This window comes from Candidatus Blochmannia festinatus (nom. nud.) (genome assembly GCF_059936355.1).
In genome coordinates, this window is sequence record NZ_CP012116.1 from 663,799 (window position 1) to 704,308 (window position 40,510).

The 40,510-nt window shown below is 24.8% G+C and carries 33 protein-coding genes and 3 tRNA genes (1 of these 36 cut by a window edge); 12 read left to right on the forward strand and 24 right to left on the reverse strand.

What is annotated here, in order from left to right:
• The 6 genes from Bfest607_RS03005 to rpmE all read right to left on the reverse strand — a co-directional run.
• Window positions 1-9: transfer RNA gene (locus tag Bfest607_RS03005), tRNA-Asp, on the reverse strand; it reaches 65 nt to the left of the window's first position.
• 182 nt (window positions 10-191) lie between these two features.
• A tRNA-Ala gene (locus Bfest607_RS03010) sits at window positions 192-264 on the reverse strand.
• A gap of 281 nt (window positions 265-545) precedes the next feature.
• Entirely contained in the window at window positions 546-1,382 is an 837-nt protein-coding gene (gene murI / locus Bfest607_RS03015; protein ID WP_500838255.1) for a glutamate racemase, read from the reverse strand.
• A 298-nt stretch (window positions 1,383-1,680) separates the two neighbouring features.
• Complete coding sequence (gene metF, locus Bfest607_RS03020; protein WP_500838256.1) at window positions 1,681-2,580, reverse strand: methylenetetrahydrofolate reductase; 900 nt, start codon at window positions 2,578-2,580, stop codon at window positions 1,681-1,683.
• Window positions 2,581-2,820: 240 nt separating this feature from the next.
• Window positions 2,821-3,978 carry a cystathionine gamma-synthase gene (metB, locus tag Bfest607_RS03025; protein ID WP_500838599.1) on the reverse strand — a complete coding sequence of 386 codons (1,158 nt, stop codon included), beginning with the start codon at window positions 3,976-3,978 and terminating at the stop codon, window positions 2,821-2,823.
• Between the two features lie 134 nt (window positions 3,979-4,112).
• A complete protein-coding gene (gene rpmE / locus Bfest607_RS03030; protein WP_500838257.1) occupies window positions 4,113-4,349 on the reverse strand; it encodes a 50S ribosomal protein L31 in 237 nt (78 codons plus the stop codon).
• A gap of 368 nt (window positions 4,350-4,717) precedes the next feature.
• Between rpmE and Bfest607_RS03035 the strand changes: the two genes are divergently transcribed.
• Both Bfest607_RS03035 and tpiA read left to right on the forward strand, forming a co-directional pair.
• On the forward strand, window positions 4,718-5,473 hold the full coding sequence (locus Bfest607_RS03035) for an FAD-binding oxidoreductase (RefSeq protein ID WP_500838258.1): 756 nt from the start codon (window positions 4,718-4,720) through the stop codon (window positions 5,471-5,473).
• Window positions 5,474-5,731: 258 nt separating this feature from the next.
• Window positions 5,732-6,547: a triose-phosphate isomerase gene (tpiA, locus tag Bfest607_RS03040; RefSeq protein WP_500838259.1), complete on the forward strand. Its 816-nt coding sequence runs from the start codon at window positions 5,732-5,734 to the stop codon at window positions 6,545-6,547.
• Between the two features lie 26 nt (window positions 6,548-6,573).
• On the opposite strand, the gene pfkA is transcribed toward tpiA, so the two are convergent.
• From pfkA to Bfest607_RS03065, 5 genes are all read right to left on the reverse strand, one after another.
• Window positions 6,574-7,536, reverse strand: a complete 963-nt coding sequence (pfkA, locus tag Bfest607_RS03045) for a 6-phosphofructokinase (protein ID WP_500838260.1) — start codon at window positions 7,534-7,536, stop codon at window positions 6,574-6,576.
• 233 nt (window positions 7,537-7,769) lie between these two features.
• On the reverse strand, window positions 7,770-8,519 hold the full coding sequence (gene cysE / locus Bfest607_RS03050; protein WP_500838261.1) for a serine O-acetyltransferase: 750 nt from the start codon (window positions 8,517-8,519) through the stop codon (window positions 7,770-7,772).
• A gap of 37 nt (window positions 8,520-8,556) precedes the next feature.
• On the reverse strand, window positions 8,557-9,579 hold the full coding sequence (gpsA, locus tag Bfest607_RS03055) for an NAD(P)H-dependent glycerol-3-phosphate dehydrogenase (RefSeq protein ID WP_500838262.1): 1,023 nt from the start codon (window positions 9,577-9,579) through the stop codon (window positions 8,557-8,559).
• 256 nt (window positions 9,580-9,835) lie between these two features.
• A complete protein-coding gene (gene grxC, locus Bfest607_RS03060; protein ID WP_500838263.1) occupies window positions 9,836-10,105 on the reverse strand; it encodes a glutaredoxin 3 in 270 nt (89 codons plus the stop codon).
• Between the two features lie 12 nt (window positions 10,106-10,117).
• A complete protein-coding gene (locus tag Bfest607_RS03065; RefSeq protein WP_500838264.1) occupies window positions 10,118-10,591 on the reverse strand; it encodes a rhodanese-like domain-containing protein in 474 nt (157 codons plus the stop codon).
• Between the two features lie 603 nt (window positions 10,592-11,194).
• On the opposite strand from Bfest607_RS03065, the gene rfaD reads away from it, so the two are divergent.
• The 4 genes from rfaD to waaA all read left to right on the forward strand — a co-directional run bounded on the left by rfaD (window position 11,195) and on the right by waaA (window position 15,956).
• Window positions 11,195-12,187: an ADP-glyceromanno-heptose 6-epimerase gene (rfaD, locus tag Bfest607_RS03070; RefSeq protein WP_500838265.1), complete on the forward strand. Its 993-nt coding sequence runs from the start codon at window positions 11,195-11,197 to the stop codon at window positions 12,185-12,187.
• Window positions 12,165-13,250 carry a lipopolysaccharide heptosyltransferase II gene (gene waaF, locus Bfest607_RS03075; RefSeq protein WP_500838266.1) on the forward strand — a complete coding sequence of 362 codons (1,086 nt, stop codon included), beginning with the start codon at window positions 12,165-12,167 and terminating at the stop codon, window positions 13,248-13,250. The genes rfaD and waaF overlap by 23 nt, the downstream gene beginning before the upstream one ends.
• 27 nt (window positions 13,251-13,277) lie before the next feature.
• On the forward strand, window positions 13,278-14,264 hold the full coding sequence (waaC, locus tag Bfest607_RS03080; protein WP_500838267.1) for a lipopolysaccharide heptosyltransferase I: 987 nt from the start codon (window positions 13,278-13,280) through the stop codon (window positions 14,262-14,264).
• Between the two features lie 402 nt (window positions 14,265-14,666).
• Window positions 14,667-15,956 (forward strand): lipid IV(A) 3-deoxy-D-manno-octulosonic acid transferase, encoded by a 1,290-nt coding sequence (gene waaA, locus Bfest607_RS03085; protein WP_500838268.1) that lies wholly within the window; start codon window positions 14,667-14,669, stop codon window positions 15,954-15,956.
• Between the two features lie 331 nt (window positions 15,957-16,287).
• Here waaA and rpmG read toward each other — a convergent pair whose 3' ends face one another.
• A complete protein-coding gene (gene rpmG / locus Bfest607_RS03090) occupies window positions 16,288-16,455 on the reverse strand; it encodes a 50S ribosomal protein L33 (protein ID WP_500838269.1) in 168 nt (55 codons plus the stop codon).
• A gap of 4 nt (window positions 16,456-16,459) precedes the next feature.
• On the reverse strand, window positions 16,460-16,705 hold the full coding sequence (gene rpmB / locus Bfest607_RS03095; RefSeq protein WP_500838270.1) for a 50S ribosomal protein L28: 246 nt from the start codon (window positions 16,703-16,705) through the stop codon (window positions 16,460-16,462).
• 515 nt (window positions 16,706-17,220) lie between these two features.
• Between rpmB and dut the strand changes: the two genes are divergently transcribed.
• The 5 genes from dut to rpoZ all read left to right on the forward strand — a co-directional run bounded on the left by dut (window position 17,221) and on the right by rpoZ (window position 20,844).
• Complete coding sequence (gene dut / locus Bfest607_RS03100) at window positions 17,221-17,673, forward strand: dUTP diphosphatase (RefSeq protein ID WP_500838271.1); 453 nt, start codon at window positions 17,221-17,223, stop codon at window positions 17,671-17,673.
• 197 nt (window positions 17,674-17,870) lie between these two features.
• The gene (locus Bfest607_RS03105; protein ID WP_500838272.1) at window positions 17,871-18,746 is read left to right on the forward strand and encodes a YicC/YloC family endoribonuclease; all 876 of its coding nucleotides are present in this window, start codon (window positions 17,871-17,873) and stop codon (window positions 18,744-18,746) included.
• A 562-nt stretch (window positions 18,747-19,308) separates the two neighbouring features.
• The gene (locus Bfest607_RS03110; RefSeq protein WP_500838273.1) at window positions 19,309-19,743 is read left to right on the forward strand and encodes a MarR family winged helix-turn-helix transcriptional regulator; all 435 of its coding nucleotides are present in this window, start codon (window positions 19,309-19,311) and stop codon (window positions 19,741-19,743) included.
• A 213-nt stretch (window positions 19,744-19,956) separates the two neighbouring features.
• Entirely contained in the window at window positions 19,957-20,589 is a 633-nt protein-coding gene (gene gmk / locus Bfest607_RS03115; RefSeq protein WP_500838274.1) for a guanylate kinase, read from the forward strand.
• An 84-nt stretch (window positions 20,590-20,673) separates the two neighbouring features.
• Window positions 20,674-20,844: a DNA-directed RNA polymerase subunit omega gene (rpoZ, locus tag Bfest607_RS03120; RefSeq protein ID WP_500838275.1), complete on the forward strand. Its 171-nt coding sequence runs from the start codon at window positions 20,674-20,676 to the stop codon at window positions 20,842-20,844.
• 232 nt (window positions 20,845-21,076) lie between these two features.
• Here the strand turns inward: rpoZ and polA are convergent, their stop codons facing one another.
• From polA to rpoH, 8 genes are all read right to left on the reverse strand, one after another.
• On the reverse strand, window positions 21,077-23,926 hold the full coding sequence (polA, locus tag Bfest607_RS03125) for a DNA polymerase I (RefSeq protein WP_500838276.1): 2,850 nt from the start codon (window positions 23,924-23,926) through the stop codon (window positions 21,077-21,079).
• A 166-nt stretch (window positions 23,927-24,092) separates the two neighbouring features.
• Window positions 24,093-24,719 carry a thiol:disulfide interchange protein DsbA gene (gene dsbA, locus Bfest607_RS03130; RefSeq protein WP_500838600.1) on the reverse strand — a complete coding sequence of 209 codons (627 nt, stop codon included), beginning with the start codon at window positions 24,717-24,719 and terminating at the stop codon, window positions 24,093-24,095.
• 169 nt (window positions 24,720-24,888) lie between these two features.
• On the reverse strand, window positions 24,889-26,370 hold the full coding sequence (ubiD, locus tag Bfest607_RS03135; protein WP_500838277.1) for a 4-hydroxy-3-polyprenylbenzoate decarboxylase: 1,482 nt from the start codon (window positions 26,368-26,370) through the stop codon (window positions 24,889-24,891).
• A 106-nt stretch (window positions 26,371-26,476) separates the two neighbouring features.
• A complete protein-coding gene (ubiB, locus tag Bfest607_RS03140) occupies window positions 26,477-28,114 on the reverse strand; it encodes a ubiquinone biosynthesis regulatory protein kinase UbiB (RefSeq protein WP_500838278.1) in 1,638 nt (545 codons plus the stop codon).
• Between the two features lie 299 nt (window positions 28,115-28,413).
• Window positions 28,414-29,175 (reverse strand): bifunctional demethylmenaquinone methyltransferase/2-methoxy-6-polyprenyl-1,4-benzoquinol methylase UbiE, encoded by a 762-nt coding sequence (gene ubiE, locus Bfest607_RS03145; RefSeq protein WP_500838279.1) that lies wholly within the window; start codon window positions 29,173-29,175, stop codon window positions 28,414-28,416.
• Between the two features lie 192 nt (window positions 29,176-29,367).
• Window positions 29,368-30,852, reverse strand: coding sequence for a DNA recombination protein RmuC (gene rmuC / locus Bfest607_RS03150; RefSeq protein WP_500838280.1), 1,485 nt, complete (start codon window positions 30,850-30,852; stop codon window positions 29,368-29,370).
• A gap of 1,015 nt (window positions 30,853-31,867) precedes the next feature.
• Complete coding sequence (gene metE, locus Bfest607_RS03155) at window positions 31,868-34,183, reverse strand: 5-methyltetrahydropteroyltriglutamate--homocysteine S-methyltransferase (protein WP_500838281.1); 2,316 nt, start codon at window positions 34,181-34,183, stop codon at window positions 31,868-31,870.
• 248 nt (window positions 34,184-34,431) lie between these two features.
• Window positions 34,432-35,268, reverse strand: coding sequence for an RNA polymerase sigma factor RpoH (gene rpoH / locus Bfest607_RS03160; protein WP_500838601.1), 837 nt, complete (start codon window positions 35,266-35,268; stop codon window positions 34,432-34,434).
• Between the two features lie 886 nt (window positions 35,269-36,154).
• Here rpoH and rsmD point away from each other — a divergent pair.
• Window positions 36,155-36,781, forward strand: coding sequence for a 16S rRNA (guanine(966)-N(2))-methyltransferase RsmD (gene rsmD / locus Bfest607_RS03165; protein WP_500838282.1), 627 nt, complete (start codon window positions 36,155-36,157; stop codon window positions 36,779-36,781).
• A 73-nt stretch (window positions 36,782-36,854) separates the two neighbouring features.
• Here the strand turns inward: rsmD and pgi are convergent, their stop codons facing one another.
• The 3 genes from pgi to Bfest607_RS03180 all read right to left on the reverse strand — a co-directional run bounded on the left by pgi (window position 36,855) and on the right by Bfest607_RS03180 (window position 40,082).
• Window positions 36,855-38,528: a glucose-6-phosphate isomerase gene (pgi, locus tag Bfest607_RS03170; protein WP_500838283.1), complete on the reverse strand. Its 1,674-nt coding sequence runs from the start codon at window positions 38,526-38,528 to the stop codon at window positions 36,855-36,857.
• Window positions 38,529-38,719: 191 nt separating this feature from the next.
• Window positions 38,720-39,661, reverse strand: coding sequence for a homoserine O-succinyltransferase (locus tag Bfest607_RS03175; protein WP_500838284.1), 942 nt, complete (start codon window positions 39,659-39,661; stop codon window positions 38,720-38,722).
• Window positions 39,662-40,009: 348 nt separating this feature from the next.
• Window positions 40,010-40,082 (reverse strand) — tRNA-Ile (locus tag Bfest607_RS03180).
• Between the last annotated feature and the right edge of the window lie 428 nt (window positions 40,083-40,510).

Genomic DNA, 40,510 nt, shown 5'->3' on the forward strand with positions numbered 1-40,510 from the left:
TATCGCACCATTTCTTTTATATTATCTAATTTAATAAAACAATATATACCGGAATATACCTTCATCCTTTAAATATAGGAATTATTTTTATAGTAATAAAAATAATATTCATTCTTTATATAATGCATACATTCTTCACAAATCATAATTACATCTATTTTATTGTATTCAATAAAACCTATCATTATTCATGGAGCTAAGCGGAATTGAACCGCTAACCTTCTGTGTGCAAAACAGATGCTCTACCAGTTGAGCTATAGCCCCACCACCACCACATTACAATACTATCACGAATATAAGGACATAAAACATACAACACATAAACATAATACTATAAACATGAGAATCAGTAATATTAACAACCTTTAAAAAATTACTATATAATCTCATTACAATTGATATAATATACATTACTACCATCTACAATAATAGTCAAACATAAAAACTAACATCATTTTTACAAATACAAAATACTATATTAAATTATTTCTCATATCCATACACACATAAAATTATTATTATTTATCTAATACTACATCTAATTCTTATATTGATAACATTTCTAAAGAAAAAAAATTATAATCTATCAAAAGAACTGACCGTAATTTTGTGATATCTGAAGTATACATAGTATAATACGCTTTATTTCGATAAAATATATTATGACAATATTTATTATTTTCTTGAATATTATTATCTAATAAATGTTTAATACAACTAACAAGACTATTGCTAGAATCTATTAAATTACTAGTTATTGGTAATACTGATTGTAATTCTGTTTTTAACCAAGAAAAATGAGTACAGCCTAATATTATTGTATCAGGAAATTTTTTTAAACCAAACCAAGGATAAAGGATATCAATTAACTCTAATTTCGAAATTAAATTCCCATGTATTTTCAACTCAGCTAATTTTACTAATCTGGAAGTCCCTAATAAAATTATACTTTTTTGATACGCAAAACGCTCTATTAAATTTAAAGTATACTGGTTATTTACAGTACGATATGTCCCTAATATTCCTATCAATCCATTTTTTGTATATTTACAAGCTAACTGAACTTCGGGTATAACCCCTATAATAGGAAATCTAAAAATAACTTTAAGTATACGCAATGCACACACACTGATGGTATAACATGCAATGATTACCAGATCAAATTTAAAATATTTATATGCATTATCTATAATCCATATCGCACGTTGAATAATAAATTTTTCCGAACGTCTTCCATAGGGAAAAAATTTATTATCAATCAAATACAAATAATTAATAAATGGAAATATTTTTCGAATTACTTCATAAAAAAACAATCCACCAATCCCAGAATCTAGAATTAAAATAGTTGAAAATTTAATAACAATATCTTTATAACACATCACAAAATTAAAAATTAAATATATTTAACTAATTTAAAAATTTATACCAATAAACAATAAGAATACTTAATACAATCAATTGCATATTATGAATTTCATTTCTTTTCAAAATTAACTAAAAATTACATAATTTTATCAATAAATCTTTAATATATGTATCAATACAACACAATATTAACAATAATTACCTCTAATTTTTGTTGATGATTATTATCATAATCATATTAATTATAGTCTTTTTATAGTTTCAATATTATCCAATATAAAAATATATAAAATAAAAACAATAATATTTATTTTATTTATCTCTTTTATTTTTTTTTAATCCTAGCGTATGACATATCGCATATGTTAAATCTGCTTGATTTAAGGTATAAAAATGAAAATTCCTTACTCCTTCTTTAACTAAAAGTTTAACCATATCTATTGCTACAGACGCCCCTAACATCTTTTGAGTATCTAAATCATCATCTAACCCATCAAAAATCATACACATCCACTTCGGTATTTTTACTTTAGTGAACCTAATAAAACGTTGTAACTGTTTAAAATTAAAAATTGGTAATATTCCAGGAATAATCTCTATCTCAATTCCTATAGAAACACATAAATCTCTAAATCTTAAATACTGTTCAACATCAAAAAAAAATTGAGTAATTACTTTATTTGCTCCAGCATCTATTTTTTTTTTTAAATTAATTAAATCTGACTGAGGTGTTTTAGCTTCTGGGTGTACTTCTGGATAAGCAGCTACTGCAATATCAAAATCTCCTATTTCCCTTAATAAAGCAACTAAATCTGAAGCATACATAGATGATGGATATTTTGTTGCTATCTGATCTCCTCTTAAAGCAACTATATTACGAATATCATTATTCCAATATTCCAATGCAATATCTCGCAACATTTGAGGTGTTGAATCAATACACGTCAAATGTGGAGCTACTGACAATCCAGTTCGTTTTTTTATACCTTTAATAACCCTATTAGTATTATCTCTTTTTCCAGAATAAGCTCCATATGTTACCGAAAAAAAATTGGGATGAAATTTACTTAATTTATTTACAGAATCCCATAGTACCTTTTCCATCCCCTCATTTTTAGGAGGAAAAAACTCAAATGATACACTAATCTTCTCTTGCAATTCAACTAAATAACAATTCAAGATTTCTCGCTGAATAGCATGAAACATACTCATACAATTCACCTCATTATTATGATACAACACGATATATAATATATCGATAAACAATAATATAAAACAAAAAATTATTTTGTTATATATAATATATATATATTGTATAATAATATGATTTATTTTTAATAAAACAGAAGTATATATTCAAACAATTTGTTTTGTACAATTAAATAATCAAAATCTTTATACTTCACATAGTACAAGTACATATAACATATTCCCTATATAAAATTAATTTCACTAAATTGACTGAAATGCTTGATTCAAATCATTAATAAGATCTATACTGTCCTCTAGACCTACAGATACACGCAATAACATGTTATTTATCCCAGCTTTATCCATAACTTCTTTTGACATAGAAGCATGAGTCATAGTAACTGGATGAGCAATCAAACTCTCTACACCTCCAAAAGATTCTGCTAATGTAAACAATTTTAAAGATTTTAAAAATTCAATTAACATATCTTCAGAACCTTTTAATTCAAAACTAAATATCGACCCAAATCCTTTTTGTTGTTTACAGGCTATTTTATACCCAAAACTATTTAACAACCCAGGATAATGCAAAACCTTAATTTTAGGTTGCTTTAAAAAAAAATCTATAATAATTCTAGTATTACATTGCTGCTGGTACACTCTTGGAAGTAATGTTCGTATACCCCGTAATAATTGATAACTATCAAACGCACTACCAGTAATACCTAACGTATTTGCCCACCAAGATAATTTTTCATAAAATTTAATATTATTAGTAATCACTGCTCCTAATATTATATCTGAATGACCATTTAAATATTTACTACAAGAATGAATCACCAAGTCTGCTCCCAATTTTAATGGATTTTGAAAAACAGGAGTCATAAAAGTATTATCTACCGCGTAAATAATACCATTACCGTTACCCTTAAAATTACATAAAGCAGCAATATCCGTTACACGAAGCATGGGATTACTTGGTGTTTCAATAAAAACTAATTTAGGATTATATTTACTTAAGTATTTTAATGCAGATCTTGTATCACATTGATTAATAAACTTTACTCTACACATCCCCTTTTTATCTAAAGACTCTAATAAACGATAGGTGCCTCCATAACAATCATGAGGGGCTATTAAAAAATCATTTGAATTTAAAAAAGCCATACATACTAAAGAAATTGCAGACATTCCACTACTTGTTATTACTGCATACTGACCCCATTCTAAGTTAGCTAAAGCCTGCTGAGTTACATCTCGAGTAGGATTTCTTCGTCTAGAATAATCATAAATTCTCGGTTTATTAAAACCAAAAAAATTATAAGTGGTTGAAAGAGTAATAGGAGGAACAACACATCCATGTTTTTCATCGTTATTTAGTCCACTCCTTACACTTATAGTTGCTGGATTTACTTTCATAGCCATATTATTATTAATAATACACTTATATAAAATAAAAAAATTTTAATTAATTATATGCAAAATATAACACATCACATGTTACATATATGTAACATGTGATAAAAAATTTACTAAATTCCCTCATAATTTAATTACTTATCAGATACAGATAAAAAATCGTTATCATTATTTTTATTAAAACGTTTATTAAACAAATTAACTCGACCTCTTGTATCTATAATACGCTGTGTACCAGTGTAAAAAGGATGACATACACTACACACATCTAAATTAATATTATTTTTTAAAGTAGACCGAATATCAATTATATTACCACATGAACATATTGCTTTTATTGAATTATATTCTGGATGGATATTTTTTTTCATTTTTTTCCTACTACTTAAAATAATTAAAAAATTATTGTTAATATATCAACTCATAATAATTGTAAAATAATCAAATATTAACTATAATTATCATTTTAATAATCTAATTAAGTTAGATTATTAAATAAAACAATATCCTGATTAATTGTATTTTAATATAGCATATATGCTATATTAAAATACATACAAATAAAAGAATTATATTTATGAACATGATAAAACAACTATGAAAATTTATTCATTTAAAATAAATATTGTATGTTAATTACATTATAATACTACAATCACAAATTTTTGTTATGCTGTTCAACTTCGTCTGTTCTTCTATTTTCTTTAATACAGCATATATCTAATAAAATAAAAAACACATGACTACATGGATTTCGGGAAAAATTATTTCTACCACACACTGGACAGATGATTTATTTAGTATCATTGTAAATGCTAAAATTAATAAATTTATTGCGGGTCAATTCTCTAGAATTGGATTAAAAATTAATAATAAAATAATACAACGCGCATACTCTCATATCAATTCTTCAAACAAAGAAAACTTAGAATTTTATATTAAAAAAGTCATTTCTGGAAAATTAACTACTTTATTACATTCCTTATCTTCTGGGGATACTATAATTATTTCTAAAGAATCATATGGCCAATTTACAATAGATAAAATTCCTATTACCAATGACTGTTGTTTCCTATGGATGATTGCTACAGGAACAGGGATCAGTCCATACTTGTCTATGCTAAGTAGCTTAAACAATCGATTAAATCATTTCTCAAAAATTATATTAATTCATGCAACTAAATATTACAAAAATTTAAATTATCTACATAATATGCAACTATTAAAAAATTTGTATAAAAAAAAATTAATTATACAAACAATTTTAAGTCAAGAACAATCCCCTAATTCATTATATGGCCGTATACCTATTTTAATAGAAAACGATGTTTTAGAAAAAACTATAGGATTACATTTAAATAACAAAAGCCGTATAATGCTTTGTGGAAATCCTAATATGATATCTGATACTAAACAAACATTATATAAAAAATATGGAATTAAAAATTATTCTGCAAATAAAATTCCACATATCATTCAAGAACGATACTGGTAATTAATAATTATATACTATTTCTTTCCTGATTTTATTGATATTAATTATCAATACAATATAATAAAATATACTCGTTATCTACGGTAGAATCTACTGTTGCTAATTAAATTTAAAAATAAATATCTAAAAATTAATGTATAAATACATCATTATACAGATATTATATAATTATCTTGATTTATAATGATAATTATACTATATTGAAGTATAAACATATATAGAATATGAATTACTCTTTCACAAATAACAAAAAATTATATGAAACCTCCATTAATAATAGGAAACTGGAAATTAAACGGCACTAAAAACACAATAAAAAAACTGTTATCTGAATTAACCAAAGAAAAAATTGTACAATCTAAATATATCAATATCGCTGTAGCTCCTCCTATGGTATATTTAGACTTTACTGGTAATTATTTACTAAATAATTACACTGACTTTACCTATCCAAAAAATGACAATAATTATATTAAATTATGCGCTCAAAATGTTGATATTAACTCATCAGGAGCATTTACAGGGGATACCTCGGCAATAATGCTAACAGATCTAAAAGTTCAATATGTTCTTATTGGACATTCCGAGCGTAGAATGTATCATAAAGAAAACAATGAATTTATTGCAAAAAAAATTTATATTTCAAAAAAAGTAGGATTAATACCTATTTTATGTATTGGAGAAAACCAAATAGAACACAATTCTGGAATTACTGAATCAGTATGTTCTCATCAAATTGATTCTATTATTGATTTAATCGGAATTCAAGCATTTAACAATATAATTATTGCTTACGAACCTATATGGGCTATCGGAAGCGGAACAAGCGCATGTCCCAAATATACACAATCAATTCATAAATTTATACGCAATCATATTGCTTTGTATGATTCATATATCTCAAAACAAATATTAATCCAATACGGAGGATCCGTTAATCCAAACAACGCTATTCAATTTATTTCACAAAAAGATATTGATGGTCTATTGATTGGATCTGCTTCCTTAAAAACACATCTTTTTATAAAAATTATACAATCTATTGAACAATATATACGTAATAAATCTCAATAATTATTATAATTCTCACAATTTTAATTTTAGAATAATTTTTTTGCTGTTTTAAAAAAATCTTTCCGAAATGGACGATTCATATACTTAATTGCTCTATTAATATCATGATATACTAACTTTTCATTTTGAACCCCAATGCAACATCCACTGCATCCCTTCAATAATAATTCAATTGAATACACTCCCATTCTAGATCCTAAAATACGATCATATGCTACTGGTTTTCCTCCACGTTGAGTATACCCTAAAACAGTAGCTCGAGTTTCCTTTCCAGTTTTTTCTTCAATATATTTCGCTAAATCAAATACATTGCAAATATGTTCAGTAATAGCAACGATCGCATGTTTTTTTCCTTGAGAAATATCAAATCTAACTTTACTAACTAAATCTTGCACTTGAAACTTTAATTCAGGAATAACAATAAATTCACATCCTCCTGCTATAGCTGCAGCCATAGTCAAGTCTCCACAATAACGTCCCATAACTTCTACAATAGAAACACGTTGATGAGAAGAAGAAGTATCCCGCAATCTATCAATTGCTTCAATAATCGTTTCTAAAGCTGTAAAATACCCAATGGTATAATCTGTACCAGCAACATCATTATCAATGGTCCCAGGCAATCCAATACAAGGACATCCCATATCACTAAGTTTTTTTGCTCCAATATAAGAACCGTCACCACCTATAATTACTAAAGCTTCAAGATTACGTTTATTTATATTCTCAATGACTTTTGCTCTTACTGTATGTTGCTTAAATTCAGGAAATCTAGAAGAACCAAGAAATGTACCACCTCTATTAATGATATCTGAAACACTACAATGATTTAACAAAATCATCCGATTCTGAAATAATCCTAAGTAACCATCATATATGCCATATACTTCTAAACCTTCAGATAATCCCATACGCACTACCCCTCGAATAGCCGCATTCATTCCTGGAGAATCCCCTCCACTTGTTAATACTCCTATTCTTTTTATCATATACAACCAACTTAATTAACTATACTTAATAATTACTATCTATCTAATAAAAATTAGATATTTTACTTATCACTACATATAATCAGTTTATATATAACTCTCACTTATATACTACAACCATAATATTATATATACAACATATCATAAAATATAATTTATTCTTATTTCAAACAAACTATTCACGAAAAATAAACAAAATATACATTACATTTGAACTATTCTATAGCTAATCACTATACATTATTAACTGAAACTAACTGAGCCGGTTTCCCAGTAACTGTTGAATAAGGAGGTACAGAATGCAACACAATAGAACCAGCCCCTATTTTAGCTCCACAACCTATTTCAATATTTCCTAAAACAATAGCCCCAGCTCCAATTAAAACATTTTGTTTAACTTTAGGATGACGATTTCCATGTACTTTACCAGTACTACCTAATGTTACTGATTGCATTATAGAAACATTATTTTCTATCACTGCAGTTTCTCCTATCACTACTCCAGTAGCATGATCTAACATAATCCCATAACCAATTTTTGCTGCAGGATGAATATCTACATTAAAAATAACAGAAATATAATTATAAAAATACATAGCTAAATCTAAACGATTATTTTTCCACAACCAATGAGTAATACGATATGCTTGCAATGCATGAAACCCTTTAAAATAAAGAAAAGGAGTAATATATTTTGAAACAGATGGGTCGTTAAACCGCATTATATAAACATCCCACGCTGCAGAAGTAACAATATCATCATCAGTATCGTATATATTTTTTAACATATTCACTACATCAATCACCTCTATATCTAAATTATTTAATTTTTTAGATAACATAAAAATTAAAGCATCTTTAAAACTATTATGCCTTAATAAAAATGTATATAAAAAATTCCTTAATAAAGGTTCAGAATGCATTAACGATTTAGCTTCAAGTACCATATTACTCCAAATCAAATTTACTTTATTTACAGACATATATCTCCTTCCCTTATATCATATAATAATTGATTATTTAACTTGATAAATTACTCATTTCATCAACATGTTTCCGTTTCAATAATGCATAAACTGCTTCATAAATGCTTTTATTCTTATATAATATTTGATATATTTGATTTGTAATAGGCATAACCACTCCATATCGTATAGATAACCTATATATTTCTCTTACGCTACATATTCCTTCTATTACTTGACCAATCTTTTTTTTAGCCTGAATTATATCAATTCCCTGACCCAATAATATTCCAAAACGACGGTTACGTGATTGATTATCAATACAAGTTAATACTAAATCTCCTAATCCAGCTAATCCTACAAATACACTAGCAGTAGCACCCATTGCTATGCCTAATCTAGACATTTCAACTAAACCTCGAGTAATTAAAGCAGTTTTAGCATTAGCTCCAAATCCTATTCCATCAGATATTCCTACTCCAATAGCAATAACATTCTTCACTGCTCCTGCTATCTGCATTCCAATAATATCAGTATTTTTATATACCCGAAGATTTTCAATAGAAAGTAATAACTGTTGCACATCATAACCAAATTCATCATCATTAGATGCTAAAGTTATCGCTGTAGGCAAACCTTCAGCAAGTTCTCGAGCAAAAGTTGGTCCAGATATTAGTGCAAAAGGAACATCAGCGCCTAAAATATCATCAACTACATCTTTTAATAATCGACCAGTCTTCGGCTCTAACCCCTTTGATGCAACAATAATACGAATATCATTTTTTAAATTTATTTTTATTTCTATCAACACATAACTAAAAACATAGCTAGGAACAGCAATTAAAATATTCTTAGAAAAACTTAAAGCTGCCGATAAAGACTCTTCTAAATATAGCAAAGGAGGGAAAGGAATATTTGGCAAATTTATTGGATTAGATCGATGCAACTTTAGTATCTTTATATGTTTTGAATCGTGTCCCCACAACACAACAGCATTGCCACTTTTAGCTAACGCAATAGCCAAAGCCGTTCCATATGCCCCAGCTCCTATAACAGTAACAACAATTGATTTTTGCACAAAACTAGCAACACACAATTATCTAAACCAACTTTTTTAAAGATATCCCCGTTAATTATTTTAAACCAATCTCATTTAATATTACAATTATAACTCTTTTAACAACACAAACTCAATCAAAACTCTTAGAACTTACCACCACTACATCTATTAATAATCTACATTAATAAAAATACAAACAATAATTTCTATAATTATCTCATCTACTTTAATTCCTATACGTACATGACAGGATATTTAAAATAAAAAACAACTACTATACTTTTAATACAGTATTTAAAGTTTCTAAATCATCATTTAATTTTAATAAATCATCCGACCCACCAATATGCTTTCCGTTAATAAATATCTGAGGAACTGTAACACAACCTCCAGATCTATTATACATTTCCAAATAATCAGAACTAGAAGAACCTTCATCAACAGAAATTTCTTTAAAATTCAAAAATCTGTCCTTCAAAAAATTTCTTGCTCTATCACAATAAGGACAATTTCTTTTTGTATAAATTTCTATGTTATATGACATTCTATATTCCCATTATTCTTTCTTCAAACTAAATTCATCCGATTGAAACAACAAAGGTAAGTTCCTCTTCCAACTCACAATACCACCTTTCAATACATACACCTCCTTAAATCCCAACTTATTTAAATATTTCCTTAATAAGAATACTGACCATTTCTTAAACACTGCATGTACAATAATCAATGGACCCGCTTTTTTAATTCGATCATGTATTAAAAAAAATACATCATTTTTCTTGATTTCTTTAATCGTCAAATTAATACTATTAATAATATGACCAGAACGATACTCATCCAAATTCCTAATATCTAAAACTACTGCATTCCTAGTATTAATTAAAAAAACAGCTTTTTCACAAGATATTTCAAAATAACTAAACACACAATCCGTAAAAAAATTATATATCACAACAAAAAAAACAACACCCCACACTGCAACCAACACTATATGGTTTTCTACAAATATCATTATGTCATCTAACAACATATTCTATCCTAATCAACCATATTTAAACTAGAAGAAAATATTACTACTAAAATTACAAGAAGTAAAGAAATTTTTACTACTCATCCTTCTATTTTAAATAGAAGGATGAGTAGTAAAAAATTAAAACCTACTCAATTTCATAATATTAGTTGACAAAAAACTATAAATTCAGAGATACTATCCTGTATACTCTCAACGAGAAACAAACTAACCTAGAATTTGGTTATATATATATTATATATAATATATATATAACCAAAACAGAAATGAAAGAAGGATATAATAAATAGTTTACATTTATTAAAGGATAAACGTCGTACATATTTTATATTCAACTAATTATTTATCAAAGTTGAATATAAAAAAAAAAGAATTAATAAAAAAATAAAAAATCAAAAAAGATAATCACTGAGTACTGACATAGATTATCGCAATAATATATCGACTTATATAGAATCTGCTTTTACACTTGTACGATTAGTAAAACTTGTGGTAATAGATTGTTATTTGTAAGCAAACAAGATAGCAAAAAAATAATAAAAATATTAGTAATGCACTGTTGCAAATGAAATAATTTTGAAAAATGAATAAAGGGATAGCAACATGATCATAGTCACTGGAGGAGCTGGTTTCATTGGAAGAAACATTATTAAGAAATTAAATACAATAAATAAAACAAAAATATTAGTGGTGGATAGTTTAAGAAATGGGAAAAAATATATTAATTTAGTAGAATTAGATATTTTAGACTACGAAGATAAAGATTGCTTTATTTCCAAAGTATTAAATAAACCTAATTATTTTAAAGACGCAGAAGTTATATTTCATGAAGGAGCTTGCTCTAATACTCTTGAGTGGAATGGTAGTTATGTAATGAGCAATAATTTCGAATACTCGAAATTATTGCTTCTTTATTGTCTAAAATATGAAATACCTTTTATATATGCTTCTTCTGCTTCAGTATATGGAAATAATATGAATTATTCTTATGAAATAAAAGATAATATAGTTAAAGAGAATCCTTTAACTATATATGGATATTCTAAATTTTTATTTGATAAATATGTGTTAAATGTGCTTCCGAAAGCAAATTCTCAAATATGTGGCTTACGATATTTTAATACATATGGCCCTTATGAATATCATAAGGGCCATATGGCTAGCATTATCTTTAATTTATATAAAAAAATAAAAAATAAAAAAGAACCTGTTTTGTTTACAGGCAGTAGATACTTTAAAAGAGATTTCATATACATAGATGATATAGTAAAAATAAATTTATGGGTTTGGAATAATAAAGTATCTGGAATTTTTGATTGTGGTACAGGTGATTCTAAATCCTTTGAATTTGTCGCTAATGTCGTATTAAACTATTTAAATCGTGGTTCTGTCATAAAATATATTAATATGCCGAAAGAAATTAAAAAACATTATCAATTTTTTACAAAAGCAGATACTTCTCAACTTAAAAATATAGGATATGAATGTAAATTTATTAATGTTAATGAAGGTATTTATAAATATTTAGATTGGCTGACTTGTACATATACAAAAATAAACAATTTTTATTGTTATGAAAAAAATATTAATAATTAGTCCTTCTTGGATAGGAGATGCAATTATATCGCATACTTTATATAAATTACTTATTATGAGATATGGATCTCAATTAAAAATAGATGTTATTACTCCAATATGGTGTAAACCTGTACTAGATAGAATGATAGAAATAAAAAAAATATTTATTACTCCGTATACTCATGGAACTTTAGAATTATTAAAATGTTATCAGTTAGGAAAATTGATTAAAAAAAAATACTACGAACAAGCAATAGTACTTCCGAATTCATTTAAATCTGCTTTAATACCTTTTTTGTCTAATGTTCCTATTAGAACAGGATGGAAAGGAGAAATGAGATATGGTTTATTAAATGATTTACGTGTGTTAAATAAATTATCATTTCCATTGATGATACATAGATATGCTGCATTAGCGTATAATTACAGTATGGTACAACATTTTTCTGACTTACCTAATCCTATACCGTTACCTACATTACGAATAAAATCAAAAGAAATTAAAGATACATTATTTAAATTTAAATTGAACAATATTAAAAAAAAAAATCGATTAATTGGATTATGTCCAGGATCTTCATGTGGATTTTCAAAAAGCTGGCCTCATTATTATTATATCGATTTAACTAAAAAATTAATTTATCATGGTTATCATGTAATCTTATTAGGATCATATATGGATCAAATATTAATTAATAAAGTTACTGATTTTCATGAATTAAAAAAATTTAAACAAAATCATCATAATCTTATTGGACAAACTTCTTTAAATGAAGCGATAATTATCATCGCTGTTTGTTCAGGTATTGTAAGTAATGATTCTGGATTAATGCATATAGCATGTGCTTTGAATCGACCTGTAATAGGTCTATATGGACCTAGTAATCCTTATTGTACTCCTCCATTATTTTCAAAAAGCAAAATAATTTGTTGTAATAATAATACAATACTTAATTTAAAATATAATGAGATAAAAAAATCTAATCAATATATGTATGATAATGATGGTTACTATAAAAATTTTAAAAACATTACTCCAATGCTAGTATTTGAAACATTAGAAAAATTATTAAATTATTAGTAATACTTTTATGAATATCATAATAGCATGAATGTATTAATTATAAAAATTTCTTCTATGGGAGATATTATCCATACTTTACCTGCAATAACTGATGCCGCAAGTTTGGTGCCAAATATAATGTTTGATTGGATTGTAGAAGAGACTTTTTCTAATATTCCTCAATGGCATACGTCTGTATATGAAGTTATTCCCATCAAATTAAGGTTTTGGAAAAAAAAATGGTATAGCTTATATTCTTGGCAAGAATACTACAGTTATATAAAGCAACTAAAATCCAAAAAGTACGATGTAGTAATTGACGCTCAAGGTTTATTAAAAACATCTTTGTTTGCAACATATTTTGCTGTGGGAACAAAATGTGGACTGGATCGATTAAGTGCTAAAGAACCTATAAGTTGTAAGTTTTACGATAAGTGTTTTTATATTAATAAAGCTCAACACGCTATTGAACGTATAAGAAAATTATTTTCTTATAGTTTAGGGTATTCAGTTCCAGTATATCCAGGAGAATATAATATTAAAAATACATTTCAGTCTTGTATAAAAAAATGTGATGTACCTTATTTATTATTATTACATTCTACTTCTTGTTTTTCAAAACGTTGGTCTGATTTTAATTGGTATGTTTTTATTCAAAAAGTGTTAAAATCAGGTTTTTATTATGTAAAAATCCCATTTTGGACAAAGCAAGAAGCATTATTAGCAAAACGTCTTAAATTTTATTTTGATCGAGTTATAATATTATCAAATTTAACTTTATGGGAAATTTCTATTCAAATTTTACAAGCTTCAGCAATTATATCAGTTGACACAGGATTAAGTCATTTAGCAGCAGCTCTTAATTGTCCTAATTTAACATTATATGGACCAACTGATCCAGCATTAATAGGTACATATGGGTTAAATCAAACTATTTTAAAATCTACTACTAATCAAATGAATAGTATTACTCCAGAATTTGTTTGGCATAAATTTAAAAAAAAATTTTTAAACAACAACATTAAACTATAACCATCGTTTTAGAACGATGTACGTAAAATTACAGAAGTGATAGAAATAATACTTTATTAAGGGCAAAGTCTAGAAAAAACTAATTATCGTTGTTAATCTATTTTTTGAAATATTTTAAAATTAAAGTAATTAATTTATTCATAAAAATTCGGTATTTATTAAGTAGAATTTTATACATAACGACGCTCCTGTATTTTTATCTTAATTTCTTTAAATAACTAGAAAACCATATTAAACATGATATATTATATTAAAATCTGATAGGATATCATTATATGTATAATATTTAATATTATACATATAATAACATTAATCTGATGATTTTTACAAATATTTTATTAAAATTTTGATAATTAATTTTTTAAAATTATCACGGAAAGTAAAATTATAAAATAAAACAGAATGTATATTCTCTGTATAATTATATACAATGTAATTATATATATTATTCAACCTATAATTTGGATTCGATTGTTTTGGTTAAGTTTTAAGACGACTGAATATCGAAAAAATTGGTTAAGTCGTTACGGTTATTATCAAAATAATTTAAATAATAGAAGATTGGGTGGTATAGTACTACATGCAGTATCAGTAGGAGAACTATTATCAATAGTTCCTTTAATTCATAAATTACAAAAGAATTATCCTAATGTTGTAATAACAATTACTTCAATGACTCCAGCTGGTTTAAAATTAGCTAGCCAACTTTCATTAAAATTAAAAAACATACAATGTATGTATCTTCCATATGATTTACCTAATGCTATAAAAAGATTTATAAAACATGTTCAACCTAAATTAGTTATTATTGTAGAAACAGAATTATGGCCAAATTTAATAAATATATTATATCGATATAAAATTCCTATTATTATTCTTAATGCTCGATTATCTAATATTTCTTTTAGTAAATATAAAAAATTTAATTGGTTTTTCTCTAATATTGTTCAACGCATTACTATAGTTGCTGCACAATATCAAGAAGATGAATTAAGATTTTTAAAACTAGGATTAAAAAAAGATCAGTTATGTATTATAGGTAATATGAAATTTGACATTACAGTTACTCAAAATACATTAAATCAAATTTTATATTTTAAAAAGAATTGGATTAAAGATCGTTTAGTATGGATAGCTGGTAGTACTCATAAAGGGGAAGAGAAAATATTATTACAAGTACATAGAAATCTTTTAACTATATTTCCAAATTTAATTATGATTCTATCTCCAAGACATCCAGAACGTTTTATAGATATTAAAAATATTACTAAAAATGCTGGATTTTCTTATATTACAAAAAGTAGTGGAATGATACCTTCAGAAAATACTCAAATAATTATTAATGATACTATAGGGGAATTAATGTTATTATACGGAATTTCAGATATAGCTTTTATCGGAGGTAGTTTAATAAAACATGGAGGACATAATCCATTAGAGCCAGCAATACATTCTATTCCTATAGTTGTGGGACCTTATACTTTTAATTTTAATAATATTTGTTCTATTTTATATAAATCAGGAGGGTTAATTAACATTATCAATGCTGATGATTTAATTAATATTATGTGTATTTTATTAAAAGATAAAGATCTACGTTTACGTTATGGTAATTGTGCTTATGTAGCATTACAAAATAATCAAGGAGCTACGTCTAAGGCATTTGATATTTTATGTAATTATTTGAATTAATGATATTATTTATTGTAACCTATAAATTACATTGTATTTGTTTTGAATATGCTATATAAAATATTTTATATAGCATATTAATTTTGTTAAATGACAATTTAATTGTATTTATTAAGTACATTCGTTTTATTTTTTGTTTTTATATAATAAAAGAGAATGATGTTGATCAAATTATATTTGAGTGTTTTAGCTTAAATTTCAAATAATTTTTAATTAAAAGAACGAATGAAACTTTATAATTGAAATAAAGTTAAGTTATAAAGATAAAACAGAGATTAAATTATATCCATATTTAATTAATATATAATTATATGGCTTGATATTAATTTCTTTATTTTTTATTTTTTTCTATATACACTATGTGCTTTCTTATAGTAGGATCAAATTTTTTTAGTTTTATTTTTTCGGGATTTGAACGCTTATTTTTTGTAGTAGTATAAAAATGCCCACTTTTTGCAGATGAAAATAAATAAATTATTTCTCTAATTTCTTTCGCCATTATATTATTTCTTTTTTGTTATTTTATTTTTAGAGAGTAATTTTAACAAACATTTATCAATTCCTAATTTATTAATTAAACGTATGCCTTTGGCAGATACACGAATTGAATAAAATTTTTTTTGAGTATCTACCCAAAAACGATGAGAATGAACATTTGGAATAAACCACCGTTTAGTAGCATTCATAGAATGAGAACGTTTATTTCCATTCATTGGTCGTTTTCCAGTAATTTGACATATTCTAGACATAACTTCTATTCCTATTTATACTGTTTATTTAAATCTATATTCCGACGAATAGTATAAACTAATTATTATAAATATGATAGATTTTTGATGCATTATTAAATTTTTCTATATAATTTGATAGTTACTTTATGTCTTTATATCAATTAATAATTTAATTTTTAATTAGACTGTATACATGTATATTATACATAATTAATTATTTTATTGAAAATGATATTAATTTATATCAGAATATGTTTATGTTATATTATTTTCTACATTAGAGAAATTGTTTCTAAAAAATAAATAACATTATTTATAGTATTTTTTGTTGTGTTTATTTGTTCCAATTAATATATACAATATTAATTGATTTGTTTAATACTAATTTTTTATAAAAAATGAATATATTATAATATTAACTTATACACTTATAAATTTTGATTATATATATTTATAATATATATAAATTTTGGTAGTTGTGTTTTCGTTTTCATAATTGAAATAATGTGTTAATAATCATTTTGTAAAGAACTATGAAAATTGTTGATATTAAAATTATTAATAATCATGTTTGTAGTGATTTTTTGATCCCTATATATATGACTCCTGGATCTGCAGGATTAGATTTGTTTGCATGTATTGATAATTCTATTATCATTCATCCTGGAGAAACTAAGCTTATTTCTACTGGTATTGCAATATATATTGCAGATTTAAAAATAGCAGGAATTATACTTCCTCGATCTGGATTAGGACATTATCATGGTATTGTTTTAGGTAATTCTATAGGATTAATTGATTCAGATTATCAAGGAGAAATAAAGATTTCTCTATGGAATAGAGGGGAAAAAGAATTTATTCTTATTCCTAGGAAAAGAATAGCACAATTATTGTTTATATCTATTGTTCAAATTAAATTTAATTTGGTTAAATCTTTTAAATCTTGTAGTATAAGAGGAACTAAAGGATTAGGTTATTCCACGTAAATAAAAAATTTTTAAGATAAGAGTATTTAATTGAATATTATATCTATCTTTTAAAATTTTTGATTGTGTTTGATAATGGGTAAATTTTATTATTTATAATATGTCGATTATATGAATTTATAAATTAATAAATATAATAAAAGTAATTTTTGTATATTATTATTAATAACTAATATTTGTATAAGTGAGTAAAAATTGTGGTTAATAGTATGACTGCTTTTGCAAGGCAGGAAATATCTTATACATGGGGATATGGATTTTGGGAAATTCGTTCTTTAAATCAACGTTATTTAGATATTAATATTGATTTGCCTAAAAATTTTCAAGATTTATCATGGGAAATTAGACAAATAATTAAGAGTAAAATATTTCGAGGTAGGATTGAATGTAATTTAAAGATTAATATGGATTCTTATTGTAAAAATGCTAATTTGTTTATTGATGAAAGTTTAGTTGAATTTTTAATAAAATCAGCAAAACAAATTAAATTCAAAACTAAAGATGGTGGAAATATTGATCCTATACAGATTTTGCTTTATCCAGGAGTAATATCCTGTAAACAACAAGATACATATATTATTAATAAAGAATTATTAATAAGTTTTAAAAAAGTATTAAATAAACTGATTGACAGTAGAAATGAAGAAGGAATTTTATTAAAAGATCATTTAATTAATAGATTATTAAAAATTTCAGAAATAATGGCAGATATTAAGCTAATCGTTCCTAATTTTTTAATAAAAAAAAGAAAGAAACTTTTAGAACAGATTCAAGATATTTGTGATTCGATAGATAAAACAAGATTAGAGCAGGAGTTATTAATAGTTACTCAAAAAATTGATATTTCAGAGGAGATAGAGCGTATCATTATTCATATTGGAAGTATGAATAATTGCATTTTTTCTGAAAAGTCTGGACCTATCGGAAGAAAATTAGATTTTATAACTCAAGAATTACAAAGAGAAACTAATACTTTAACTTCTAAATCAATAGACGCTAATATAATACGTTTATCTATTTCTTTAAAAGTGTTAATTGAGCAAATTCGAGAACAAGTACAAAATATTGAATAAAAGTATATAAAATAATTTAAGTTTTTATTTAAAAAAAATTTTAGATAATTTATTCATAATTTTTAGAAGATATGGAAATATTTTTTTATATTTTTTTGTTTAAAAATATAAAAAAATATTTCCATATCTTCTAAAAATTTGTACTTTATATTAAAATTTATGAAATTATCAACATATATGTTGATAATTTCATAATAAAAACTCACAAAATATAAAAAATATATCAAAATTAATCTTTTTTTTCAAAATGCTTTTTCCATTTAGGAATATTTCAAATTTTTTAAAACTTCGATAGAATAAAAATTATCTATAATTTTTATAGATGCTTATGTTGTATTGTTTATTGAATTATAGCGAGGAGGTAAAAATTTAATAATAATTTATTAATTGATATAAAACCATCTATAGATACAAGAAAATTTTTTAAAATTACTATATTTTTCAATTTGTATAGTATATCAGTTGATTTCTTGTTTGTCTTTTTAAGACATTAAAACTATAGAGTTGCTATAAAAAAAAGAATCTTATGATCATTGTTAATGAAATTTAGAGATACATAATTATGAATAGATTAACGGATATTTCAAATATGGTAGAATCTTTATCCAGAGTTTATCATCGTCTTCGTAAAGAAGTAAATGGGCAATTAATTAATGAAGGTTTATCAATGTCTAAAATGAAAATACTTCATCTTATCACAACCGGCAAAACTAGTGCAACAGATATTAAAAATTATATGGGATTTTCATCTAGGACTGTAGTTACAGTGTTAGATGCATTGGAAAAAGACAAAATGTTACGTAGACAACAAAGTCTTACAGATAGACGAGTAAAATATGTTCATATTACAGAAAAAGGAAAAGATAAATTGCGTATAGCCAAACATACTCATAATGTAATTTTAGATCGAATATTTTCTCCTTTATCTGATGTGCAACTTAAAAACTTTTATGAGGTATGCAATTTATTAGAAATTCAGCAAAAAACAGCTAGGTAAATGATTATCATTGTTATTGATTAAAAATAATTACATGAAGATGTGAGATATAACAGAATATTTTATTTATATTTTTTGCTTTTAAATAATAATTTAAATTTATTATTTAATTAATGAATTCATGGAGAAAATAAAATCACATTATACCCCATACAAATGAAATTTTGTATGGGGTATAATGTGTATTAATATAAAAATAATATATCATATTTTATGAAAAAAAATATAGGTTCATTGTGTATTATCTCTGCTCCTAGTGGAACAGGAAAATCAACGTTAATACGTGCTTTAAAAGAAAAAAATTGTTTATTATTTGATACTCGGTTATCTGTATCTTATACTACTCGTAAAAAACGTTCTGAAGAAGTACATGGTAGAGATTATTATTTTATTTCATTAGAAGAATTTGAATTTATGATTAATAAAAATATGTTTCTTGAATATGCAAAAATTTTTAATCATTATTATGGAACTAAAAAAAATCAAATTAAATTTATGTTAAATTCAGGAATTCATGTGATTTTAGATATTGATTGGCAAGGATTGCAGCAAATCAAAAAAAAGAAAAATAATTTTTATACAATCTTTATTCTTCCTCCTTCAAAAAAGGAATTAAAAGAAAGATTATATTCTAGGAGACAAGATACAGACTTAATTATTTTTAACAGAATGACTCAAGCAATCAATGAAATTTATCATTTTAAAGAGTATGATTACATCATTGTTAATGATAATTTTGATACTGCATTGTTTCATTTACAATCAATAATATTATCTGAACAATTACGATTAATATATCAAGAAAAACAACGTAGTAGTTTAATCAATGATTTATTATCGGAATGAAATAATTATAAAAAGTGAGATATAGTGTATAATTTAATTATTATTATTTATAAGATAAAATGGATAAAATAAATATAAAATAATATGAAAGCAGAAGAAATTAGTAATAGATTTGATTTAATATTAGAAGCTTCTAGAAGAGCAAGACAGATACAAAACGAAGAGAAAGAGAATTATATGATTAAACAAATTAAAAGTAAATGTACTGTACGTGCTCTTAAAGAAATAGAGTGTATATACTTAGAAAATAATTAATAAATAGTGATATGCTGAGGTATTATAATTTATTATTTCTTACACAAGAAATAAGGGTGAAGGTTTGTGTGTAACTTAATTATGATGCAGTATTATTTTAATAGATAGAATAAAATTTAACGCATAAATAATATAATTCTTGATTTGTTAAAGATGAGATGAAATGAATAAAGTAATTTTTATGTGAAAATAATATTTAATTAAACATGTATATATAATATATAATTATTATTTAGTGAGCTTTTTCCCAATTTTTTCCAATCCCGATATCTACTTTTAAAGGAACATCTAAAATAAAACATTCTTCCATTAGTTTTTTTATTTGTTTTATTGCAATATCTGCAAATGTGTTTTGAACTTCAAAAACTAACTCATCATGTACTTGCATGATCATACGAATAGGAATATTATTTTCCGTTTGAATCCAAGAATCAATAGCTATCATTGCTTTTTTGATAATATCTGCAGCACTTCCTTGCATAGGCGCATTAATTGCTGATCTTTCTGCACTTTTTTTTTGGGATATATTAGAGGAATAAATATCTGGTAAATATAATTTACGCCCATCTAAAGTAGATACATAACCATATTTGTAAGCACGATCTTTAATATATTGCATATATTTCATAACACCTGGATACCGTTGAAAATAACGATCTACGTACTTTTGAGCTTCTTTAAATGTAACTGACAATTGTTTTGCTAATCCAAAAGCAGTCATACCATAAATTAGACCAAAATTAATAGTTTTCGCTCGTTGTCTTTGTTCTCCTGTAACTAAGTTTAAAGATGTAACGAAAATTTCAGAAGCAGTTGTAGTATGAATATCTTTTTCTTCAAGAAAGTCATTAATTAATTTAAAATCACGAGATAAATGAGCCATGATTCTTAATTCTATTTGAGAATAATCAGCTGATATAATTAAAGAATTTGATGGAGCAATGAAAGCTTGACGTATTTTTCTTCCATCGTAATTGCGATTGGGGATATTTTGGAGATTAGGATTTGCAGAAGAAAGCCGCCCTGTAGAAGTTCTAGTTTGATAATACGAAGTATGTATTCGATTTGATTTTTTGTTAATCATAGATATTAGTTTATTTGTATATGTTGATTTTAATTTAGATAAACTCCTGTATTTTAAAATTATTTTTGGAATAGGGTATGTTTTAGATAATTTTTTTAGTACTTCTTCATTTGTTGATGGAGCTCCATTAGGAGTTTTTTTTAAAATTGGTAATTTTTGTTGATTGTATAATATTTCTTGTAGTTGTTTAGTTGAATCTAAATTAAATGAAGTACCAGCTAATTGATACGCTTGTGTTTTCAAATTATTTAATTGAGAATTTAATTCTATTGAGTGAGAAGTTAAAAATTTTTTATCTATTAGTACTCCATAATTTTCAATCCTGGAAAGAACAGAAATTAATGGCATTTCTATATTTAAAAATATTTTTTTTAGTTTATTATATTTTTTAATTTCTGACCATAAAGTATAGTGTAAATTTGATATAGAACACATTAGTTGTGCTGAGCATGATGATTCTAATTGTACATTTCTAGTATTTTTAATTATATAACTGTTATGATAATTGTCATAGGTTTGTTTGAATTTTGAAATAGAATCTAATATTATTTTTTCATGTAGGAAACGTTTTATATTTTGATAATTAGAAGTTCCGTATAATACATACAATTCTAATATTACATCGAAAATTAATCCAGACAAATTAATATTATATTGTTTTAGTAAAGAAAAATTTAATTTCATGTTTTGGCCAATTTTTTTTATTTCTGTATTTTCTAAAATCGGTTTCAGTATAGATAATACTTCTATCAAATCTAATCCATATTTTAATTTATCATTATTACTATTCAGAATAGTATTATTAATATTAATTGGTATATATATATTATTTATAGCATGTATATCATATGTAGATAAACATATGCCCAGTATTTGAGGTTCAAAAGTATTAGTATTATCTGAATATATATTGAATACAAAAGAATTGTGGGTGTTATTTTGTTGTATCCAATCTGTTAAGGATGAAATATTAGATATGATATAATTTGTGTTTTTTTTTGAGTGAAATAAATGATGATTAAATGTATGTTGTGTCATGTTTGTACAGAACGAAATATTTTTTAGCTGATAATTTTTAGTCATTTTTTTATAATATTTATATTTTTCTAACCATGTACCTAATTTTAATTCTGATGCCCATGTCTTGAATTCATATTTTTGGAATAATAAGAATAAATTTTTAAAATCAATATTTTGTATTGATAATATATAATCAGATTTTTTTAAAGGGACATCTATTTTAATAGATGCTAATTTATAAGAAAGAAAAGCTAACTCTTTATTTGTGATTAATGAATTGTGAATAGACTGAAAATTTCGAATATTTAATATAGGAATTTTATTTAAGTTTTGATATATTTTTTTGAGATTTCCTATTTTAGTTAATAAGATTTGTGCATTTTTTTTGCCTATTCCTGGTACTCCAGGAATGTTATCAGAACGATCTCCAATTAATGCTAAATAATCTGCTATTAAGTTTGGCGGTACTCCAAATTTTTTTTCTACTTCTGAAGAATCAAATATAATATTTGATGTAGTGTTTATTAAAATAATTTTGGAAGATACAATTTGGGCCATATCTTTATCACCAGTGCTAATGAGTACTGTTTCATTGCGTTGAGCATAAAAAGTTGCTAATGTACCAATAACATCATCTGCTTCTACATGAGGTATATAGAATGTAGAAATCCCCATTGCTTTAATTATTTTATTCAACGGAGTAATTTGAGTATATAAATCTTCAGGCATTTTAGATCGATGTGCTTTATATTGTTCAAATAAATCATCACGAAAGGTTTTTCCTGGTGTATCAAACACAATGCCTATGCGGTCAGGTTGATATTTTATTAATAAACTTGCAATCATATTTATTACTCCATAAATAACCTGAACAGGATGTCCTTTACTTGTAGTTAAAGATGGATATGCATGATAGGCTCTATGTATGTAAGATGATCCGTCTATCAAAATGATTGGATTATTCGTAATTTTAATCATGAAATACTTACTTCATATGATTTATTTATATGAATTGAACAAAAGGAAATTTATTTATTTTATTTATGATAATTAAATTATCATATTTATTATTAAAACAGAAGGCTAAATTTTGAAATATATGTTTATTTTTATCTATATATTTTTAAGTAAGTATATATTATTATTATTTTTTTTCTATTAATAAATTAAGTAATTCAGAAAATTGTTGGATATACACAGGAATTGAAGAAATATCTAATTGATCATTTTTTACCATGTATTTTCCATTTACAAAGATTGCAGGAATGCCTTTTAATTGAAAATTAATAGCTGCTTGTTCTTGATCTAAAATTAAAGATTGAACTAAAATACTATTCCAAGCTGAATCGTATTTATCGGCATCAATACCGAATTTGATAAATATCTTTCGAATATCTTCTACAGTATGAATAGACTGGTTTTTTTGTATTGCTGTAAATAAAATAGAGCTAACTTTATTTTCTATTCCTAAAGCTATTGCTACAGCCCAGGCATGTGTTAATTGTTTTCCTAAATTTCCTAAGTAATTTACATGGTATTTATAAAAAATAGTGTTTTTAGGTAATTTTTTTTGTATAGTATTTGGAATATTATAAATTTGTTCAAATTGATAACAATGCGAACAATAAAAAGAGAAAAATTCTAGTATTTTTGGAGCATTATGAATAGGTTTATTTAATTTAATATATTGCCTTCCTTCTATAATTGGTAAAGATAGAACATTATTTGAAGATATGAAAAAAATAATTATTAAAAAATATATTTTTTTTATAAAAATTTTGTTAGTCATATAGTATATATGCACATATGCAGCTATTATATATAATATATTATATATTGTTTAAGTTATTTAATAAAATTTTATAAATAAAAGTTTAGTATTATATGTATTATAAAAACATATTACATATCTATAAATTTAGTAGGGGAGTTTTAAGAAATTATTTTTTCATAGATTTTATTATGTTTAGTTCATCCCATATATTATCAATACGAGATTGTATAATTTTATCCATTTTAATAGGAGTGCCCCATGTTCTTTGAGTTTCTCCAGGCCATTTGTTTGTAGCATCTATTCCCATTTTTGATCCTAATCCAGAAATAGGGCTGGAAAAATCAAGATAATCTATAGGAGTATTTTTTACAATGATTATATCACGATTTGGGTCCATACGAGTAGTAATTGCCCATATGACATCTTTCCAATCTCTAGCATTAATATCGTTATCACAAATTATTACAAATTTTGTATACATAAATTGATATAAAACAGACCATATTCCAAAAATTATTCTTTTAGCATGTCCTATATATTTCTTTTTTATAGTAATTATAGCCAATCTATAGGAGCAACCTTCTGGAGGTAAATAGAAGTCTGTAATTTCTGGGAATTGTTTTTGTATAATTGGAATAAACAACTCATTCATGGCCATACCTAAAATAGCAGGTTCATCTGGAGGTCGTCCAGTATATGTAGAGTGATAAATTGGATTATTTCTATGAGTCACATGAGTGATAGTACAAACTGGAAATTGTTCAATAGCATTGTAGTATCCTGTATGATCTCCAAATGGACCTTCTGGGGCCATATTATCACGTTCTATGTATCCTTCTAATACAATTTCTGAAGTGGATGGAACATATAAATCACATGAAATGCATTTTGTAATTTCAGTTTTACTTCCTCTGAGTAATCCAGCAAAAGCATATTCTGATAATGAATTAGGAATAGGAATTACCGCGCTAATTAAGGTTGCTGGATCTGCTCCTAATGCTATAGCAACAGGAAATTTTTTTTCTGAAGAAGTTGTATACCATTCTTGAAAATCTAATGCTCCTCCTCGATGAGGAAGCCATCTTATGATAATTTTATTTTCAGATAACACTTGTTGACGATAAATACCTAAATTTTGTCGTTTTGTTTGAATCCCTTGAGTTATTGTAATACCCCAATTAATTGCACAAGCTACATCTTGTGGCCAGGATTTCATTATTGGCATACGGGTAATATCTATGTCTTGTTCATATTGTATATTTTCTTGACATACCCCTTTGTTTGAAAATTTAGTAGGCATATTTAAAATATGTTTAAAGTGAGCCATATTAGATAATAAATCTAATAATCCTTTTGGAGGTTTCGGTTCTTTTAAAAAAGCTAATATTTTTCCAATATTACGTAAAGATGAAATTTTGTTTTGTTTTATAGCTAATTCTATTCTATTAATAGAACCAAATAAATTACATAATACAGGAATAGAGTATCCTATAGGATTAGTAAACAATAACGCTGGACCTTTAGATTTGAGAGTGCGATCTGCAATTTCAGTAATTTCTAAATTTGGATCAATAGGAAGCGTGATTCTTTTTAATTCTTTTTCATGTTCTAAAATTTTTATAAAATCACGTAAATCTTTATATTTCATAATATTATTTTTACCAGTATTATGTATATCGTATTTTGAATTTATTTTTGTTTATTTATTATAAAATAACATATTTTTAGAGTATAATCGTGTTATTGATAGTTTATTATATGATTCGTTTCCATCCTATTATCCAAATACAAATTCCGGATAGGAATATACAAATAGGTAAAAATTCAGCATTTTCATTTTGTATAAACCAATAAATACTAATAACAATGAACATTAATCCAATACCAAATAAAAAAAATGCTTGAGTATTGTTAGTGCGTTGTATACGTAATTCTTCAGTTAAAATATTTATTTTTTTTTGTATTTCATTAGAATATTGAAATGTATTAGATAAAAATAATGGCAATTCTGGAATTTTATCTATCCAATAAGGTATTTTATCATTTAATATATGTATTATTTTTGATGGTTTTAGTTGTTCTGCCATCCATTGTTCTAAAAATGGTTTTGCTGATTTCCATAAATTAAAATTTGGGTATAATTGTCTTATTATTCCTTCAACATATAATAAAGATTTTTGTAATAAGATTAATTGTGGTTGTATTTCCATATTAAAAGATCTTGCAGTATTAAATAAATATAATAATACATTGCTAAATGGAATTTCTTTTAATGGTTTTTCAAAGATTGGTTCAAATACTGTACGCATTGCATGTTCAAAATCTTCAATATTAGTGTCTATAGGTATCCAACCTGAATCTAAATGTAATTCTGCTATTTTTCGATAATCACGATTAAAGAAAGCAATAAAATTTGATGCCAAATAATATTTATCTTTTTTACTTAAGGAACCCATAATTCCACAATCAATACTGATATATTTTGGATTATCAGGATCGTTATAACAAATAAAAATATTACCAGGATGCATATCTCCGTGAAAGAAGCTATCTCTAAAAACTTGAGTAAAAAATATTTCCAAACCTCTTTCTGCTAATAGTTTCATATTAAAACCTTTTTGCTTTAATAATTTTTTATTATATACTGGAATACCATAAATACGCTCCATGACCATTACATTCTTACTGCAAAAATCTACATATACTTTTGGTATATATAATATTTTGCTAGATTTAAAATTTCTTCGTAATTGAATAGTATTAGCGGTTTCTTTAAGCAGATTAACTTCATTAAATAAAGTTTTTTCGTATTCTGAAACAATATCTGAAAATTTAAATTTTTTTCCATCTGGTAAAAATTTATAAGCCCATTTTGATAGTTTATACATTAAACTCACATCTATTTTGATAATAGGCAAAATGCCAGGTCGAATAACTTTGATGACTACGTTTTTTCCATTTTTTTTGAACTTTGCAGAATGTACTTGAGAAATTGATGCTGATGCTAATGGGATTTCTTGAAAATCTTCAAACCATTTTTCTAAAGCACTTCCAATAGCTTGTTCTATGTGTATTTTAGCTAGAGTTCCATCAAAAGGATATACACGATCCTGCAATATTTCTAACTGATTTGCAATAGCGTTAGGTAAAATATCATGACGAGTGGAAAGCATTTGACCTAATTTTATCCATACAGGCCCTAACTCTTGTAGTGCTAGACGTAATCGCTTTCCTGGTGAAAATTGATAATATTTATTAAATATTTTTAATAAGATTTGAATGCTTATTTTAAGTGGGAAAGCTAATCGATTGATGGGAATAAAAATTAATAATCCATAATTTAGTATTATTCGGATAATGAAACAAAATCTACTCCATTCGTTAAAAATCATTATATTTCTCTAATATTTTAAACGTTAAATAACAATTTTGTTTTCATTTATTAATGTTGTTTTTATTTAATCATTATAATTTTTAATCTATAATCAATCTAGTATAATGTTTTGATTAATTTATAACATACTTATAGCGATAAATATGTTATAAAAATATGTATTTTATTTTAAAATGATATATTTAATTTTAATTATTTGAAGTATTTAATCATGATTCAGTTTTGTTTAAATTTTTTATCTTAGTTAAGATAAGTGATATTTAATAATGTATCTAACAATAAATAAATATGATTATGTTAATATTTTTTGTATGCATGATGAAGAACAACTATTCCTCCTGTCATATTAGTGTATTCGACGTTTTGAAAGTTTGCATGTATTATCATAGTTTTTAGAGTTTCTTGATCTGGGTGCATACGAATAGACTCAACTAAATACTTATAACTTTTTATGTCTCGTGCTATTATTTGCCCTATTTTAGGGATAATATAAAATGAATATAAATCATAAAATATAGTTAATAACTTAAATATAGGCACTCCAAAATCTAAAATTAATAATTTTCCACCTGGATTTAAAACTCGATACATTTCAGATAATGCTTGTTCCTTATCTGTAAAGTTACGTAAACCAAAAGATACAGCTACACAATTAAAAGTGTTATTAGAAAAAGGTAAATTTTCAGCATCAGCTTGTATGTATTGGATGTTGTTTAATATTCCTAAATTTCTTAATTTTCTCCGGCCTATTTTTAACATTGAAATATTATTATCTAATAAAATTACTATCCCAGTTTGTCCTACTAATTTAGAAAAATAGATACTTAGATCTCCAGTTCCTCCAGCTAAGTCTAGTACTTTGCATCCGGTGGATATATTGCTTTTTTGAATTAAAAAACGTTTCCATAGTCTATGTAACCCAAAAGACATACAGTCATTCATTAAATCATATTTGGTGGCTACTGAATGGAATACATTAGCCACCAAATATGATTTAATGAATTTATTGACATGCTGAAAACCAAAGTGTGTCATATTATTTTTATATTTATTTTTCATGAAGTTTTATATTTAAGTAACGTTATATATATTTTATCTATAGTAGTTTATTTTAAGTTGGTGTATTAAAAATTTTTTATTATATATATATTATTAATAGTATTTTATACTATAAAGATAATAGTTTTGGTTTTAGTTATGGACTATTCAAAATATATAATTTAATCCTATAATGATACATTTAACAATTTATTAATTAGTTATCGTATCATCTGAAACTAATGTATCGTTAGTTGTAGATGATGTATTATTATTAGAAATAATTGGGTGTTTTATCTGAACTCCAAGAGTTCTAAAACTTTCTACTTGACTGATAATATTACCTTTTCCTTCAGAAAATTTATTTTTAGCAGAGTTATATATAATTTCTGCTTTATTTAAATAAAGCCCAATTTTATTTAAATCATCCATAAATAACTTTAATTTATCGTACAATCGTCCTGCTTTTGCTGCAATTTTTTTAGCATTAAAATTTTGTCGTTCATAGCGCCACAAATTATTAATAGTTCTTAGCGCCACTAATAGTGTAGTAGGGCTAACCAACATAATGTTTCGATCCATAGCTTCTGTTAATAATGATGATTCTGTCTCAATAGCTAAAGTAAAAGCTGATTCGATAGGAATAAACATCAAAATGTAGTCAAGTGTATTTAATTGAACTAATTTTTGGTAGTTTTTTTTATTTAAAGATTTAATATGAGTACGTAATGAATGTATATGATCATTAAGAGCTGTGTGTTTATCTTGTTCATTATTGCTATTGAAATAACGTTCATAAGCTATTAATGATATTTTAGAATCAATTATCACATCTTTTCCATGGGGTAAATGAACAATAACATCAGGTTGTAATTTTCGTCCATTTGGTTCTTTTATACTCACTTGTAAATGAAACTCTTGTCCTTCTCGCATCCCAGATATTTCTAATGCTTTAGTTAAAATCATTTCTCCCCAATTTCCTTGAATTTTATTATTACCTTTTAAAGCTTGAGTTAAATTAATTGTTTCTTGAGTAATTTGAGTGTTTAATTGATGTAAATTATGGATTTCATAAGTTAAATCATGTCTCATACGTTCCTCTTTAGAAAAATTATCTTGTATTTGATTAATAAATGCATTTAATTGTTCTCGAAGTGGATATAGAATATTATCTAAAGTTGAACGATTTTGTTCATTTATTTTATGTCTATTTTGATCAAAAATTCGGTTTGCTAAATTTTCAAATTGCATAGTTAATTTGTGTTCATTGTTGGTAAGCATTTTTTCTTTATTTATTGCTGCTAATTTATTTTCTTCAAGTCGTACATATAATTCCTTTAACTTTAAAGCTTGTTCATGATTAATATTTAATTGAATTTGTAGTTCATTACATAAACGTTCGTATTGTTGACGATAATAATCTAATGATTTTAAACGTTCTTCTGCTACAGATAATTTATTATTTAGTTCATGCATATTATATAATTCATTGTACAATTTTTTCTCTGTTTCATTTCTTAAGGTGAATTCATATTGCAGATTTTTTAAGGTTGTATTTAATGATTTTTCATAATCGATATAATTATTTTTATGTTTTTGAATATTTTTTTGTACTGATTTTTTAAAAAAGATATAAGTAAAAATTATTCCTGTAATTATTCCAGTAATAATATATATAGTGACTGAAATTATTTTCATAATTTGTAATGATAGTGAAATTATAGTAACGGCGCAAACAATAATTATATATTAAATATTATTTTTTTTGTTAAATAAAATCACTTTATAAGTAATAAATAAAATTGTTATACTGAAATAGTAAGTACTACATGTTAATATAATTTAAATTATATTGTAAATTTAGGTGGTTTATTTATTTTTTAAGGAATATGTAAATATTTATATACGGAATTAGAGTATATTGTAGATTAAATAATCGTTTTAAATCAGTATATACATATGTAAATATTGTCAATTTTTTGAATGAATAGTATTTTATTTATTTTTGATTCTTGTTTTTATTGATATATATAAAAAATATGTATTAAGTAATAATTTATGTATAAATTATTACTTAATGATTAATGATATCTTATTATATATTTATATTACAATCTAATATATATAGATATATATGATGTTATTTTTTGGAAGAATTAGTATCATATCTAATTTTATTGATAAAGAAAAATATAATTAATGATTTTTCGTAGTATTCAAATTATTAATTGTTGCTATTTTATGGTTTTTATCACAAAGATTGTTCTAATATAAAATAGAAGCAAAATTATGGATAGAAATTTTTTAATTATGTTTATTAATATTGTATCGGTATATATCTTTGTGTGATGTTGAATTGTGTCTATATTAATATGTTTTTATTTTTATGTATATTTTTGGATTTAATAGAAGATTTTTCTGATATTTAATAGTATTAGATGAAAAGTTTTTTATTAATTTTTGTTAATATATTATTAATATGTATGACAATTGGAAAATATGTTTAAGATTATTTTATAATTCGAAAAATAACTTTTTCATTTCATTGAGATTTTTAGTTAACATATTAAATAGTAGTATTCTAATAATCTTTAGAATTTCATATGTCAAATAAAATATAGAACTTATATTATAAGTAGTGTAATAAGTTTTTAAAGACATTAAATATTATAATTATTTATAATATTTAATTACCTATAATAAAAGTAAGATATTAATTATTATTGGAATTACGTAAAATCTTTGCTGCAGCAACCATATTAGATAATGAACGCCTTATTTCAGACCATGATCTAGTTTTTAATCCACAATCAGGGTTAACCCATAATCGATGTTTTGGAATGTATTGTTTAAATATATTTAATTTTTTTACTAAATCAGATATAGAAGGTTCATTAGTAGAATGAATATCATATACTCCAGGTCCAATTTCATTTAAATTATTTTTTATGTTTTTTTGTATAAACTGTAATAGTTTTAAGTCTGATCTAGATGCTTCAATGCTTATTACATCTGCATCTAGATTTAAAAGTGTGCATATTATTTCATTAAATTCAGAGTAGCACATATGGGTATGGATTTGAGTAGTATTTTGTACTGATGATACAGTTATTTTAAAAGAATTAACAGCCCATTCTAAGTATTGTGATTGCTCAGATTTCTTTAAAGGTAATCCTTCTCTAAAAGCAGGTTCATCAATTTGAATTATTTTAATTCCAGATTTTTCTAAATCCATAACTTCATCTCGTATTGACAAAGCTAATTGCAAAGCTACTGTATGTCGTTGTATATCTTCACGTACAAAAGACCAAGTTAATATAGTGACAGGTCCGGTTAATATTCCTTTTACTGGTTTTTTTGTTAATGATTGAGCATAACTTATCCATGTTGTGGTAATAGGATAGGGCCGACTAATATCTCCAATAATTATTGGGGGTTTTACACATCTAGATCCGTAACTTTGTATCCATCCGTGTTGCGTGAAAGAAAATCCATTTAGATGTTCTCCAAAATATTCAACCATATCGTTACGTTCAGGTTCTCCATGCACTAAAACGTCTAAGTCTAACTTTTCTTGTTCTGTAACGGTTTTGTTAATATATTTCTTTATATTATTATGGTAATCATGTTTATTTATTTGTCCATTCTTAAATTTTAAACGTAAATTTCGAATGTCTTGGGTTTGTGGGAACGAACCGATAGTAGTAGTAGGATATAATGGTAAATTAAATTGTTTATGTTGAAAATTAAATCGTATATCATGAGTATTTTTTCTGGATAATGGAATATGAGAAATATTTTTACAGCGTTCTTGAACTTGAGTATTGTGTACAAGATTAGAACTTAATCTGCTGTCATTAACAGTATAAAAATATTTTTTCAGTGTATTTATATGTAACAAATTATTATTTTTATTAGAATTGAGAGCATCACATAGCATTTTTATTTCAGAACATTTTTGTAATGCAAATGCAAACCATGTTTTTATGTGATTATTTAAATTAGTTTCTAAATTTAAGTCTATTGGGCTGTGCAATAAAGAACAAGAAGACCCTATCCATATTGTTCGTTGTGCAATTATTGGAGATAATTGTTTAAACCAATAATATAAATTGGTTTTCCAGATGTTTCTTCCATTTATCACCCCAGCAGATAAGATCCAATGTTTTGGTAGTTGTTCGTGTAAGAAAGATATATTATTATGTTTTGAATTGGAAACTAAATCTATATGTATTCCATTTATTGAAAATTTTTTTATTATATCTAATTGATGATCAATGTTATCAAAATAAGTAGTTAATAATATTTTTATAGAATTATGATGTAATTTTTGATAAGTATATAAATATGCTTTTATCCATTTATCTGGTAATTCTAAAACTAAGGCAGGTTCATCAATTTGTACCCAGTTGATATTTTTTTTTGATAAAATATTTAATATTTCTTGATATATTGGCAGTAATGATGATAATAAAGACAATTTATCAAATTCTTTTTCTTTTGTTTTTCCAAGCCATAAATAAGTAAGTGGGCCTAATAAAATTGGTTTAATAGAATGATGGTAAGATAAGGCTTCATCTATTTCATCAAATAATTGAGTCCAACTTAGTTTAAATTCTTGATTTTGAGTAAATTCAGGAACTATATAGTGATAATTTGTATTAAACCATTTTTTCATTTCTGAAGGTACAATATTAATATCATTTTTAGAATACCCTCTGGCTATATGAAATAATATATCTAGATTATTATTTTCTTGTTGAGAAAAATGTGAGCAATATCTTTTTGGTATATTATTTAGCATCATACTTGTGGTCAAGACATGATCATACCAAGCAAAATCTCCTACTGGAATTAGATCTATTCCAGAATTTATTTGTTGTTGCCAGTGTCTTATACGTATCATTTGACCAATATTCAATAACTTATCTTGATTGATTGATTTGTTCCAATATTGTTCTAATGCATTTTTTAATTCTCTATATAAACCGATTCTAGGGAATCCTAACGTATGACCAAGTACTGTCATTATTTTTACACTCCGTATAGAGTTTATTATGAAACGATATTGATCGTTTTGATTAATAAAAGTTATAAATTTATTATAATGATTATAAAATTTTTAGTGAACATAGATTTTAAATAAAAGAAAGATTAATTTTTATTTAAAGTATACGTCTAATTTGAATTTTATTGGATATTTCTAATTTAGTCAAATCAATATAGTAAAATAGATATGTCTAATAATTTAGAAATATATTGATATATATAATATATTTAATTTTGAATAATTAGTTTCATTTTTTTCATAGCATTTTTTTCTAATTGTCTAATTCGTTCTGCTGAAACTCCGTATTGATTGGCTAGTTCTTGCAATGTAATTTTATTATCTACATCTAACCAACGAGCTCGAATAATATGTTGGCTGCGTTTATCTAAAGAATCTAGAGCTATATTTAATTTTGTGCTAATTTGATCAACCCATTCTTCTTCTTCATTAATTATAGTAACCTTATCTTGTAAATATAACATGGGTATTGATAAAATATTTTTTTCATCTTCATCTGAAGATTGTTCAAAAGTCATATCTTGAGCAGCCATTCTTGATTCCATTTCACGAACGTCTTTACAAGTAACATGCAAAGTTTTAGCAACCATTTCAATTTCTTCCTCATTAAACCAACCTAAACGTTGTTTGGTTTTACGTAAATTAAAAAATAATTTACGTTGAGCTTTAGTAGTAGCGATTTTTACAATACGCCAATTTTTTAATACATATTCATGAATTTCTGATTTAATCCAATGTACTGCAAATGACACTAATCGTACATCTAATTCTGGATTGAATCTACGTACTGATTTCATTAATCCGATATTACCTTCTTGTATTAAATCGGCTTGAGCTAATCCATATCCTGAATAATTTCGAGCAATATGAACAACAAATCTTAAGTGGGATACAATTAGTTGTTTAGCAGCGTTTAAATCACTATTGTAGTATAAACGTTCAGCTAATTCTCGTTCTTTTTCTGCTGTTAGCATAGGATATAGATTGGTTGCTCGAATGTAAGCTTCTAAGGTTCCTTGAGGTACTAAAGTGACATTTCTGTACATAATATTGTCAGTCATGCATTCTCCTCCTGATAAGATTAATTGTACATATAAATAGAAATTTATATCATCATGTATATATAGATTATATGATATACAATAAAATTGTATATATAAGATAAATTTATTGTTGAATTATTTAAATAATATCTTTTATATTTAATACATAATTATTAGTTATGATGTGCTAAACGTAATGAGTTTTATAATGTTAATTATGTAATAGATTTTTAAAAATTTATTATTCTTTCATTTGAATAAATAATTGTATTTAAACATTAAATTGAAATAGATATTTTAATTTTAAAAGAATAGTTATTATATTTATAATAACTTAAATTCATTTAATATTATAAATGATGATCCAATATTATTAATTTATTTGAAATGATTTTCATTCTTCTTTAACTTAATTTTTGAATTTTGTTAAATAAAACAATAATAATTTTTAGTTCTTATTTAATTTTAACATCTTATATTGCAGTTGGATAGAAATTGATAATGAATAGTATGATGTTATGTTTTATAATTCTTTAAATTGTGTAATATTATCTGTACAGGATAATGTCATCTGTATAATTGTATGAGTTGATTTTATATATATTGAAGTAATGCGATTTATTTCGTGTTAAAATTGAAGTACTCTGAATTATTAATGAATGCTATTTAATTATTTTATTTAAAAGTATTGTTTTATATTGACTAATGCATAATATAATTCTTTTTATATATAAAAATATTACGCATTGTATTTTTCGTATATATATGCATGTTACACATAACAAAACTTTTTTATATTTTATAGAGAAGGGTATAAAGTAAATGTTTTATATATTAAGTAGAATTAATTGTTTTTAAAAAGTTTATTTGTAATTTTAAAAATATAGATATGAGAGTTCAATCTGATTTTATTAGACATAAAAATGGAAAAATTCGTATAATTTCTGGAAGATGGAAAGGTCGGAGTATACCTGTTATTAATCAAGTTTTTGTTCGTCCTACTCTTTCAAGAATTCGGGAAACTTTATTTAATTGGCTGGATCCTGTGATTTTAAATGCAGTGTGTTTAGATTGTTTTTCTGGGAGTGGAGCATTAGGATTTGAATCTTTATCTAGAGGAGCTAAGAAAGTTATTTTTATAGATAATAATAACAGTTGTATTGCGTTAATTAAAAAAACTATATGCTCTTTTCAAGAGAATAATAGTATAGCAGTATGTTCTGATTGTGTTTGTTGGTTAAGACAACAATTTAGTAATAATACTGATATTTATGATATTGTTTTTATTGATCCTCCTTTTAATAATAATGCCATAATATTTAAAATAGCATTATTATTAGAACAAAATAATTATTTAAATAAAAAATCTTGGATTTACATCGAGACTGATAAGAAATCTAGTAATTTATTTAATAAAGACAAATTTCCTAAAAATTGGTATCTATATCGTAAATTAATTACTCAGAAAATTTTATGTTGTTTGTATAATAGACGTGTTTGTATATTAAATAAATAGTTTAATCACATGGTATTTTTAGTAAATTATTAAATTTTTAAAAACATTAGAGTGCAATAAATGTATTGTATGTTTATGTGTATTGGCTCCATAGTTTGTAGTGATTAATTAGTCCGTTTGTAGAATCGTCATAATTATTGGTATAGTTATTATTTTTTAATTCGAAATAAATAGAATTAGCCAATTTTTTTCCTAGTTCTACCCCCCATTGGTCAAAAGTATAAACATTAAAAATTACTCCTTGAGTAAAAATTTTATGTTCATATAATGCAATTAAAGCTCCTAAAGAATATGGAGTAATTTTTTTTATTAGTATAGAGTTGCTTGGGTTGTTTCCTGGAAGTACTTTAAATGGTATTATGTTAATAAATTTATTGTCAGGAGTAATTGTGTTGTCATATTCTTGTTGGATTTCTTTCGCACTTTTACCAAAAGCTAATGCCTTAGTTTGAGCTAAAAAATTTGCAATTAATTTTTCATGATGATCATGAATAGGATGATGACTAATGGTAGGAGCGATAAAATCACATGGAACCATTTTAGTACCTTGATGTAGTAATTGATAAAACGAATGTTGCCCATTAGTTCCTGGTTCTCCCCATACTATTGGTCCAGTTTGATAATCAACAATAGGATATCCATTTCGATCTATTCTTTTCCCATTGGATTCCATATTACTTTGCTGTAAGTATGCAGAAAAACGATGCATATATTGATCATAAGGAAAAATTGCTTCGGTTTCTGTTAAGAAAAAATTATTGTACCAAATTCCAATCAATGCTAAAATTACTGGTAAATTTTTTTCTAAAGGGGTTTTTTGAAAGTGTAAATCCATTGAATGCGCTCCATTTAATAATAACTCGAAATTATTAGATCCTAACGATAACATAATGGGTAATCCAACAGATGACCACAATGAAAATCGACCTCCTACCCAATCCCATAATTCAAACATGTTTGTTGATGGATTGATACCAAATTTTTTTACTTCTGAAGTATTCGAGGAGAGTGCTATAAAATGTTTAGATATGTGTTTTGTAATATTTTCGTGTATTGGTATTTTTGAAATAAACCAATCTCGAGCACTGTGTGCATTAGTTATTGTTTCTTGGGTAGTAAAAGTTTTTGAGGTTATTAAAAACAGTGTTGTTTCTGGATTAAGTTGATTTAGTGTTTCAAAAATATGAGTTCCATCTATGTTAGAAACAAAATGCATATTTAAGTGATTTTTGTATGGCTTCAAAGCTTCAGTAACCATGTATGGCCCTAAATTTGACCCTCCAATTCCGATACTTACTACGTCTGTAATATTTTTATTTGTATAACCTGTCCAATGACCTTGAATAATATTTTGACAAAATTTTTTCATGTTTTTTAGCACTGTATTAATTTGAGGCATTATATCATGTCCATCAACTAGAATAGGGGTATTTTGTCGATTTCTTAATGCTGTATGTAATACTGCTTTATTTTCAATACGATTAATTTTTTCTCCTCGAAACATTGCTTCAATAGCACCATTTAAATCACATTCTTTAGCCAATTTTATTAATTTATTTATTGTGTCGTGAGTAATTAAATTTTTAGAATAATCGATAAGAATTTCATTATTAAATATTTTTGAGAAATGTGAAAACCTATTTTTATCTTTTTTGAATAAATCAATAATATTCATTTTTTTTATAATATTAAAATGTTTTTCTAAAGATTTCCATGATTTAGTACAATTGGGGTTAATATTTTTCATATTGTAATTACATTGAATAATTTTTCATTATTATTTTGATATTTTTCAAAACTATATCATTTTTGGATTGACGTCAATATAAGAGAATATATTTTACTTAATATAATCGAGTTTTGTTGAAATAAATAAAATAAATAATTAATTAAATTATAATTTAATATCTTATCATTATATTTCTTATGTTATGAAGATTACTTTACAAAAACAGTTTTTGAGTTAGATGTGTTAATTGAATTATTATAAGAATTTTGATGTACATAATAATTAATCCAATTGTTAAATAATAAATGTGCATGACTTCTCCAAGTGATTTTAGGATTTAAATTGGAATTGTTTTTTGGAAAGTAATGTTCTGGTAAATTTGGATGTAATCCTAATTTTAAATCTCTATGATATTCTTGAGCTAGGGTATGAGCATCATATTCTGGATGACCAGTAACAAATATCAATTGGTTATTTTGGCTGATTAATAAGTATACTCCAGCATCGTCAGATTCTGCTAAAATTTCTAGATCTGTATTTTGATAAATTAAATCTTTAGGAAAATCTGAAAAACGTGAATGAGGCACTGAAAATACCTCATCAAATCCTTGAGTTAGAAGAGAATGAGAATTTGTAATTTTATGTTCATAAATCCCTACTAATTTTTTTTTTCTAACAAATCTAGGTAAATTATATAATATTTTTAGAGCTGCTTGAACTGACCAGCAAATAAATAATATTGATGTAATGTTTTTTTTTGCCCATTTACATAATTGTTCCATTTTTGGCCAAAAAGTGACATTATTAAAATCAATAAGACCTAAAGGAGCCCCAGTAATAATTAATCCATCAAAATATTGGTTTTGGATATCGGAAAATGTACAGTAAAAATTGTTTAGATGATCATTAGGTGTATTTTTAGAGATATGTTTGTCAATTCTTAACAATTGTACATCAATTTGTAAGGGAGAATTTGATAGCAGTCGAAGGAATTGATTTTCTGTATCGATTTTTTTAGGCATTAAATTAAGTATTAAAATTTTTAGAACACGAGGTATTTTAAAAATATCTTGTGTTTTTTTGAATATACGGATATTTTCTTTTTTCAAAAATTGAATAGCAGGTAATTTATCTAATACTCGAACTGGCATAATGTTAAGACCTGATGATTTTATATGTATCTAATTTTTTTATTTTATTTTAATATTAATAATTAAGTGATATTAATATAAAATTATTATTATTAATATTGATAATAATAATTTCTAATGATGGAGTACTGATTTAGATAAATAGACGTTAAATCGATTAATTTTTTTTTATTTTTCTTATATGAAAGATGCTTTTTAAATATATACGTGAAACGTATTGCATATAATACTGATTATAATCTTTCTTATTATAAGAAAATAATAAGAATTTTAATTAAACGTTTATTACTTGTTTTTTGATGTATTGTGTAATACAAGACAAGCTACAACATATATATACTATTCTAATAGGCCTGAGTGGATTTGAACCACCGCCCTCACCCTTATCAGGGGTGCGCTCTTACCACTGAGCTACAAGCCTAATCTATACATAATACTATATACTTTTAATATAAATATCTAAATATAAATATTTATAGTGATAATTATTTTTTATGATTTCGTATTATATATATTACAACCATCATAACATGAATAGATTAACTGCTTCAACAATTTATATAAATTCTTTTTTGAGTTGAAAATATATGAATTTTTCTTATTAAACATAAATAATTTTCAGATGTTATTATAAATAATAATCTAAATAGATTAGGTATTATGTTTTTATTTTATGTAAATTGAATTAATATTTTTATATTTATCAGAATATGTTGTATATTTGTATTAATTCTATTAATATACTTATATTAAGTATATGATTCATTACATACCATATGCTAAATAAATATTATGTTAGAACAGTGATTAGTAAAGATAAAAATTTTTGATGATTTGAGGTTTGTATTT

What these genes read in the sequence shown, in the direction of transcription:
- murI (WP_500838255.1), bottom strand. Translation starts at nt 1,382, where the DNA reads ATGTGTTATAAAGATATTGTTATTAAATTTTCAACTATTTTAATTCTA.
- metF (WP_500838256.1), bottom strand. Translation starts at nt 2,580, where the DNA reads ATGAGTATGTTTCATGCTATTCAGCGAGAAATCTTGAATTGTTATTTA.
- metB (WP_500838599.1), bottom strand. Translation starts at nt 3,978, where the DNA reads ATGAAAGTAAATCCAGCAACTATAAGTGTAAGGAGTGGACTAAATAAC.
- rpmE (WP_500838257.1), bottom strand. Translation starts at nt 4,349, where the DNA reads ATGAAAAAAAATATCCATCCAGAATATAATTCAATAAAAGCAATATGT.
- Bfest607_RS03035 (WP_500838258.1), top strand. Translation starts at nt 4,718, where the DNA reads ATGACTACATGGATTTCGGGAAAAATTATTTCTACCACACACTGGACA.
- tpiA (WP_500838259.1), top strand. Translation starts at nt 5,732, where the DNA reads ATGAAACCTCCATTAATAATAGGAAACTGGAAATTAAACGGCACTAAA.
- pfkA (WP_500838260.1), bottom strand. Translation starts at nt 7,536, where the DNA reads ATGATAAAAAGAATAGGAGTATTAACAAGTGGAGGGGATTCTCCAGGA.
- cysE (WP_500838261.1), bottom strand. Translation starts at nt 8,519, where the DNA reads ATGTCTGTAAATAAAGTAAATTTGATTTGGAGTAATATGGTACTTGAA.
- grxC (WP_500838263.1), bottom strand. Translation starts at nt 10,105, where the DNA reads ATGTCATATAACATAGAAATTTATACAAAAAGAAATTGTCCTTATTGT.
- Bfest607_RS03065 (WP_500838264.1), bottom strand. Translation starts at nt 10,591, where the DNA reads ATGTTGTTAGATGACATAATGATATTTGTAGAAAACCATATAGTGTTG.
- rfaD (WP_500838265.1), top strand. Translation starts at nt 11,195, where the DNA reads ATGATCATAGTCACTGGAGGAGCTGGTTTCATTGGAAGAAACATTATT.
- waaF (WP_500838266.1), top strand. Translation starts at nt 12,165, where the DNA reads ATGAAAAAAATATTAATAATTAGTCCTTCTTGGATAGGAGATGCAATT.
- waaC (WP_500838267.1), top strand. Translation starts at nt 13,278, where the DNA reads ATGAATGTATTAATTATAAAAATTTCTTCTATGGGAGATATTATCCAT.
- waaA (WP_500838268.1), top strand. Translation starts at nt 14,667, where the DNA reads ATGTATATTCTCTGTATAATTATATACAATGTAATTATATATATTATT.
- rpmG (WP_500838269.1), bottom strand. Translation starts at nt 16,455, where the DNA reads ATGGCGAAAGAAATTAGAGAAATAATTTATTTATTTTCATCTGCAAAA.
- rpmB (WP_500838270.1), bottom strand. Translation starts at nt 16,705, where the DNA reads ATGTCTAGAATATGTCAAATTACTGGAAAACGACCAATGAATGGAAAT.
- dut (WP_500838271.1), top strand. Translation starts at nt 17,221, where the DNA reads ATGAAAATTGTTGATATTAAAATTATTAATAATCATGTTTGTAGTGAT.
- Bfest607_RS03110 (WP_500838273.1), top strand. Translation starts at nt 19,309, where the DNA reads ATGAATAGATTAACGGATATTTCAAATATGGTAGAATCTTTATCCAGA.
- gmk (WP_500838274.1), top strand. Translation starts at nt 19,957, where the DNA reads ATGAAAAAAAATATAGGTTCATTGTGTATTATCTCTGCTCCTAGTGGA.
- rpoZ (WP_500838275.1), top strand. Translation starts at nt 20,674, where the DNA reads ATGAAAGCAGAAGAAATTAGTAATAGATTTGATTTAATATTAGAAGCT.
- polA (WP_500838276.1), bottom strand. Translation starts at nt 23,926, where the DNA reads ATGATTAAAATTACGAATAATCCAATCATTTTGATAGACGGATCATCT.
- ubiD (WP_500838277.1), bottom strand. Translation starts at nt 26,370, where the DNA reads ATGAAATATAAAGATTTACGTGATTTTATAAAAATTTTAGAACATGAA.
- ubiB (WP_500838278.1), bottom strand. Translation starts at nt 28,114, where the DNA reads ATGATTTTTAACGAATGGAGTAGATTTTGTTTCATTATCCGAATAATA.
- ubiE (WP_500838279.1), bottom strand. Translation starts at nt 29,175, where the DNA reads ATGAAAAATAAATATAAAAATAATATGACACACTTTGGTTTTCAGCAT.
- rmuC (WP_500838280.1), bottom strand. Translation starts at nt 30,852, where the DNA reads ATGAAAATAATTTCAGTCACTATATATATTATTACTGGAATAATTACA.
- metE (WP_500838281.1), bottom strand. Translation starts at nt 34,183, where the DNA reads ATGACAGTACTTGGTCATACGTTAGGATTCCCTAGAATCGGTTTATAT.
- rpoH (WP_500838601.1), bottom strand. Translation starts at nt 35,268, where the DNA reads ATGTACAGAAATGTCACTTTAGTACCTCAAGGAACCTTAGAAGCTTAC.
- rsmD (WP_500838282.1), top strand. Translation starts at nt 36,155, where the DNA reads ATGAGAGTTCAATCTGATTTTATTAGACATAAAAATGGAAAAATTCGT.
- pgi (WP_500838283.1), bottom strand. Translation starts at nt 38,528, where the DNA reads ATGAAAAATATTAACCCCAATTGTACTAAATCATGGAAATCTTTAGAA.
- Bfest607_RS03175 (WP_500838284.1), bottom strand. Translation starts at nt 39,661, where the DNA reads ATGCCAGTTCGAGTATTAGATAAATTACCTGCTATTCAATTTTTGAAA.